General features: G+C 38.8%; 63 protein-coding genes. 31 read left to right on the plus strand and 32 right to left on the minus strand.

Features of this window, described 5'->3' with window-relative positions; genetic code table 11:
- Nucleotides 1-92: 92 nt before the first annotated feature.
- The gene (locus tag HYG93_RS13495; RefSeq protein WP_178962563.1) at nt 93-1,145 is read right to left on the minus strand and encodes an OmpP1/FadL family transporter; all 1,053 of its coding nucleotides are present in this window, start codon (nt 1,143-1,145) and stop codon (nt 93-95) included.
- A gap of 345 nt (nt 1,146-1,490) precedes the next feature.
- Between HYG93_RS13495 and HYG93_RS13500 the strand changes: the two genes are divergently transcribed.
- The gene (locus tag HYG93_RS13500) at nt 1,491-1,973 is read left to right on the plus strand and encodes a helix-turn-helix domain-containing protein (RefSeq protein WP_106984983.1); all 483 of its coding nucleotides are present in this window, start codon (nt 1,491-1,493) and stop codon (nt 1,971-1,973) included.
- Nucleotides 1,974-2,020: 47 nt separating this feature from the next.
- On the opposite strand, the gene HYG93_RS13505 is transcribed toward HYG93_RS13500, so the two are convergent.
- From HYG93_RS13505 to tusD, 4 genes are read right to left on the minus strand one after another with little or no spacing between them, the layout of a single operon-like run.
- The gene (locus HYG93_RS13505) at nt 2,021-2,332 is read right to left on the minus strand and encodes a TusE/DsrC/DsvC family sulfur relay protein (RefSeq protein WP_120366000.1); all 312 of its coding nucleotides are present in this window, start codon (nt 2,330-2,332) and stop codon (nt 2,021-2,023) included.
- Nucleotides 2,333-2,345: 13 nt separating this feature from the next.
- Entirely contained in the window at nt 2,346-2,630 is a 285-nt protein-coding gene (locus HYG93_RS13510) for a hypothetical protein (RefSeq protein ID WP_106984985.1), read from the minus strand.
- A gap of 11 nt (nt 2,631-2,641) precedes the next feature.
- Nucleotides 2,642-2,992, minus strand: coding sequence for a hypothetical protein (locus tag HYG93_RS13515; protein WP_106984986.1), 351 nt, complete (start codon nt 2,990-2,992; stop codon nt 2,642-2,644).
- 44 nt (nt 2,993-3,036) lie between these two features.
- A complete protein-coding gene (tusD, locus tag HYG93_RS13520) occupies nt 3,037-3,405 on the minus strand; it encodes a sulfurtransferase complex subunit TusD (protein ID WP_106984987.1) in 369 nt (122 codons plus the stop codon).
- 917 nt (nt 3,406-4,322) lie between these two features.
- Between tusD and HYG93_RS13525 the strand changes: the two genes are divergently transcribed.
- From HYG93_RS13525 to HYG93_RS13550, 6 genes are all read left to right on the plus strand, one after another.
- On the plus strand, nt 4,323-4,514 hold the full coding sequence (locus tag HYG93_RS13525; RefSeq protein WP_106984988.1) for a hypothetical protein: 192 nt from the start codon (nt 4,323-4,325) through the stop codon (nt 4,512-4,514).
- A 959-nt stretch (nt 4,515-5,473) separates the two neighbouring features.
- The gene (locus tag HYG93_RS13530; RefSeq protein WP_120366035.1) at nt 5,474-6,481 is read left to right on the plus strand and encodes an NAD-dependent epimerase/dehydratase family protein; all 1,008 of its coding nucleotides are present in this window, start codon (nt 5,474-5,476) and stop codon (nt 6,479-6,481) included.
- 206 nt (nt 6,482-6,687) lie between these two features.
- Nucleotides 6,688-8,082 (plus strand): class II fumarate hydratase, encoded by a 1,395-nt coding sequence (gene fumC, locus HYG93_RS13535; protein ID WP_120366036.1) that lies wholly within the window; start codon nt 6,688-6,690, stop codon nt 8,080-8,082.
- Nucleotides 8,083-8,290: 208 nt separating this feature from the next.
- Complete coding sequence (locus HYG93_RS13540; RefSeq protein ID WP_106984991.1) at nt 8,291-8,506, plus strand: hypothetical protein; 216 nt, start codon at nt 8,291-8,293, stop codon at nt 8,504-8,506.
- Nucleotides 8,507-8,739: 233 nt separating this feature from the next.
- Entirely contained in the window at nt 8,740-8,952 is a 213-nt protein-coding gene (locus tag HYG93_RS13545) for a DUF4177 domain-containing protein (protein WP_106984992.1), read from the plus strand.
- The gene (locus HYG93_RS13550; RefSeq protein ID WP_120366037.1) at nt 8,949-9,161 is read left to right on the plus strand and encodes a hypothetical protein; all 213 of its coding nucleotides are present in this window, start codon (nt 8,949-8,951) and stop codon (nt 9,159-9,161) included. Before HYG93_RS13545 ends, HYG93_RS13550 begins: the two co-directional genes overlap by 4 nt.
- 115 nt (nt 9,162-9,276) lie before the next feature.
- On the opposite strand, the gene HYG93_RS13555 is transcribed toward HYG93_RS13550, so the two are convergent.
- Complete coding sequence (locus HYG93_RS13555) at nt 9,277-10,143, minus strand: alpha/beta fold hydrolase (RefSeq protein ID WP_106985031.1); 867 nt, start codon at nt 10,141-10,143, stop codon at nt 9,277-9,279.
- Between the two features lie 121 nt (nt 10,144-10,264).
- On the opposite strand from HYG93_RS13555, the gene HYG93_RS13560 reads away from it, so the two are divergent.
- The gene (locus HYG93_RS13560; RefSeq protein WP_106984994.1) at nt 10,265-10,729 is read left to right on the plus strand and encodes a hypothetical protein; all 465 of its coding nucleotides are present in this window, start codon (nt 10,265-10,267) and stop codon (nt 10,727-10,729) included.
- 107 nt (nt 10,730-10,836) lie between these two features.
- On the opposite strand, the gene HYG93_RS13565 is transcribed toward HYG93_RS13560, so the two are convergent.
- Nucleotides 10,837-11,082 carry a hypothetical protein gene (locus HYG93_RS13565; protein ID WP_106984995.1) on the minus strand — a complete coding sequence of 82 codons (246 nt, stop codon included), beginning with the start codon at nt 11,080-11,082 and terminating at the stop codon, nt 10,837-10,839.
- A gap of 684 nt (nt 11,083-11,766) precedes the next feature.
- The gene (gene brnQ, locus HYG93_RS13570; protein WP_106984996.1) at nt 11,767-13,059 is read right to left on the minus strand and encodes a branched-chain amino acid transport system II carrier protein; all 1,293 of its coding nucleotides are present in this window, start codon (nt 13,057-13,059) and stop codon (nt 11,767-11,769) included.
- Nucleotides 13,060-13,418: 359 nt separating this feature from the next.
- On the opposite strand from brnQ, the gene map reads away from it, so the two are divergent.
- Nucleotides 13,419-14,213, plus strand: a complete 795-nt coding sequence (gene map / locus HYG93_RS13575; RefSeq protein ID WP_106984997.1) for a type I methionyl aminopeptidase — start codon at nt 13,419-13,421, stop codon at nt 14,211-14,213.
- Nucleotides 14,214-14,553: 340 nt separating this feature from the next.
- Here the strand turns inward: map and HYG93_RS13580 are convergent, their stop codons facing one another.
- The 3 genes from HYG93_RS13580 to HYG93_RS13590 form a co-directional block, all read right to left on the minus strand.
- Nucleotides 14,554-15,453 carry a LysR substrate-binding domain-containing protein gene (locus HYG93_RS13580; protein ID WP_120366039.1) on the minus strand — a complete coding sequence of 300 codons (900 nt, stop codon included), beginning with the start codon at nt 15,451-15,453 and terminating at the stop codon, nt 14,554-14,556.
- Nucleotides 15,454-15,603: 150 nt separating this feature from the next.
- On the minus strand, nt 15,604-16,608 hold the full coding sequence (locus tag HYG93_RS13585) for an alpha/beta fold hydrolase (protein WP_178962564.1): 1,005 nt from the start codon (nt 16,606-16,608) through the stop codon (nt 15,604-15,606).
- A 145-nt stretch (nt 16,609-16,753) separates the two neighbouring features.
- Nucleotides 16,754-17,320, minus strand: a complete 567-nt coding sequence (locus HYG93_RS13590; RefSeq protein WP_106985000.1) for a PadR family transcriptional regulator — start codon at nt 17,318-17,320, stop codon at nt 16,754-16,756.
- 182 nt (nt 17,321-17,502) lie between these two features.
- Between HYG93_RS13590 and HYG93_RS13595 the strand changes: the two genes are divergently transcribed.
- From HYG93_RS13595 to HYG93_RS13605, 3 genes are all read left to right on the plus strand, one after another.
- Complete coding sequence (locus HYG93_RS13595) at nt 17,503-19,527, plus strand: NADPH-dependent 2,4-dienoyl-CoA reductase (RefSeq protein WP_106985001.1); 2,025 nt, start codon at nt 17,503-17,505, stop codon at nt 19,525-19,527.
- Nucleotides 19,528-19,649: 122 nt separating this feature from the next.
- Nucleotides 19,650-20,054, plus strand: coding sequence for a nuclear transport factor 2 family protein (locus tag HYG93_RS13600; protein WP_106985002.1), 405 nt, complete (start codon nt 19,650-19,652; stop codon nt 20,052-20,054).
- A 187-nt stretch (nt 20,055-20,241) separates the two neighbouring features.
- Entirely contained in the window at nt 20,242-21,333 is a 1,092-nt protein-coding gene (locus HYG93_RS13605; protein ID WP_106985003.1) for a YheT family hydrolase, read from the plus strand.
- Between the two features lie 39 nt (nt 21,334-21,372).
- Here the strand turns inward: HYG93_RS13605 and HYG93_RS13610 are convergent, their stop codons facing one another.
- Both HYG93_RS13610 and dkgB read right to left on the minus strand, forming a co-directional pair.
- Complete coding sequence (locus HYG93_RS13610; RefSeq protein WP_106985004.1) at nt 21,373-22,548, minus strand: MFS transporter; 1,176 nt, start codon at nt 22,546-22,548, stop codon at nt 21,373-21,375.
- Nucleotide 22,549: 1 nt separating this feature from the next.
- A complete protein-coding gene (gene dkgB / locus HYG93_RS13615) occupies nt 22,550-23,356 on the minus strand; it encodes a 2,5-didehydrogluconate reductase DkgB (RefSeq protein ID WP_202981936.1) in 807 nt (268 codons plus the stop codon).
- A gap of 110 nt (nt 23,357-23,466) precedes the next feature.
- Here dkgB and HYG93_RS13620 point away from each other — a divergent pair, with 110 nt between their 5' ends.
- Entirely contained in the window at nt 23,467-24,357 is an 891-nt protein-coding gene (locus HYG93_RS13620) for a LysR family transcriptional regulator (RefSeq protein ID WP_106985032.1), read from the plus strand.
- A gap of 100 nt (nt 24,358-24,457) precedes the next feature.
- On the opposite strand, the gene HYG93_RS13625 is transcribed toward HYG93_RS13620, so the two are convergent.
- A complete protein-coding gene (locus HYG93_RS13625) occupies nt 24,458-24,880 on the minus strand; it encodes an internalin (protein WP_120366040.1) in 423 nt (140 codons plus the stop codon).
- Between the two features lie 225 nt (nt 24,881-25,105).
- On the opposite strand from HYG93_RS13625, the gene HYG93_RS13630 reads away from it, so the two are divergent.
- The 6 genes from HYG93_RS13630 (at nt 25,106) to rodA (ending at nt 31,319) form a co-directional block, all read left to right on the plus strand.
- Nucleotides 25,106-26,746 (plus strand): CTP synthase, encoded by a 1,641-nt coding sequence (locus tag HYG93_RS13630; protein WP_106985007.1) that lies wholly within the window; start codon nt 25,106-25,108, stop codon nt 26,744-26,746.
- A gap of 31 nt (nt 26,747-26,777) precedes the next feature.
- Complete coding sequence (gene kdsA / locus HYG93_RS13635) at nt 26,778-27,635, plus strand: 3-deoxy-8-phosphooctulonate synthase (protein WP_086174228.1); 858 nt, start codon at nt 26,778-26,780, stop codon at nt 27,633-27,635.
- Nucleotides 27,636-27,700: 65 nt separating this feature from the next.
- Nucleotides 27,701-28,990, plus strand: a complete 1,290-nt coding sequence (gene eno, locus HYG93_RS13640) for a phosphopyruvate hydratase (RefSeq protein ID WP_106985009.1) — start codon at nt 27,701-27,703, stop codon at nt 28,988-28,990.
- A 15-nt stretch (nt 28,991-29,005) separates the two neighbouring features.
- On the plus strand, nt 29,006-29,401 hold the full coding sequence (locus tag HYG93_RS13645) for a septum formation initiator family protein (RefSeq protein ID WP_106985010.1): 396 nt from the start codon (nt 29,006-29,008) through the stop codon (nt 29,399-29,401).
- Nucleotides 29,361-30,095 carry a 2-C-methyl-D-erythritol 4-phosphate cytidylyltransferase gene (gene ispD / locus HYG93_RS13650; protein WP_106985011.1) on the plus strand — a complete coding sequence of 245 codons (735 nt, stop codon included), beginning with the start codon at nt 29,361-29,363 and terminating at the stop codon, nt 30,093-30,095. The genes HYG93_RS13645 and ispD overlap by 41 nt, the downstream gene beginning before the upstream one ends.
- A gap of 87 nt (nt 30,096-30,182) precedes the next feature.
- Entirely contained in the window at nt 30,183-31,319 is a 1,137-nt protein-coding gene (rodA, locus tag HYG93_RS13655; protein ID WP_106985012.1) for a rod shape-determining protein RodA, read from the plus strand.
- A 307-nt stretch (nt 31,320-31,626) separates the two neighbouring features.
- On the opposite strand, the gene HYG93_RS13660 is transcribed toward rodA, so the two are convergent.
- The 12 genes from HYG93_RS13660 to HYG93_RS13715 form a co-directional block, all read right to left on the minus strand.
- Nucleotides 31,627-32,478: a hypothetical protein gene (locus HYG93_RS13660; protein WP_117006748.1), complete on the minus strand. Its 852-nt coding sequence runs from the start codon at nt 32,476-32,478 to the stop codon at nt 31,627-31,629.
- A 26-nt stretch (nt 32,479-32,504) separates the two neighbouring features.
- Entirely contained in the window at nt 32,505-32,993 is a 489-nt protein-coding gene (locus HYG93_RS13665; protein ID WP_106985014.1) for a hypothetical protein, read from the minus strand.
- Nucleotides 32,994-33,198: 205 nt separating this feature from the next.
- The gene (locus HYG93_RS13670) at nt 33,199-33,501 is read right to left on the minus strand and encodes a cyd operon YbgE family protein (RefSeq protein ID WP_106985015.1); all 303 of its coding nucleotides are present in this window, start codon (nt 33,499-33,501) and stop codon (nt 33,199-33,201) included.
- A 3-nt stretch (nt 33,502-33,504) separates the two neighbouring features.
- Nucleotides 33,505-33,606, minus strand: a complete 102-nt coding sequence (gene cydX / locus HYG93_RS13675) for a cytochrome bd-I oxidase subunit CydX (protein WP_004653762.1) — start codon at nt 33,604-33,606, stop codon at nt 33,505-33,507.
- A gap of 23 nt (nt 33,607-33,629) precedes the next feature.
- On the minus strand, nt 33,630-34,775 hold the full coding sequence (gene cydB, locus HYG93_RS13680) for a cytochrome d ubiquinol oxidase subunit II (RefSeq protein WP_120366042.1): 1,146 nt from the start codon (nt 34,773-34,775) through the stop codon (nt 33,630-33,632).
- Nucleotides 34,772-36,358 (minus strand): cytochrome ubiquinol oxidase subunit I, encoded by a 1,587-nt coding sequence (locus tag HYG93_RS13685; RefSeq protein WP_106985017.1) that lies wholly within the window; start codon nt 36,356-36,358, stop codon nt 34,772-34,774. Before HYG93_RS13685 ends, cydB begins: the two co-directional genes overlap by 4 nt.
- Nucleotides 36,358-36,549, minus strand: coding sequence for a cytochrome oxidase putative small subunit CydP (cydP, locus tag HYG93_RS13690; protein WP_106985018.1), 192 nt, complete (start codon nt 36,547-36,549; stop codon nt 36,358-36,360). Before cydP ends, HYG93_RS13685 begins: the two co-directional genes overlap by 1 nt.
- Nucleotides 36,550-36,960: 411 nt before the next feature.
- Nucleotides 36,961-38,040 carry a porin gene (locus HYG93_RS13695; RefSeq protein ID WP_178962565.1) on the minus strand — a complete coding sequence of 360 codons (1,080 nt, stop codon included), beginning with the start codon at nt 38,038-38,040 and terminating at the stop codon, nt 36,961-36,963.
- 324 nt (nt 38,041-38,364) lie between these two features.
- A complete protein-coding gene (locus HYG93_RS13700; protein WP_117006750.1) occupies nt 38,365-38,778 on the minus strand; it encodes an HIT family protein in 414 nt (137 codons plus the stop codon).
- Nucleotides 38,779-38,811: 33 nt separating this feature from the next.
- Nucleotides 38,812-39,081, minus strand: a complete 270-nt coding sequence (locus HYG93_RS13705) for a YARHG domain-containing protein (protein WP_106985021.1) — start codon at nt 39,079-39,081, stop codon at nt 38,812-38,814.
- Nucleotides 39,082-39,166: 85 nt separating this feature from the next.
- Nucleotides 39,167-40,039 (minus strand): NAD(P)-dependent oxidoreductase, encoded by an 873-nt coding sequence (locus tag HYG93_RS13710; RefSeq protein WP_117006751.1) that lies wholly within the window; start codon nt 40,037-40,039, stop codon nt 39,167-39,169.
- A 14-nt stretch (nt 40,040-40,053) separates the two neighbouring features.
- A complete protein-coding gene (locus HYG93_RS13715; RefSeq protein ID WP_120363941.1) occupies nt 40,054-41,151 on the minus strand; it encodes an alpha/beta fold hydrolase in 1,098 nt (365 codons plus the stop codon).
- A gap of 141 nt (nt 41,152-41,292) precedes the next feature.
- Here HYG93_RS13715 and HYG93_RS13720 point away from each other — a divergent pair, with 141 nt between their 5' ends.
- The 9 genes from HYG93_RS13720 (at nt 41,293) to trpB (ending at nt 49,305) form a co-directional block, all read left to right on the plus strand.
- On the plus strand, nt 41,293-42,480 hold the full coding sequence (locus HYG93_RS13720; protein ID WP_178962566.1) for an O-succinylhomoserine sulfhydrylase: 1,188 nt from the start codon (nt 41,293-41,295) through the stop codon (nt 42,478-42,480).
- A 33-nt stretch (nt 42,481-42,513) separates the two neighbouring features.
- Nucleotides 42,514-42,843, plus strand: a complete 330-nt coding sequence (locus HYG93_RS13725) for a YbaB/EbfC family nucleoid-associated protein (RefSeq protein WP_106985024.1) — start codon at nt 42,514-42,516, stop codon at nt 42,841-42,843.
- Between the two features lie 13 nt (nt 42,844-42,856).
- Nucleotides 42,857-43,453 carry a recombination mediator RecR gene (gene recR / locus HYG93_RS13730; protein WP_178962567.1) on the plus strand — a complete coding sequence of 199 codons (597 nt, stop codon included), beginning with the start codon at nt 42,857-42,859 and terminating at the stop codon, nt 43,451-43,453.
- Nucleotides 43,454-43,645: 192 nt separating this feature from the next.
- The gene (locus HYG93_RS13735; RefSeq protein ID WP_120366046.1) at nt 43,646-44,788 is read left to right on the plus strand and encodes an HRDC domain-containing protein; all 1,143 of its coding nucleotides are present in this window, start codon (nt 43,646-43,648) and stop codon (nt 44,786-44,788) included.
- Between the two features lie 128 nt (nt 44,789-44,916).
- The gene (locus HYG93_RS13740) at nt 44,917-45,222 is read left to right on the plus strand and encodes a YcgL domain-containing protein (protein WP_106986676.1); all 306 of its coding nucleotides are present in this window, start codon (nt 44,917-44,919) and stop codon (nt 45,220-45,222) included.
- Nucleotides 45,223-45,243: 21 nt separating this feature from the next.
- Entirely contained in the window at nt 45,244-45,627 is a 384-nt protein-coding gene (locus HYG93_RS13745) for a hypothetical protein (RefSeq protein WP_106986677.1), read from the plus strand.
- Nucleotides 45,628-45,650: 23 nt separating this feature from the next.
- On the plus strand, nt 45,651-46,502 hold the full coding sequence (locus HYG93_RS13750) for a MoxR family ATPase (RefSeq protein WP_106986678.1): 852 nt from the start codon (nt 45,651-45,653) through the stop codon (nt 46,500-46,502).
- Between the two features lie 262 nt (nt 46,503-46,764).
- Entirely contained in the window at nt 46,765-47,952 is a 1,188-nt protein-coding gene (locus tag HYG93_RS13755) for a VWA domain-containing protein (protein WP_106986679.1), read from the plus strand.
- A 144-nt stretch (nt 47,953-48,096) separates the two neighbouring features.
- Entirely contained in the window at nt 48,097-49,305 is a 1,209-nt protein-coding gene (gene trpB, locus HYG93_RS13760; protein ID WP_106986680.1) for a tryptophan synthase subunit beta, read from the plus strand.
- Here the strand turns inward: trpB and HYG93_RS13765 are convergent.
- The 4 genes from HYG93_RS13765 to HYG93_RS13780 all read right to left on the minus strand — a co-directional run bounded on the left by HYG93_RS13765 (nt 49,302) and on the right by HYG93_RS13780 (nt 51,070).
- Complete coding sequence (locus tag HYG93_RS13765) at nt 49,302-49,661, minus strand: hypothetical protein (protein ID WP_106986681.1); 360 nt, start codon at nt 49,659-49,661, stop codon at nt 49,302-49,304. The genes trpB and HYG93_RS13765 overlap by 4 nt on opposite strands.
- A gap of 122 nt (nt 49,662-49,783) precedes the next feature.
- Entirely contained in the window at nt 49,784-50,218 is a 435-nt protein-coding gene (locus tag HYG93_RS13770) for a CBS domain-containing protein (RefSeq protein ID WP_106986682.1), read from the minus strand.
- A gap of 108 nt (nt 50,219-50,326) precedes the next feature.
- Nucleotides 50,327-50,689 carry a DUF2750 domain-containing protein gene (locus HYG93_RS13775; RefSeq protein WP_106986683.1) on the minus strand — a complete coding sequence of 121 codons (363 nt, stop codon included), beginning with the start codon at nt 50,687-50,689 and terminating at the stop codon, nt 50,327-50,329.
- Nucleotides 50,690-50,836: 147 nt separating this feature from the next.
- The gene (locus HYG93_RS13780) at nt 50,837-51,070 is read right to left on the minus strand and encodes a hypothetical protein (protein WP_106986684.1); all 234 of its coding nucleotides are present in this window, start codon (nt 51,068-51,070) and stop codon (nt 50,837-50,839) included.
- Nucleotides 51,071-51,303: 233 nt separating this feature from the next.
- On the opposite strand from HYG93_RS13780, the gene HYG93_RS13785 reads away from it, so the two are divergent.
- Nucleotides 51,304-51,660 carry a hypothetical protein gene (locus tag HYG93_RS13785; protein WP_106986685.1) on the plus strand — a complete coding sequence of 119 codons (357 nt, stop codon included), beginning with the start codon at nt 51,304-51,306 and terminating at the stop codon, nt 51,658-51,660.
- Between the two features lie 121 nt (nt 51,661-51,781).
- Nucleotides 51,782-52,114, plus strand: a complete 333-nt coding sequence (locus HYG93_RS13790; RefSeq protein WP_106986686.1) for a hypothetical protein — start codon at nt 51,782-51,784, stop codon at nt 52,112-52,114.
- Here HYG93_RS13790 and HYG93_RS13795 read toward each other — a convergent pair.
- Both HYG93_RS13795 and HYG93_RS13800 read right to left on the minus strand, forming a co-directional pair.
- Nucleotides 52,111-53,634, minus strand: a complete 1,524-nt coding sequence (locus tag HYG93_RS13795; RefSeq protein WP_106986687.1) for a pitrilysin family protein — start codon at nt 53,632-53,634, stop codon at nt 52,111-52,113. The genes HYG93_RS13790 and HYG93_RS13795 overlap by 4 nt on opposite strands.
- 11 nt (nt 53,635-53,645) lie before the next feature.
- On the minus strand, nt 53,646-54,953 hold the full coding sequence (locus HYG93_RS13800) for a pitrilysin family protein (RefSeq protein WP_106986692.1): 1,308 nt from the start codon (nt 54,951-54,953) through the stop codon (nt 53,646-53,648).
- Nucleotides 54,954-55,213: 260 nt separating this feature from the next.
- Between HYG93_RS13800 and ftsY the strand changes: the two genes are divergently transcribed.
- Nucleotides 55,214-56,320, plus strand: a complete 1,107-nt coding sequence (gene ftsY / locus HYG93_RS13805; RefSeq protein WP_106986688.1) for a signal recognition particle-docking protein FtsY — start codon at nt 55,214-55,216, stop codon at nt 56,318-56,320.
- Nucleotides 56,321-56,341 lie beyond the last annotated feature (21 nt).

Below are 56,341 nucleotides of genomic sequence, written 5' to 3' on the forward strand. Positions count from 1 at the left end.
AAAATCATTTGAATGATTTCTTCTTGGTCTACGTGCCATAAAATACTCCATATATTGATGTTTATAACATCATTTGAGGAGCAGAATATCACTTATAGGAGTTGTTCAAATTTACGGATCCATCTCTCAGGATTACCTGCGCCAGAATCCCTACCTACAGAAAGGTTTGCACCCCATTTATCGTTAAACTTACGGCCTACACCTGCATTCACAGAAATTTGATCGTCTTTATAGTCAATAAGATTGTAGCCATTTGGTTTACCAACCAGCGGGCCTGTGGCTTGGCTCACTTGATCTAATTTAAAAGGACGTACAACAAAATTAGACCAGTTCACCCAGCGAATATTTGCAAAGGCAATGGTGTTGGCCATAATCCCTGTTTGCAAGTCTAAGTTAACTGACTGTGGTGTAGAAAAGGTAAAAGTATCAATAGGGTTAGTACTTAAATTGAGTAAACCTGCTGTCTCGTAAGGTTTTAATGCAATACGTGCATAATTAATTTGCTCTTTCGCATCAATTTTATGTTCGACTTCAGAGCGATAGGTTAAAGATGCTTTTAAGGCAATTTCAGGAATTTGATAAGCAACACCTGCTAACCAGCCCCATGAATAGTCATTTCCTGTTTCTAAGTTATAGCCATCTAAAACAGAAAATAATGAGCCACGTAATTTCACATCACCATTTACAGACTGGTAAACAGGGCCAGCATAAATGTTCCAGTTTTCATTGGGTTGATAACCCATAAGCAAAGATAGACTTTGTGTTTTAACGGTAACTTCTGTACCGCCAGAAATACCGAATGGTGCAACATTCGCGCCAGAGACAAACGCATTTTCGCCTTCATATTTGGCATCTGCACCATAAGGTTGGTCGTACAACAAACCCAAAGAAATATGATCTGTAGCTTGAACTTTTAAGGCTGCAGTTGGGAAATAATAATCACCCGCCATATCATTGGCAGCCTTCCCATTTTTGTCCTGCCCCGAAACAGAAGGATCAAGCACGGAAATACCAGCTTCAAAGTAATTACCTGGCTGTAAAAAGGCAGAAATAGATTGACCAGAACGGTCTAAACCACCTGCAAAAGCCATAGGGCTAACACATGCACTGAGTAAAATGGCAGATTGAAGCGTTGTAAGTTTCATAGCAGACAGGTCAGGGAGATGACGGTGTAGAAAAAAATTGATGGAAAAATAACATAATATTGAAAAAAGTACAGATGTATATAAAATAATAATTAATCAAAATGTGAATAAAAATAAAACTTTTATGTTTGTATTTATTTGTTTTATATGTATTTTTATAAAAACACAGCAGTCCTTCTGTAATAGGCTGTTTGTTCTAAAAATACACATGTATACAAAATAGCTGAATTTCAACCTTATAATGACAAGATGTATTGCCATGCACAATCATGCTATAAAATAATGGTATGCATACCAACAGCATGCATACGCGTATAAGACTTAAGTTGCTAAGGGTTCAAATTCATGAAATGGGAAGAAATTGGTAATCAACCTTGTTCCATCGCTAGGGCATTATCAGTTCTGGGCGACCGCTGGACTTTACTAATTATTCGCAATTCATTTTTGGGTATGCATCGGTTTGATGATTTTCAAGAAAATCTAGGTTTAACTCGCCATGTACTTTCTGACCGTTTAAAGCGTTTGGTTGAGCATCAAATTTTAGTAAAAACGCCGTATATGGATCGGCAGGAGCGTTTTGAATATCGACTGACTGAAAAAGGCTTAGAGCTTTATCCACTCTTAATGGCCATGAATACGTGGGCTGATAAATGGATGGATGAAGGGTTAGGCTCACCGGTTCAGTACGTCCATAAGCGTTGTGGGCAGGTTTTTAAACCGATGATGGTCTGTTCAGAATGTGGTGAGCTACTACATGCGAAACAGGTCAAAGCAGTGTTTACGGAAGCATATTATACCAAGCTGAATCAGCTCAATCAGGTTGTATAAAAGCGCCAATTGGCGCTTTTGGGAAAGGTAAAATTAACGGTACGTGACTAAAGGCAATTTGCAGGTTTGGGTACACCCGCTAAACGGCTAAGATGTCGTGCCACTAAGCCAGTATTAAACTTTTCTTGCAAGATTGCATTGTTAATGTCTTGACTCACGGTTTTCATCAGAAATTTGATGAGTGGGCGTGTTGCAGGAGAATGCCCAAATTGTTGGTAAAATTGACGCACAGCTTGCAAAATTTCAAAGTGCCAAGCCGTCAATTCTAAATCTAAAGATTTAGCCAGCTCTTGTGCAACCTGTTCATTCCAAATGCTGTAATCGACTAAATGGCCATCTTGGTCCAAGGCTAAATTCATTTTAAATAACCACTTATTTTAAGGTTACCACACGGGTATATTGAAGGCATAGTGTTGCAAATTGAGCGTAGTTCAATACAGCTAAATGCTCCAAAGCGCTATCAGCTGGTATTAATGCTTTCTCGGTGTCTAAAATCGCACATGAAAAATTTGCTAGCGTGGGCTGTGCCACATGCATGACAGCATCACCCATCAGTACCACGCGATCTGTTGATGTTGCCATTTGTTGCAATTTTTCTAATACGGAGAGCGTATTCGCGTAGCTGGATTGAACTAAAAATAATGTCGATGTATTCATTGCATTATTCCTTACCAATACAAAACATGGTCAAATTGCTGAATGAGCGTTGCATTGAGTTCAACAAACTCAAGCTCTTGTTCTGTTGTTTGTACCCAACGTTGGCTTTGGTTTTTAGTTTCAACTAAAACTGGTGTTAAGTCATAAAATTCAAAGCTTTCCACCATATTGGATGCAACTTTAAATGCATGCTTTATTTGATTAAATTCTATATCTGAAGCCAGTAAACTTAAGGCAGCATCTTGTAATAGTACTTTGACTTCACAGCCAAAAGTAGCCAAAACCATCGTTGCAGAAAGGCTTTCATGCACCTGCAAACTACTTAAGTTGGCTTGGGTTAATATAACGAGTACTTTTTTCACACGATAAACCTTTTATATACAGCAAATTAAGCCAGTAACATTCATTAAAATTGAATTAAACGCTCTGAAGACTGAACTGCATCTGCGAGTTCACCTAATCCAATCAATTCAAAGCCTTCAGCAAGATTGTAATGCTGAATATGATGACGCTTGGCATTTTCTTCATCACTAATGCCACGTGCAAGTGCTGCACTTACACACACAGGTAAGCGAATTTCGAGCTTTTGCCATTCTTTAGTTAAATTACGTTGGTCATCGGGCACCCATTGCAATGTATTAGCAACAGCGACACCATCTTGATAGAAAAAAACTCGAAAAGCTTCATTTTTCAAATGTAATGCTTGTGCTAAACCTAAAGCATGCCATGCATGTATAGATGTAGGAGAGGAGGTAATTAGTAATAAGGTACTCATACTTTCACTGCAAAAATTAGTTGCAACAGCAACTGAATTTAGACGTTATCAGAAAAAGACATTATACAATAATTTCAGGTGCCATAATTTTAATGATCTCGTTATAGGCTAGATTAAATTATCCTGTCTTTTAAGAATGATTATTTTAAATGTTAAGAGATCAACCCAATGATTGGATAATCACTCAAAACACATTACAGACAATTTACTATTGATGCTCCTTAAATCGATTCTCGTATACAACTTTAGTCAATTGTTTTTAGTTGCTCCTAATAGTCAACTTGCTTAATGCTCAATTAAGTAGCTAATAAAATAACGGGTGAAAAAAATAAAATTCTTCATCAAAAATGATGGTTTAGTATGACCTAAGAAATTTGTGCCGAGCTTGATCATGAAAAATTAAACTATTTTATTATTGCTTAAAGGAACTGCAGCTTGAGCATTTCTCAAATGTATTGTGTAGAAGTACAAGGAGCTATTTAAAGTCATGAATCAACTCAATATAAAGATATATTTGACCAGTGTTAAACCATGGAAAAGAACATAAAATCTTCGCTATAAACTGCTGTAGTTTCTAATCAATCTTTAAGGTGTTTTAGTTTGGCTTGCTTATCTTGAAGCAGTTTTTTTTAATAAAATATTGTATTTAGAGTAGAGGTAGTGTGCCAATTTATTCAACTGATAGTTAGATGGATTTTATATGAGTAATTACTTAAGAAACTTGAATTATTGTTAAAAATACTTAATAAATAATAGTTTAGATATAATTTTTTGTTGTATTAATATTTGGTTGTGTTAGTTTTTTGTTGAACATAATAAGATGAAACTTCGATGATTTACTCAACCCCCAAGTTAGTAGTTGAAAAATATATAACTTTGTAGCTGAATTTGACGGACTAGATACCAAAAGTCGATTTATGCAACTTTCCATTTTTTTTAAAGCACTTCATGAAGGCGTAGAGTCAGGTTTTCAGGCACATAGATCATTAGAATTTCAAGGTATATTTAACAACATTGAAAAAAGTATTTTTGCAAATGCAGCACCTGAATTTTTTGATAAGAAAAATTTTTTAGAGTGGGTTGTAAGAGAAATAAAAACTGAACCTTAGAAGAAGCAAAAAATTATGTCGTAGTGGCCAAGTGCTATTTTTTGTATTGAATAGGGTTCATTCAAAAGTCAAAAAATGATCATGAGTTGGTACTTAAATGACTAATGAAAGTCCTTTCTCCCTTTGGAGTGAAGAGTAAGCTCCGCAAAAGGATGAGGAGGTTTTAAGTATAAAAAACCTCTCCCTTTCGAATCAGTACTTCCAATTTTTTAAAGGAGAGGGAACTTACATCATGAATGTTCATAGTTCAAAAAATGATTTATTAAAGAAGTCTAATGTATTTAAAATAGATAAAGCATACATAGAATTAGAAATTTGGATTACTGATATGGCATGAGTAAAATTTAAAATACTAGTTTAGAGTACGCCATGCACTCCTTAATAGAACTACAATCAATGCAATGAGCATATATAAAAGATATTCCCCAACCCCAGATGCTTGATCAAGTCTGTAATGATAGGCAATAAAGAGTAGAATGATAATTCCAATGATATGAAGCATTGTGATTTATAAAATTTTAATAAGTATCAAAAATATAATAAGTATTGGGTTGAGAAAATGCAAAAATTTGCGGTCATGATCACAGATAAATTTTAAGCATAGTTGAATTTTATTCAAAAGAGACTGAGTTAAAGTTTCTTTCTTAGTGGTATAAGTGAATGATTAAAATAAAAAATGTATGAGAAAGATTGATTGATTTAGTAAAAATTAGACTGCTTTTTTAGGTGTGTTTTTATAATTCTGGCTATATTCAACATACAGTTGGTATTCATAACAACAACAAATGACTTTTTTTTAAACAGTAATATATAACTATAATTTTCTTGAATATTCGCCAGCTCAAGAGAAATTGTGAGCTGGCTTATTTGGTTTAGATATCTGTGGATCTGTTACACAGAGCATCAAAATAATTCAAATAAAACATAGCTTACTGATTCAGAAGTGGAGTTGATAAAGAATGATTTTAGTCACGGGTGGTTTAGGCTTTATAGGCTCACATATTGCTTTAAGTCTTTTAGCGCAAGGACAAGAAGTCATTATTGTTGATAATTTATCGAATGCGAATTTACAAATTTTAGAGCGCTTGGAATTTATTTCTGGCATGTATGTGCCCTTTGTTAAAATTGATATCCGCAATACACCTGCCTTAAATAAAGTGTTTGAGCAGTATTCTGTGAGTGCTGTAGTTCATGCTGCTGGGTTTAAGTCACTCGAAGAATCTGTGCTTAAACCTCTGGAATACTATAACGATAATGTAAGCTGTATTATGAGTTTAATGCGTGCTATGCAACGCACAGGTGTGCGTACTTTAGTACATTTATCAAGCTTAGCTGTATATGGTAAATCCTCTGCGCAACTAAAAGAGGATATGGATTTTCATTATGCATATCCAAATCCCTATATTAAATCTCAACAAATGGTTGAAGAAATTATACGTGATACCGCTCGCACCGACAGTGAATGGAAAATTGTGATATTGCGCTTATCGAATATTGCGGGTGCCTTAGAGCAAGGTATTTTAGGTGAGTTTGTAATGCCTTTACCTAAAAATATTGTGCCTTTAGCGATGCAAGCTGGTGCCATGCAACGTGATTTTATTGAGCTACGTAAGCATGCTAATACAGATGATAAAACCAATGAGCGAAGCTTTTTACACGTTTTAGATGCCTGCCATGCGATTAGTAAAAGCTTGGAATGGCTGAGCCAACAGCAACAGGTATGTGAAGCCTTTAATATTGCGGGTGAGTTAATATCTATCCAAAAACTATTAGATGAAATTGCAGAAGTGACACAAACCACCATTCAAACAGTGGAGTCGAGTTACTATCCAAATGAAGAGTTAGACCGTTTAGGTGCAGATATAAGTAAAGCAGAAGCAGTATTAGGCTGGAAACCTGTGCGAAATTTGCAGCAAATGCTCAAAGATGAGTGGAATTTCTATCAGCAAATTCTACGTGGGCAATAACGTTAATTCCCCTACGTTCAAAACATGAAATGAATATGGTGATGTGACATATATTTTTACGATCGAGAGGATTGTAAAAAGCGTGATAATTGATATTGATTCTTATTTACAATTGTTTGGGGATTTCATACACTCAAATCAGCCATAGCAAAGTATTGTTTAATTAGCTAAAGCCAAGGTCTTAAACAAGGAAATAGGGTTGTAACATGCAAACACGTATTGAACATGACACGATGGGTGAGGTTGAAGTACCAAGCGAAGCAATGTGGGGAGCGCAAACACAGCGTAGCCTACAAAATTTTAAAATTGGTGCAGAACGCTTACCTCGACCAATGATTCGTGCGATGGGATTGGTAAAAAAAGCAGCGGCATTAACCAATGCAGAGTTGAATCAAATTCCACAGGACTTGGCACAATATATTGTGGGTGCAGCTGAAGAAGTGATGGCTGGGCAGTGGGATTCACAATTCCCTTTAGTAGTTTGGCAAACAGGTTCTGGCACGCAAAGTAATATGAACTGCAATGAAGTTATTGCGAATATTGCGAATCAAAAGCTGGGGAATCCATTAGGTTCACAAAAGCCAGTTCATCCAAACGATCATGTGAATCGTGCACAATCAACAAATGACTCATTCCCAACCGCCATTCATGTAGCAGCAAGTTTACAAATCAATGAACTCCTTATTCCTGCAGTCACTCAATTACGCAACACCTTGCAGGCAAAATCTGAAGAATTTGCAGATATTGTAAAAATTGGCCGTACACATTTACAAGACGCGACACCACTGAAATTGGGTCAAGAGTTTAGTGGCTATGTGTCACAGTTAGACCATGGATTAAAACGTTTACATCAAGCTCTAGAAGGTTTGTACGAATTACCATTAGGTGGCACAGCTGTAGGTACAGGCTTAAATGCGCATCCAGATTATGCCGTGAAAGCTGCAGAGCAATTGGCAAGTTTAACGGGTTTGGCATTTGTGACTGCGCCAAATAAATTTGAGGCATTAGCAGGGCGAGATGCTGCCGTTTTTGCATCAGGTGCCTTAAAAACATTAGCAACCAGTTTAAATAAAATTGCCAATGATGTTCGTTGGTTAGCAAGTGGCCCTCGCTGTGGTTTTGGTGAGTTGAGAATTCCTGAAAATGAACCTGGTTCAAGCATTATGCCAGGTAAAGTAAACCCAACTCAAAGTGAGGCAATGACTATGGTTGTCGCACAAGTAATGGGGAATGACACCACAATAAATATTGCAGGTGCTTCAGGTAACTTTGAATTAAACGTGTTTATGCCTGTTATTGCATTTAATTTATTACAATCTATTCAGTTGTTGGGTGATGCTTGTAATAGCTTTAATGACCATTGTGCAGTAGGGATTGAGCCAAACCGAGAAAAAATTGATCATTTCTTACATGATTCACTTATGTTAGTCACGGCTTTAAACCCAGTTATTGGTTATGAAAATGCAGCTAAAGTGGCTAAAACGGCTTATAAAGAAGGTAAAACTTTAAAGCAAGTTGCAGTTGAGTTAGGACTTGTGACTGAACAGCAGTTTGATGAAGTTGTACGACCAGAACAAATGGTTTCACCTAATACTCAATAAGTGCAGAAGGCTTTTAGCCTGTATAAGAAAATCCACGTATAACCACTGATAATTGATCGTTTAGGTCTTTTATTGGTGGTTTTTTGTGCGATGAGTTTTTGATTTAATCACCATCAGCAATTGATCCAGAAAAGGCTGGCAATTGCTTTACAGTTAAATGGATACACTGTTTAATCTGCTGAAATGTTTATTTAAAATTTGATGTAAAATGCCTAAACAAACTCGATTTCTCTGCATAGGTGGATTTCTGAATGGAACTCAAGTAAAAGACCAAGGTGAAAGCTTTACTTGTGTAGAAAATGGTAAGTCAATTACTTACTTTAAAAAAGAAATTTTTAACCAAGATGCATGGGATCATGACTACTATGTGTGTGAAACTACAACAGATACGCAAGCGCGTAACTGGGTTTTTGATATTCAATAATTCTATATTTGTTAAATTTTAGATACTAAAAAGCCCCTATGGTTAAGGGGCTAGTCGTATCACTCGCGTGATACTCATATAAGGCTCATCTCATACTGCGTATATTAAAGCATATATTTCAAAAAATTACAGCTTATAAAACTACTTTGCTGTGTTGTTCGCTCATAACATGCTATGTATACTGATATCGCATATTTAATGCATGACATTAATTGAATATAAGATAATATAAAATGAAAGAATATAAAGTTGTTATTTATCAGGAAGGTATGCTGGGCTCTTTGCTTTTAGGCTCATCAAAGGTTGATCCTGTAAAGTTTACAAATTTTTTAAACCAAAATGCACAACAAGGTTGGGCTGTCATTACTATGGAAAAAGACATCCGTCGCATGTTGCTGTTTTGGAAACGTGAGGCTTATGTTGTCATACTGGAGCGTGAGCGATGAAATATGGTGTTTTTAGTGCATTAATCATTTCTGTCTTGTGGTGCATTTTGGCCATTGCTCAACTGTGGTTTTCGCCATTAAGTTCTGAAATATTTACTAAAGTAACCATTTCAGCGGGTATTTTAGTCGCGATTATTGTACTGAGCACTATTGTGATCCGTGAATTTCTTACAGATCAAAAGCTAAGAAAAGATGGATTTATAGATTAATTTGGTTTGTGCATCTGCTCTACAAAGTCCATTTAAATAATTAAATGGACTTTTTTTGAGTCTTTATATTGTGTATTTCATTTCGATATGAAGGCTCAGGTTTTGCGTTGATGCCTTACGAAGCTATTAATAATTGCTTAGCGATCACAGGCCAAAGGTTTTGATGCGACTTTTTAAACATCAGCATGTGACCAATCATTTTATGATTATAGCTGGCTGGTTTAAGCTCAATCATATCGGTATGGGCATTTGGGTAGAGGCGGAGTAAGTCTCTTACATTGGCTTCCGTGGCAATTTCATCATCAGATGACCAAAGTACTGTAATTGGAGTATGTACTTTTGAGTGAAAGTCTTCATGAATGGTTTTGCCGACAGCATTAAGAATATAACCAGGCTTTGAACAGAATTGTGCCCATTCACGCGCAACATCTTTGGGTAAGTTTTCACCCATGCCAATTGCATTGGTTGGGCCATAGCCTAATGTTAAACGAGCAAGTGGAAAAATACCTTTAAACATTATTGGTGCAAGTATTTTTGTGCGTCCTTTTAAGCCTTTGATATGACCACTTGAGCCAGACACCGCAACAACTTTGGCCACTTTATGATGGTTGGCATTAACCCCCATAAGCTGACCACCCGCACTATGGCCGAGTAAATAGACCTGTTGAGCATGGGTTTTATTTAACAGCACATCTATCGCGGCAGGAATATCTAATTCACCCCATTGAACGATACTGGCTGTTGAGTCCTTGAGTTGACCGTGTAGTGATTCGCCAATGCCTCTAAAATCGAATACCATGACATCAAAACCTTGTTCGCTCAACCATGTCGCAAAGCTATGATAAAACTGTTTGGTAATACCTGTAGCTGGGCAGATTAAAACTGGTAAATTTTGCTTTTCTTTGTTGGTATGTGCATAAAAACGTGCAGCCAATTGATAGCCATCTTTACATACAATAGGAAGTGCTTCAAATTCAGACATGATGAAGGTATTTATAAAAAACAAGTCATGATTTAATTTACACGAGTTCTAAAAAGAAACTTGCTAAAAGAGTGACTTTAAAGTCAGTTGGAAGACCATAAAGTAAAATAAGGAAAATTAAATGGATCATTTATTAATATCAGTTTCAGTGCAATGCGCCATTGTATTTAGTGGGCTGTTTTTATGGGTAGGCATGCTTACTGGTGTATGGAAGTATTGGCAAATCCGTCATTCGATACAGGCTAGAGCGCACTATTATGTAGATATCGCGCATCGTAGTAGTTTGTTATATGCACCTGCGTCGCTTATTTTGGCTGTGTTGGCCTATTTTTCGCAATTTCCTGAGTGGGTGAATTTGCTATGCGTTTGGGTTAATTTAGTTTTTTTTAGTTTCTCTATTTTAAGTTATATCTTACACGGGGTTTTACAGGACACCACAAATCAATTTAAAACGCCTCATCGTTTAGGCTCAAAATGGACTGTGCCAACTTGGTGCATGAGTTTGGCTATGTTATTGCTGGTGATAGGGGAATTGGGGGCAACTTTATTATTAATTTTAGGTACGCTTATGCGCTTTCTCAGCTGAACTTATGTGTTTAAAGGGGGTTGTGGGAATGAAATATTTTAGGGAAAGATATTGTTTTTATTATTTGTATATTTTGATTGAAGATGGATGACGGAGTCATCCACCTTTCAATCTTTGAAATATTGAGAAGAAGTATTACGACGGTATTTTTGGTCTACAACAGCCCAAACAAAAAAAGCACACGAGACGATGATTGCATACATGAAATATTCTGGCTTTAAGTTGCCATGAATCATCCCTTGTATTAATAACGTCAACATGAGGGCAAAAGTTGTGCTGACAAACGTCACCATGTTCTTATTTGCCTTTAGAGCGTTAATGAAGAATTGCTTGTTGAAATGTATAGATAACATCTCCATCCCTCCTTTTTTGTTGTTGGTACTAAAACCTTAATGTTTTAGTCTGGATTTCAATTACAGTTTTACTGTGATTTTGAGTGTATTTCAAGCACTAATGTCATTATTTTGTCATATTGACATGTTAAGTCATGAAATTTGTGTATGTGGTGGAATTGTTTAAATATTCAACAGTGTTTAGCACATGCATTTAAAAAAAATAAGTACTTTAACGAAGTTGAATATTTCTAAATACCTGCGATTTTGCATGGTTTAAAACAGTGCAAAATAGCGGGGTTATAGCTTAATAAAGCAAAATATGGACCAGTTTTGTAGGTCGTAGATTGAATGGATTAAGAGATCACTTAAACTTGAAATAAAATACTGAATGAAGAAAGTCAGGCAGTGTATCAAAGCTAAAAATAAATAAGTACGCGTTTTTGTTCGGCTTATGTTGTACTAAAGTGTCGTTATTCGTGGTGTTTCGTTATCAATAAGTTTGGTTTGATGCATTAGTCAGTTGGTGCATCACAGCATGAAGAATAGAAATGATGCTAGATAAGCCTGAGTCAAAGATAACATTGCAGAAGTGTATGGGAAGACGAATAAAAGCATATTTGGATAAAATATGACATTTATAGGTCATTGTTAAAATCTAATTTTGGGTAAAAATTTGATTTTATTCCATTAAAGTAAGAAAGCTTAGTTTTTTACTTTATCAATCACAAATGCAATGATAAGAACAATGACTGATGGGATTAGCCATGCAAGATTCTGTTCATTTAAAGGTAGATTTTGTAGAAAAGCAGGTAGTTGTTCTGAGAAGCCAGCAACTTTAATACCATCAACAATACCAAATAAGAATGCTACGCCAGTTACAGGTGCAATAATTCGAGAAGGATTGTTGAAAAATTTACCACAGAAACTTAATAAAATAACGGCAATTGCAGGTGGGTAAATTGCACTTAATACTGGTACAGACACCGCAATTAATTTAGTTAAACCTAAGTTTGAAATGACTAATGAGAAGCCAATCAAAATTAATACAAATACTTTGTATGGAATTTTAGTTAATTCTGAGAAATATTCAGCACATGCACAAGTTAGGCCAATAGCAGTTACCATACATGCAATAAAGATCATTGCAGAAAGGAAATAAGCACCCATATCACCAAAAGCGTGTTGAACGTATGCATGCAGGATCACTGCACCATTTGTTGCATTTGGAGCGATATCATGGCTACTCATGCCTAATTTAAATAAGCTAATGTAGACGAGTGTTAGACCAATACCTGAGATAATGCTAGCAATAACGGCATATTTGGTAATCAGTTTGCTATCCGACACACCGCGTGACGTGATGGCTTTAACAATGACAATACCAAAAACTAAAGCACCTAAAGTGTCCATGGTTAAATAACCATTCACAATCCCTTCAGATACAGGGCTTGCTACATAGTTACCTACCGCAGGCGGGATGATGCCAGCTGGAATAAAGAATGCAGAAACACCTAAAACCACTAAACCTAAAATTTTAAGCGGTGAAAGGAAATAGCCCACAGTGTCCAAAATTTTATTTGGATACAAAGAAACAATGGTCACTAAAGCAAAATAAATGATGCTATAAATCATCAAAGTATTTGAAGAGTTGCCAAAGTAAGCGGAGAAACCAATTTCATAAGAAACAGTTGCAGTACGTGGTGTTGCAAATAAAGGCCCTACTGCTAAGTAACAAACAACAGTCAGTAAAATACTGGCTGCTTTACCTAGGGGAGAACTTAAAATTTGAATCGAACCATTTACACGAGATAAAGCAATAATAGTGATTACAGGTAGGCCAACGGCTGTGATTAAAAAACCAAAAGCGGCTAACCATACATGTTCACCGGCTTGCTGTGCCACAATCGGTGGAAAGATAATGTTACCAGCGCCAATAAATAGGGCAAAGGTCATAAAACCTAAGGCAACAATATCTCTAGTACGGAGATTTGTCATAAGTAAAAGGGAGATGGGCTAACCAATAGAAGTCGGTAATTTTAAAGCAGGTAAAATTTGATTTGCAAAATATTTTATTTTATTGATGAATATTTTTTATAATATCCAATATTAATATATTGAAAGATCAAATGTTGTTTAATTTATCCGTTTGATTGCGTGAAATATATTTAAAAATAAGAGAAATTAAGCAGACTTGAATATTGTTTAAAAAAAATTAATGCCCTATGTATTTTTTGTTTATAAAACAGGCAATTTTAGCGTTACTTACTATGGATTGACAGTTCAAAACCATGTATTAAAAACAAAATGCTGTAAAAAGGTCTATACTCTATTGTATCGAATTTGAGGATGATGTAATGAAAGCTTCCAGTATCACGATTAAAACCGAGCAGGATTTAGAAAAATTACGTATTTCAGGACGTTTAGCTGCGCAAGTTTTAGCAATGATTGGGGAGCATGTGAAGCCAGGCGTAACAACAGAGTATTTAGATGACCTGTGTAACGATTTCATTGTGAATACTTTAAAGGTTATTCCTGCCAATGTTGGCTATTATGGCTATACCAAAACAACCTGTATTTCTCCAAATGAAATGGTGTGTCATGGTATTCCATCTGCTGAAACGATCTTAAAAGACGGCGATATTATTAATATTGATGTTGCGATTATTAAAGATGGCTATTTTGGTGACACCAGCCGAATGTACTATGTAGGTCAAATTAAACCTGAAGCAAAACGCTTGGTCGAAACGACATACGAAGCGATGGTTGCGGGTATTCATGCTGTTAAAGCTGGTGCAACATTGGGCGACGTAGGTTATGCCATTCAATCTGTTGCACACCGTGAAGGTTATTCTGTTGTGCGTGAGTATTGCGGTCATGGTATTGGTAAGGTTTACCATGAGCAACCAAGTGTGTTGCATTATGGTCAGCAAGGCCAAGGTGTAGTGCTTAAAACAGGCATGGTGTTTACGATTGAACCTATGATTAATGCCGGTAAAGCCAGAACCAAAGAGCTTAAAGATGGCTGGGGTGTGGTGACGGCAGATAAATCATTGTCTGCACAGTGGGAACACATGGTTGCAGTAACTGATGATGGATTTGAATTGTTGTCTCCATGGCCTGAAGGTTATGGAACATATCCAGAAATCTAAGTATCTCATAGGCTTAACAATAGTGGCAGTTATGTATAAATTTTAGACTTTAGTCTAAAATTTATACTGAAATACTACTTTAATAGATATTAGCGATAAATTTTTTTAAAAAATTAATTTAAAAACAAAGAGATCAGTTTCGTTCCAAGTCTTTTTTAGTGTTAAAAAGGATTTATTGTTGTGTGTATTTTGGTCTATTATTGTTTTAAGAAATTAGCTGTAGTTTCTGATTTCAAGCTTACCCTACACATAGGGTAAGCTTTTTTTTGTGCTGAACTTTATCAATGCTTGCTACAAAGTAAATAAAGTACCCGAGTAATTTATTCATATATAGTGATGATTAGTGTTTGCTAAGTTGAGCAACTAAATAATCAATAAATACACGCACAGCTGGTAATAAGCCTCTACGTGAAGGGTAAACTACATGAAATGTACCGTGTGGCGCTTTCCAAGTAGGCAGTACTCGTACCAATGCACCCGAGTTTAAATGTGTTTTTACAACACTGTCAGGCAATAAAGCAATACCACAATCTTGTCGAGCAAGCTCGGCCAACATACTGAGATCTGAGCCTAATACTGTCGGATTAACCCGAATTTTAATTTGTTGGTTTTCTTCATTGTGGAGCACAATATTTTGATCCAAATGCTCATCTGACATACTTAAAATATGATGTTGTGATAATTCGCTTGGGTGTTTTAAGTTGCCGTGTTCATTTAAATAAGCTTGGCTGGCAAAGAGATGTTGCTCAATGGTTTCAAATTTACGTAAGACCAAGTTAGGATCATCGTCTAAGTTATCGCGTACGCGTAAGGCCAAATCAAAACCTTCATTAATAATATCCACCCGACGGTTTGTCACAATCATTTGAACTTTAATTTCAGGATATTTTTTTAAAAATTTGGGTAATATGCGCGCGATTTCATTTTGTGCAATGGAAATAGGGGTACTTAACTTAATGACACCACGTGGTTCTGTACTTAAATGATCAACTAAGTCATGGGCGGCTTGTGCTGCATTCATCATGACTTGGGCATGACGATATATGTTCATGCCAATATCAGTCACTGCAAAATGGCGTGAGCTACGTTGAATCAGTCGAACCCCTAAGCGTTCTTCAAGGTTGTATACACGTCGACTGAGTTTAGATTTTGGAATATCTGTGGCACGTTCTGCTGCACTAAAACCGCCATGTTCGACCACTTGGGCAAAACAATAAAAATCATCCAAATCACTCAGCATTTATATATTTCCATTTATGCAACAATTTAGACTATTAAAAATGATCGTTGCAAAAAAAGTCAATTGCATTTTGGCAAAGTTTACAAAGAGCTTATCTCAGCTTTATTTCTTATGCTGTAAATATGTTGATTAGGTAAATAATGGATTAGGCTAAGCATCATGCGCATGTAAAAACCGCCCAATTTCAGAGGCAAATTTTAGAGGTTCACTTAAGAGCGGTGTATGCCCGGATTTTTTAAAAATGACTTGTTGTGCTTGCGGTATGGTGTTTGCAATTTGCTGTTGACCTTCGGCTGGGTAGAGCTTTGATTCGGCACCAATAAAAAAAGTCACAGGGCACGTGAGTTGTGTCAGTGCTTCTCGGTAATCTTCTTGATGCTCAAGATAATTATGTATATACCAAGACAAATAATCTAAGCGTTGTATGGGTAATACGTGTGCTTGCAAGCGTGGATATTTCAGGGCTTGCTTAATTAAAAAGGGTGCAATTTTGCTACCAGCTTGTAAATCTATAAATGCTAACCAACTGTTTAATAGGCGTTGACGGTCTGCACTCTTTAAATCAGGCATGGCTTTGGCATCTTTGCTACCAGCTTGTAAATCTATAAATGCTAACCAACTGTTTAATAGGCGTTGACGGTCTGCACTCTTTAAATCAGGCATGGCTTTGGCATCAGGGTTTGCTTTAAGCACCTGTGAGATTTGCTGTAAAATTTCGATAAACTGTGTATGTTTTTCGCCAAATAATCCAAAAGGCCAACTTTGATCAGCACTTATTTTGGGTGTTTGATCAATATGTAAATATTGCTGAATAGAGCGGTGGAATTGACCATATTGCATGCCATGCATGGCTGTTGTTGCACCCATAGAATAGGCAATTACTTTAAACTGAGGCAGATTAAGCTGTGGAAGCAATGCTTCAATATCTCGCCAATGACTACTAATGGCATCTAAATGAGGAATTTTGCATTGTTTAGAGCCACCAAAACCACGCCAATCTGGAATAATAAATTCAAATTTCTTGTGGTGTGGATATAAAAAAGGATGCCATTGCCAACTTTGTATGCCTAAGCCTGATAACACCAATACAGGTTCACCTTGGCCATAGCGTCTTACAAACAGCTGTTCTCCATCTGGCATGTGATAATAGGGCATATTTTTTCCTTTTTATTTTATTTATCTTGGCACATTTGAATGGTACAAAGAGATCCTATAAGATTTGCTTAATATTCATCCAACTCAAATCATGTTTTTAGTAGTGGGTACAGTATAGATGCCATGGCAGTCTAAGCCACTTTATTTAAACATCATGTTTTTTTTCTGTATCTGCTGTTGCATCAAAGGCCTTTAAAGCAGGAATTAAATCTTCCAGCCAACGAATCCAGCCTCGCTCTAAATCAATACCAAGCTGTAAAATCATTTTATGAATAAATAATTTACGGTCATGAGGCACTGTGTTTGGAAAATCCTTCGCAAAGATACTTTCGTATAATTTTAAATTTTCTTGATGTAACTGCAAGTGGCGTTCTAATTCGGGCAACATGGTATTGCCACCAAATTGTGCTTCGGCACGTAAGCGTACCATAAGGTCTTCTCGCAATTGGCCTGGTGGGCTTTGTTTGACCATCCAGTCAGCCAACTCAGCACGACCAAGTAGTTCAACTTGATAGGTTTTTTTACGACTGTGGTCATCATCTTCTAAAGTCGAGATCCAGCCTTTTTGCATCATGACATTTAATTCACGATATATCTGCTGATGGGTCGAATTCCAAAAGAATCCCATAGAACGGTCAAAGCGACGTGCCAAATTTATCCCTGTACTTGGTTTTTCAATCAGACTGGTTAGCAAAACATGAGCTAAAGACATAGTTGGGACCGCATTAAAATTTTTAACAACTTTATTATGCAACAAGTTGCATAAAAAACAAATCTCGAATATAAATATATGCAATAAGTTGCATAAACCACAGATTCGGGCAGCTAACTACATGCTCAATCTGGAGTTTGAATAAACATAGCCAGCACAAATAAGCACGCTAAGGAGAGATTATGTCTAACTACCCACATTTATTGGCACCATTGGATTTGGGCTTTACTACATTAAAAAACCGAGTCCTCATGGGATCTATGCATGTTGGTTTGGAGGAAGCCCCAGGTGGCTATGAGCGTATGGCTGCATTTTATGCAGAACGTGCACAAGGTGGTGTTGGGCTGATTGTCACTGGTGGTATTGCACCCAATGAAGCAGGTCTAACTTTTGCTGGTGGAAATAAGCTCGATAGCAAAGAAGAAGCAGATAAACATAAAGTTGTAACTCAAGCCGTTCATGAGGCTGGTGGTAAAATTGCTTTACAAATATTACATACAGGCCGTTATTCATATCAGGCAGACAATGTTGCGCCATCGGCTATTCAAGCCCCAATTAATCCAGTAAAACCACATGCGCTTAGTTCTGCAGAAGTCAGTCAAACGATTGCGGACTTTGTAAACTGCGCTAGCCTTGCACAATATGCTGGCTATGACGGCGTAGAGATTATGGGCTCTGAGGGGTATTTGATTAACGAATTTATTGCTAAACGTACCAACCATCGTGATGATGAATGGGGTGGTAGCTATGAAAATCGTATTCGTTTTCCTTTAGAAATTGTACGCCGTACACGTGAAGCGGTTGGTGAAAACTTTATCATCATCTATCGTTTATCAATGCTTGATTTGGTTGAGGATGGTTCGACATTTGAAGAAGTTGTGCAACTGGCAAAAGCAATCGAGCAAGCTGGCGCGACGATTATTAACACAGGCATTGGTTGGCATGAGGCTCGAATTCCTACAATTGCCACCAAAGTACCACGCGCTGCTTTTACTTGGGTCACTGAAAAATTAAAAGGCCAAGTCAAAGTCCCATTAATAACGTCTAACCGTATTAATACCCCAGAAATGGCTGAGCATGTATTGGCTTCTGGTCATGCAGATATGATTTCTATGGCACGTCCAATGTTGGCAGATGCATTTTTTGTAGAAAAAGCATCTGAGGGTCGTAGTGATGAAATCAATACCTGTATTGGTTGTAACCAAGCCTGCCTAGATCATATTTTCTCAATGAAAATTGCATCGTGTTTAGTGAATCCACGTGCATGCCATGAAACAGAATTGCTGTTTAAGTCGACTTCACAAGTGAAAAAGCTTGCCGTCGTTGGTGCAGGCCCTGCTGGTTTAAGCTTTGCAACCTATGCGGCAGAACGAGGTCATCAAGTAACCGTATTTGAGGCGGCGAATCAAATTGGTGGTCAGTTTAATATTGCTAAAACCATTCCGGGTAAAGAAGAGTTTTACGAAACACTACGTTATTTCAAACGTAAAATTGAACTCGCACCCAACATAGAATTAAAACTTAATCACAAAGCGACATTTGAAGAGCTTGAAGCAGGTGATTTTGATGACATCGTAATTGCTACGGGGGTTACACCACGTGAACTGCAGATTGATGGTATTGAGCATGCAAAAGTACTGAGTTATTTAGATGTATTAAAAGACCGTAAAGCTGTAGGACAACGCGTTGCAATTATTGGTGCAGGTGGTATTGGTTTTGATACGGCTGAATTTTTAAGTCATGAAGGGGAAAGCGGTAGCCTTAACCCAGAAAAATTTTACGATGAGTGGGGTATTGATACGACCTATGCGCATGTAGGTGGTTTAAAAGCACCGCAAGTAGAGCAACCTAAACGTGAAATTTACCTATTACAACGTAAGGCAAGTTCAGTGGGCGGCGGTCTAGGTAAAACGACCGGCTGGATTCATCGTACAGGCTTAAAGCACCGCAATGTAAAAATGATCGGTGGCGCAAGCTATGAAAAAATTGATGATCAAGGATTACATATTGTAGTCAATGATCAGCCTGCTGTACTTGATGTTGACAATGTCATTATTTGTGCAGGTCAAGAGCCTTTTACAGCAATGTATGAGCAATTAAAAACTGCGGGTAAATCTGTACATTTAATTGGTGGTGCGAAAGAAGCAGGAGAGCTAGATGCTAAACGTGCAATTCGTCAAGGTGCTGACTTGGCAGCGGTGATTTAATCAACCTCATACTAAACCATGATGACTATATTCAAGTAGATGTGCAGTTGTGGGACGTCCTCTCCCTTTGGGGGAGGATTGAGGAGAGGGAAATGATTCATCAATAAAAAAAGGACACAAAAATGGCCATTGAAACAACAAAAAAATCTGTTGCACGTTGGCACGAAATGCTCGACACACGGGATATGAATATTTTAAATGAACTCTTGGCAGAGGATGTGGTGTTTCGTTCACCTGTCGCGTTTAACCCATATCCGGGTAAGCCTGTGGTGACTTTTATTTTGACCAATGTGATTCAAATTTTTGAAAATTTTACCTATCACCGTGAGTTTTACTCAGAAGATGGTTTAAATGTGGTGCTTGAGTTTTCTGCTAATGTTGGCGAGAAAAAGTTAAAAGGGATCGACATGATTCAGTTTAATGAACAAGGACAGATGATTGATTTTGAAGTCATGCTCCGTCCGAAAAGTGGATTGGAAGCTTTGGCAGCGCAAATGGGTGAGCGCATTGCGAAATTTCAGCCTTAAATCTGCTGTTTTTTAAATGCCCATCTCAGAATAATAAAAAGCATGATGGATATCGTCATGCTTTTGCTTATGTAGCTTTAGTAAACAAATATTGCTAGCGAGATACGTTTTTTAATGGGCTTTGTTTGTCAAAGTGAAAAGATTGAAATGATTTGCTGTAGTGCGAAGCGAGGTGAAGGTAAGGTCAATGAATAATGTGATTCATAAAGGGCGTCAGGCTCTTTTAAATTTTGTAGATCATGCCATCGGTGCAGAATTACCACAGCTTTATTATCATCCTGAAGGACAAATGAAACATGTGCTACCGAAGTTAAAGCAACTACATGAAAAATATCGTCCTACGCCTTGGCTTTCGAATACCCACGCACATTTACTGTATTTTGATGTCATTAAAAAGCGTCAAGTGAAGCTTAAATATGATGCCATAGAGCAGCTGACCATGGCTGATGGTGGAATCACAGCCATTGCATGGTTGGGCTTAGATTTGCCTGCAAATGTACCAACCGTGGTGCTCATGCATACGATTACGGGAACGCCTGAAAGTATGCGAGAAGTGGTGAGAGATCTTAATCTATATACTGGTTGGCGCATTGCACTGTGTTTAAGGCGCGGTCATGCCAATTTACCTATGCCTGTTGCCAAAATAAACTTATTTGGTTCAACAGATGACTTACGTGAACAGATTGCCTTTATTCAGCAGAAATTTCCAGAATCGAATTTGTTTGGCGTAGGTTCATCTGCAGGAACTGGGTTATTGGTCCGCTATTTAGGCGAACAAGGGGAGGAAACACCATTTAAAGCTGCATTTGCTTTATGTCCGGGCTATGACACTGAGCTTGGCTTTAAAAATGTTCATCCTTTTTACAGTAAAATGATGACCAAGAAGCTCTTTCAGAAGTTTGTAGAACCCTATTCTGCAACATGGTCAGCAACACCATCTTTAATTGATGTATTGAAAAGTAAAAATCTGGCACAGTTTGAACGTGCTTATTTTCAAATGGCAGGTTTTGCCGATTATGAAACTTACGCCAAATCCACCAACCCAATTTATGTATTTGATAATGTCAAAATTCCATTGATGATTTTGAACGCAGAAGACGACCCTGTCTGCCACATTAAGAATTTAGAACCCTATAAGGCAGTGATTGAAAATATGCCGAATGTTGTGGTGGTGACCACCAAAAAAGGCAGTCACTGTGGTTATTATGAAGGTTTAGTCGACACCCATTCGTGGGCAACCAAATTGATGGCTGATTTTTTAAAGTTATATGCGAACTAGAAACAAAATAGCCTATTGTTGATAGGCTATTTTTGTATGTTACTCAGCTTGTGCGCAACATACAGATGTTTGAGGTTTAAGCTTCATTTGAATCAATACTAAAATTAACGCTAGAGCACTCAGTGTAGCGCCCGCATAAGATACTGCAGCATAGCTTAAGTTTAGATTTAGCACTGCGGCACCTGCGACCGCACCCAATGCATTTCCAAGATTAAATGCACCAATATTCACTGAAGAAGCAAGGCCAGGGGCATCGTGAGCGACTGTCATAACACGCATTTGTAAAGGTGGCACGACTGCAAAGGCGGCTGCTCCCCAGATGATTAATGCAATCGCCGCGCCAATGGTGGTTGTAGCTAAAATTGGAAATAACAGCATCATCAGCATCAGTAAGACTAAAAAGCCAATCAAGGTCTTATCTAAGGATTGATCTGCAAACTTACCACCGAAATGGTTGCCGATTGAAAATCCGATCCCGATTAAAACCAACATGAAAGTGATAAGCTCAGGACTTGCATGGGTAAAGACTTTTAAGCTTGGTGCGATATAGGTATAGAGCGCGAACATAGCTCCAGCACTCATGACTGTGGTCAGCAGTGCTAAAACAACAGGCATGCGTGTCAATACTTTCAATTCTGCTCGTACATCAGGTCTTTTGGTCTGTTGCTGATGGGGTAGTGCTTTCCATAATGCCAACATGGTGATGATGCCCAGTAAGGTAATAGCGGCAAAAGACATACGCCAACCGATATTTTGCCCCACCCACGTTGCGAGGGGCACACCGCCAATATTGGCAATGGTCAAGCCCATAAACATCATGGCAACCGCACTGGCTTGTTTGTCTTTGGGTACAACGCTTGCTGCAACCACAGAACCTAAGCCAAAAAATGCACCATGATTTAAGCTGGTGACTAAGCGTGCAGCCATTAAACCGAGATAGTTAGGTGCAATCGTTGCCAAAATATTGCCGACCGTAAAGATTGCCATCAATAAAATAAGGGCAGTACGTTTTGGAAAACGTGCTAACCATAATGTCATTAATGGAGCACCAATCATGACACCAACGGCATAGGCACTAATCAGTAAACCTGCTTGAGGAATAGACACCGATAGATCTGTTGCAATTTCAGGCAGAAAACCCATGGGTGAAAATTCTGTTGTACCTATTGCAAAAGCACCCACGGCTAAGGCAATTAAGGGAAAATTTAATTTCATATTATATATCCCAAACTGGAGCAAGTTCAGGTGGATTCACTTCACGTGCATTTCTGTCAAGTGTTGCAATGGCTTGCATCTGTGCTGGTGTTAAATGAATGTCTTGAGCTTTTAAATTACTGATTAAATGTTCAGGTTTGGTTGATGATGGAATAACGGCATAGCCTTTTTGTAATGCCCAAGCCAGCGCAATTTGAGCTGAAGTAGTTTGGTGTTCTGCTGCAATGTTTAAAAGGATTGGATCTTGCAAAACTTTGCCATAGGCCAAAGTCATATAGGAGGTGACATCTATCTTGTTCGCCTGTAGATAATTAACTAAGTTTTGATTTTGTAAATATGGACTCAGTTCAATTTGATTGGTTGCAATATTTTCCAGTCCGATGTGATCAATGGCTTGTTGAGTGAGCTCAATATTAAAATTGGATATACCAATATGCTCAGTCAATCCTTGTTTTTTCGCCTCAAGTAAATGTTCCATTAATTCAGGAATATCAACGCCTAGCGCGGGTGCTGGCCAATGAATAAGTGTGAGATTGACAGCATCAGTCCTTAATTTGATTAAACTTTCTTTTAAGCTGGGTATCAGTCTATCTGCAGCATAATTTTCAGTCCAAATTTTAGTAGTTAAGAAAATATCCGCGCTATTCACATGACTTTCGTGGATTGCTTGTCCTACTTCAGCTTCATTGCCGTAAATCTGCGCCGTATCAATTGCTCGATATCCTGCATTTAGTGCATTTTTAATCGAGTCTATAACGGTTTGACCGCCTAGGCGGAATGTGCCAACACCCATTTGAGGAACAATCATCAGAAATTCTCTTTTTTTGAATTGATGGTATTGTGCTGCCTATTTTAGTGAAGAAAAATGCATGAGTTTGGAATATATTATTGATTAAAAATCACGAATTCGAATATGCAATGAAATCAACCATTGAAGAGCTACAGGTTTTTACTGTTATTGTAGATAGTGGCTCTATTGTGAAAGCAGCAGAAAGGCTGGATCAAACAGCATCTGGCATAAGCCGTGCATTACAGCGTTTGGAATCTAAATTAAATGTAACACTGTTGGAACGAACAACCCGCAAAATTAAACTGACGCAAGAAGGGCAATTATTTTTAGCTAAAACCCGACGAATACTGAATGATTTGACCGAGGCGGAAGATTCCCTGCTGAAATTAGATGCCGATACTTCTGGTCTTGTACGAGTCGATTCTGCAATTTCTTTTATACTGCATGTCATTGTGCCTTTAATTCCTGAATTTAATGCACGTTATCCGCATATACAGATTGAATTGGTGAATCATGATCAAGTGATTGACTTATTAGAGCATAAAGCGGATGTCGCGATTCGCTTTGGAAAATTAAACGACTCAAGTTTACATGCAAAATTTATATATAAGAGTCGATTGTGTTTGGTGGCGAGTCCTGACTATCTTCAGCAGCATGGGCATCCGAAAAATGCGGAGGAGCTTTCAGCACATGCTTTGCTTGGTTTTAGTCAAATTACACACATGAATACGTGGCCGATCCAAGTCGGTGGAAAACCACTAACGATTCGACCAAACATTAAGGCATCAAACGGTGAAACGATACGCGAGCTTGCAATTCATGGCATGGGCATCGCCTGTCTTTCGATTTTTATGTTAGAAAAAGATATTGCTGAAGGGCGCTTGGTACAACTTTTAGATGATCAAATCGAACCGCATGAACAGCTGATTCATGCCGTATATTATCAACAAGAGCATTTACCCAAACGTGTTCGTTTATTTATTGAGTATTTAGCTGAAAAACTACAAGAGCGATTGTGAGCAAAAGTAAGTCATTTGCTACAGATATATATTTATGTACAAGCAATAAAAAGCCCAGTCAAAACTGGGCTTTTTATTGAATTGTTTAGAGAATAAACAATTAGTTGTCTAAAGCTGGAGTTGCAGCGGCAATTGCAGCAGCGACAGCATCATCTTCAGATTGGCTTGCACTTGTATTTTTAGGTGCAACAGCTTGTGTTGGCTTGTCTTCTGCACGTGGCGCTTCAGCTTTTTGAACTGGAGCTGGCGCTGGTTTTGGTGCCTCAGCAACTGGTGCTAATTCACGACGAACTTCAGTAACGGTGTTAGGCGTTTCTTCACGAATAACTTCAGTATGTGGAGGCGTTGGTGGAATTTCTTGTTCGTCAGTTGCGTCTAACTTTTGAAATTCTGCTGGCGCTGCTTCAGATGCTGCAGTTTCAACGTGTTCTTGCTCATCTTCCTTTGGTGCTTCTTTTTTCACACATGCAGTTAAGAGTAGGCCAGCTGCAAGTGCACCACAGATCAAAAATTTTTTATTCATAATGCAAAAAATAGGGTGTGAAAGGGATGTTGTCATTATAACAGCAATTCACAAGATAGAAATCCTATGAACTTACACTAATTTTTTATCGGAAATGCTGATACAATAGCCAATTGTTTATTGTTCTAATAATTGATGCGGATTGACTTTGCTTTATAGGTACAGAGTAAAGTAAAATTGCGCAACATTGCAGGCCGATTTAGGCTCGATTGTACGAGAAACCCAATGACCCATTTTATTTTCGTTACTGGTGGTGTAGTTTCATCACTAGGTAAAGGTATTTCAGCTGCTTCTGTTGCTGCACTTTTAGAAGCTCGTGGTTTAAAAGTGACCATGGTAAAAATGGATCCATACATTAATGTCGATCCAGGGACAATGAGCCCATTCCAACATGGTGAAGTTTTCGTAACTGAAGACGGTGCTGAAACTGACTTAGACTTGGGTTACTACGAACGTTTCCTACGTCGTGCGAAAATGACCAAACTGAATAACTTCACTTCAGGTCGTGTTTACCAAGATGTTCTTAACAAAGAACGCCGTGGTGATTACCTAGGTGGTACAGTTCAAGTTATTCCACACATTACTGATAATATTAAAGAACGTGTACTTCGCGCAGGCGAAGGCTATGACGTTGCGATCGTTGAGATCGGCGGTACAGTAGGTGACATCGAATCTCTCCCATTCATGGAATCTGTACGTCAGTTAATGGTTGAGCTTGGTCATAAACGCACGATGCTTATGCACTTAACGTTACTCCCATACATTAAGTCAGCAGCAGAGTTAAAGACTAAACCGACACAACACTCTGTAAAAGAGTTGTTATCAATTGGTATTCAACCAGACATCTTAATTTGTCGTACTGAACACGATGTTGATGCAGATACAACACGCAAAATTGCACTGTTCACAAACGTAGAAGCACGTGCAGTTGTTGTATGTAAAGATGCACGCAGCATTTACCAAATTCCACGTACGTTCTATGAACAAAATGTTGATGATTTAATCTGTGAACGTTTTGGTTATAACGATCTTCCTGAAGCTGACTTAACAGATTGGGACAATGTGGTAGAAGCATTGCTTAACCCAGAATACACAGTACGTGTTGCTATGGTTGGTAAGTATGTTGAACTTCCTGATGCGTATAAATCTGTAAACGAAGCACTTTTACATGCGGGTATTCAAAACCGTGTGAAAGTTCAGATTGATTATGTCAATGCTGAAGAGCTTGAAAGCCAAGATGTTGCAGAAGTATTAAAAGATGCTGATGCAATCTTAGTACCAGGTGGTTTTGGTGAGCGCGGTACTGAAGGTAAAATGCAAGCGATTAAATTCGCTCGTGAAAATGGCGTGCCATTCCTAGGTATTTGTTTGGGTATGCAGTTGGCTGTAATCGAATATGCGCGCAATGTTGCGGGTATTCCAGATGCAACTTCAACTGAATTTAACCGTTCTACTAAATCACCATTAATTGGTTTGATTACAGAATGGTTAGACGAACGTGGTGAAGTGCAACAGCGTAATGCTGATTCTGATCTTGGTGGCACAATGCGTCTTGGTGCTCAAAAATCAGAGTTAGTTGCAGGTACTAAAACAGCTCAAGTGTACGGTTCTGAAGAAATCATCGAACGTCACCGTCACCGTTATGAAATGAACAACCGTTATATCCCAGTGCTTGAAGAAAAAGGCATGAAGATTTCTGGTTATTCACCAGTACAACGTTTAGTAGAAACTGTTGAAATTCCTGCACATCCTTGGTTTGTTGCGGTACAATTCCACCCAGAATTTACCAGCTCACCACGTGATGGTCACCCATTATTTGCTGGCTTTATTGATGCTGCTAAAAAACAGTATCAAAAAACCAAGTAATGGCATTGTAGGACTAAACTAGGAAGTTTAAATGTCACAATTAAAACCACAAGAAATTGTACGTTTAGGCGATATACAAATGGCAAATCATTTGCCATTTGTACTATTCGGCGGCATGAACGTACTTGAGTCAAAAGACCTTGCTTTTGAAATTGCTGAAACATACGTAGATATCTGTAAGCGTTTAGATATTCCATACGTATTTAAGGCAAGTTTTGATAAAGCAAACCGTTCAAGCTTAAATTCTTTCCGTGGCCCAGGCCTAGAGAAAGGCATCGAGTGGTTGGCTGACATTAAAAAACATTTCAATGTGCCTATCATCACTGATGTGCATGAGCCATACCAAGCAGCACCTGTTGCAGAGGTTGCAGACATTATCCAATTGCCGGCTTTCTTAAGCCGTCAAACGGATCTTGTTGAAGCAATGGCAAAAACAGATGCCATTATCAACATCAAAAAAGCTCAATTCCTTGCACCACATGAAATGCGTCATATCATGAATAAGTGCTTGGAAGCAGGTAACGATAAACTGATTCTATGTGAGCGCGGTTCTGCATTTGGCTACAACAACCTAGTTGTAGATATGCTGGGCTTTGACACGATGAAGCAGATGAACGTTCCAGTGTTCTTTGATGTAACACATGCGTTGCAAACGCCGGGTGGACGTGAAGATTCTGCAGGCGGACGTCGCGCGCAGATTACGACCCTAGCACGTGCTGGTATGGCAACAGGATTGGCAGGCTTGTTCTTAGAAGGTCACCCTGATCCTGATAAAGCCAAATGTGATGGTCCGTGCGCATTGCGTATGTCTCAACTTGAGCCATTCTTAGCACAGTTAAAAGAGCTCGATACCTTGGTAAAAGGTTTTCAGAAGCTTGATACACACTAATAATTTTCAACATTGATGCGTCATTAATTGGCGCATCGTTTTATTAATCAACTGAGGAATTGTTCATGAGTCAAATCGTTGACATTCGTGCACGTGAAATCTTGGACTCTCGTGGTAACCCAACCATCGAAGCAGACGTTATCTTAGCATCTGGCGTAGTTGGCCGTGCATGTGCACCATCTGGTGCTTCAACTGGTTCTCGTGAAGCTTTAGAACTTCGTGACGGCGACAAAGCTCGTTACTTAGGTAAAGGCGTTAAAACTGCGGTTAACAACGTTAACACAGTAATTCGTGATGCATTGTTGGGTAAATCAGTATTCGAACAAAAAGACATTGATAACACAATGATCGCGCTTGACGGTACTGAAAACAAAGAAAAATTAGGCGCTAACGCAACTTTGGCAGTTTCTCTTGCTGCTGCGCGTGCTGCTGCTGACGAAAAGAAAATCCCACTTTTCCAATACATCGCAGACCTTCGTAATAATAGCATTTTAACAATGCCTGTTCCAATGATGAACATCCTAAACGGTGGTTCACATGCAGACAACAACGTAGACATTCAAGAATTTATGATTGAGCCAGTAGGCTTCACTTCATTCTCTGAAGCTTTACGTGCTGGTGCAGAAATTTTCCATTCTTTAAAATCAGTTTTAAAGAAACAAGGTTTAAATACTGCAGTGGGTGATGAGGGTGGTTTCGCACCTAACCTTCGTTCTAACGAAGAAGCAATTACAGTTATTCTAGAAGCGATTGAAAAAACTGGCTACAAAGCTGGTTCTGACATTATGCTTGCGCTTGACTGTGCATCTTCAGAATTCTACAAAGATGGTCAATACATCCTTGCAGGTGAAGGCAATAAAGCATTCACAAGCAACCAATTTGCTGACTACCTTGCAGGTTTTGCTAAACAATACCCAATCATCTCAATTGAAGATGGTTTGGACGAGTCTGATTGGGAAGGTTGGTCTTACCTAACTTCGATCCTTGGCGACAAAATCCAATTGGTTGGTGATGACTTGTTTGTTACGAATCCTAAGATTCTTCAACGTGGTATCAACGAAAAAGTTGGTAACTCAATTCTGATCAAGTACAACCAAATCGGTACATTGACTGAAACTTTAGATGCGATCTATCTTGCAAAAGCAAATGGTTACTCTACTGTAATTTCACACCGTTCTGGTGAAACTGAAGATTCTACAATTGCGGATCTTGCAGTTGGTACAGCAGCGGGCCAAATCAAAACTGGTTCACTTTGCCGTTCTGACCGTGTAGCAAAATATAACCAATTACTTCGTATTGAAGAATTGACTAAAGCTGCATATCGCGGTAAAGCTGAGTTCAAAGGTTTGAACTAAGCGCTCATGCTCTCTATGTTAAATGTATTCGACTCCAAAGCGAGTAAAGTACTATTGGGCCTTGCGATCATTTTGATCGCAGGGTTTCAGTATTTATACTGGTTTGGTGAAGGTGGTTATAAAGACCATCAAGAACTCACCCAAAAAATTCAGCAACAAGTTGAGCTGAATGATGAACTCAAAGAACGCAATCGTGTTTTGGCTGCAGAAGTCTTCGATTTAAAAAATGGTGTTGAAGCCATTGAAGAGCATGCACGCTTAGACTTGGGCTTGGTTAAGCCACACGAAACATTTGTTCAAATGAGTACAATTAGTACTCAATATAAACCGATTTATATCGATCCAAATGAAAAAGTAGATTTACGTACCAATGAATCAGACGTCGCTGAGCTCCCGCCTACAGAACCTTAAGTTGTGGGCCGTTATACCTGCTGCGGGTTCGGGTAGTCGATTTTCTAAAACAGAATTAAAGCAATACCAAGTTATTCAAAATCAAACCGTATTAGAACATACTGTTCAGCGTTTAAATCAACTGCCTTTACAAGGTTATGTGCTGGCTGTAGGTGAGCAAGATGATTTTGTGCAGACACTTTCTTTTTCGCATGCCGAGCGCGCACACTTTTGTTTGGGTGGTGCTGAGCGAGTAAACTCGGTACTGAATGCCTTACAATATTTATCTACAATTGCCTCAGATGAAGACTGGGTGTTTGTACATGATGCAGCGCGTCCGTGTGTATCTGCTGCATGTTTGGAAAAATTAGTGACAACTGCAATTGAGCAAAACAGTAGTGCAATTTTAGCTGTGCCTGTGCGTGATACACTCAAACATGTTGAGCAGGGCGTGCAGATTAATAAAACAGTTGATCGTACAAATTTGTGGCAAGCCCAAACACCGCAAATTGCGCCATTGGGGTTACTAAAAAAAGCCATTGAACAGGCATTGCAAGATCATGTGCAAATTACAGATGAAGCCAGTGCGCTTGAATATGTTGGTGTGGCAGTGCAAGTTGTACAGGGCCGTGCGGATAACATTAAAATTACCTATCCAGATGATTTAGAGTTGGCGAAGTTAATTTTGGCTTCACAGTCAGCGCTGAATACTTAATATCTTAAAATTATTTTAGCTGCAGCGGTATATTCGCTGTGGCTTTCACTTATAATTTCTGAATTCTACTTAACGCTTAATCTTAAAATGATCCCTTCACAGCAGTATCGTTTTTTGCGTCATTCCGCTCGAGATGGAATGAGCATAAAGCACGATTCTTCGCGTTGGGCTAAATTACATTTAGACCCGTGGTTATTATGTTTTTTAGTTCTAAATGCCATACTTGGATTGATGGTTGTCTATAGTGCAACTGCTGAAAATACTGGCATGGTACTACGTCAAGCAACAAGTTTTGCCGTTGGTTTTACTTTAATGTTTTTGTGTGCACAAGTGCCACCGAAAGTTTATCAAGCCATTAGTCCGTATTTTTATATTTTTGGCATAATTATGCTGATGCTAGTGTTTGTTATAGGTGAAACTCGGCTTGGTGCTAAACGTTGGATTACCATTCCTGGAATAGGTAGTATGCAACCCAGCGAAGTGATGAAATTTGCGATGCCGCTGATGATGGCATGGTATTTTTCCAATCGCGCATTTCCACCTAAATTTGTACATATCATCATCGCGCTGATTATTATGATGGTGCCTTTTGTGCTTGTGGCTTTACAGCCAGACTTAAATATTGGTCTGATTATTCCGGGTATTTTTATTTTATTTTTAAGTGGGATGTCTTGGAAATTAATTGTAGGGGCAATGGGGGCTTTGGCTATTGCCGCACCACTGCTGTGGATGTTTCTGCTACAGGAATATCAAAAGAAACGTATTTTAACGCTTTTTGACCCAGAATCAGACGCTTTAGGTGCGGGTTGGAATATTATCCAGTCTAAAATTGCGATTGGTTCAGGTGGTATGACAGGTAAGGGTTTTACTGAAGGGACGCAGTCACATTTAGGTTATTTGCCTGAACATCATACTGACTTTATTATGTCGACTTATGCAGAAGAGTTTGGCTTTATTGGTGTTTTCTTATTATTTAGTCTGTTTTTTGCCATTATTATTCGTTGCTTAATGATTGGGATGAATAGCTTTCATAATTTTGGGCGTTTATACGCCAGTGCAACAGGACTTACTTTCTTTTTCTTTGTATTTTTAAACTCTGGTATGGTGAGTGGTATTTTGCCTGTTACAGGTGACCCTTTACCACTCATGAGTTATGGTGGTACGGCTGTTATTGCAATGCTTGCGGGAATGGGGATTGTGATGTCGATTCACACCCATCGCTAAGCATTATTGTAAATGAAATGATAAAGCCGGACATTGTGTCCGGTTTTTTTATGTGTTGGAAGTGCTATAGCTGAATGTATGGAGAGATCCGTCAGTCCTTAAATCAAATTTTTCTGTGCAGATGCAAAAGCTAATCTAATGTCTTGGGTGTAGAGATTTAAAACAGCTACTCAGTGGCTATTTCTGCTGTTTAGGCTAAGGGGCATGTCCAGCCAGCGCTTATAAGCGCCAGTAAGATAATCTGTTGGTATCTATGCTGGCACTGGAAAAGCGGATGAAACAACCGGCATCATGCTTACTTTGGTGGTTAGTTAAACAGCTGATTGATTTTTCTCGTTATTTCTTTGTTGTATATTCGATAGTCACTGATAGCATAGGGGCTGAACAGGGCATATTTGCAGCTGGTGCTGGAACCATTTTTTGCAGCAGCGGTGCGGCAGTTTAGGATGGAAAAGACCTTTGCGTCAGCGGATTTAAGCTCAAATGAACTTAAGTAAATTTTTTCATTGGCAATATCCTGAGTGGTAATAGTATAGCCATTTTTTACTAGAACATTGCGGAGACTGGAAATCGTACGTTTGCTGCTGACAGTCAGCGCATCTTCATAGCCGAATGTTTTAATTAAGGTTGCAGTGTTCAGTTGCTCGGCATTTTTAAATAATTCTGGTGCTGCATTTTTTATAAAGAAGCCGAAGTCTTCTGTACTGATATCGGCCGTAATAGGCTTGAAAGTCAGGCGCACGCCATCACTCAACTTGTCGTATGCGACGCGCATTTGTATATCTGCACAGGAGCTGGAGTCGTTGGCACTACGCCGATGATCAGCACTAACTGTATTGCAGACTTTAATTTTTACTCGGTCTTGCGCTAGGCGACGGAATTGCGCGTCATAAATATGATGTACACTCCAGTAACGGTCTTGTTTTAACTGGTTAAAGAAAGGAGCATTGCTGATTAGCCCTTTGTTTAAATCCAATTCATTATAAGCCGAGAGTGGTACTGTCAGAGAAAAACTGTTCAGTTCTGGATTGAGTTGGATATGCTGAGTTTTAGGCCCGAAGCCACCCAGTACATTTTGGTAGAGGCTGCCGCGTTCCCCTGTAACTTGGCAACCAGATAGTCCGGCTGCCGCGGCAAGAAACAATAATGTTTTTTGCATATTTTGATTTTTTCTATATATAACAATTATTCGAAATTGAAGCTCACGTCAGAAGCAGTGTTTGGAGACGGGTGCTGGAAAATACGTTCGTTCTGATGGTCAAAGTAAACTTTCCAGCTATTTTTGATATTTTTACACTGGAATAAGCCGTAGTATTTTTGCAGATTCGGCGTAGATAGCACCTCAGAGCCTTTATAGGGAATTAGTGGTGATGGATGGCTTTTAATTTGAACAAATTCACCGCCATCACGTGCGCAATAGGTATTTGCGCGTTCCCACATAATAGTACCTGCACCGTAAGATACGTTATTCATGGTGATGGTGCGCGGATTTTTATACTTGGCTTGGAAAAACTCTTGCACCGTCGGATACTGTTCAAAATCCTTATCTGTTAGTTGCCCCAAGGTATTCCATTTATCAATGGCTTTTGACAGCCATCCTTTTTTTGTTTCTTCAGCAGATGCGCAAGTACTGGCAATAATGCATGCTACGGCTAAAAAGGTTTTAATTTTCATTATATAACTCCAATTCAGGTGCAGAGCATGCTAAAGGTCATGCAGCGGAGATGCAACTTTGCGGGTACTAAAATTTATAATTAAATGTTAGAAAATATTTAATTTTTAATAAAAATTTATAATGCTTTATTTTATTAATCTGAATTTAAAAATCAGAATTTTAAGACAAACATAAAAAAAGCCCTTCAATCAGGGCTTTTTTTAATCAGGCAAGGAACCAGGTATAGTATCCCCAGAGCATTAGTGGCCAAGCAATGTACGGACTAAATAACCATTTCCAAAACCAATGCTTTGGAACAAAGCCTACGCCATGAACAAAACCACCTGAAATGCCAATCATCACCATCATAAGGGCACGATGACTATATCCACCATTGTCATCCAGCATAGCTGCTGGATGAACAAGGAGGACTGCTGCCAAAGGAAAAGCCAAAAGGCAGGAAATTAGCATTGCAAATTTATTCGGCTTTTTTTCTACGACTGGTTTTTCTATAGCAACATCGGTCATGTGTTATTCCTCATCTAAATCTTGATGATGTTCAATGTACAGGGCACTAAGTACACCTGCAAAACATGCCATCAACACACCGAGAATCCAAGCAAAGTACCACATCATTTTTCTCCTATACATAGCTTTTAGTAAAGGCTATGTGAATTCTCTTGAATATGTTTCTTAGTAATCACGCCCCACATTTTGTAGTAACACCAAGTGGTATAACACAAGATGATTGGAACGAAGATGCAGGCAGCAACAGTCATAACAGTTAAAGTATTTTTACTTGATACGGCATCCCACATTGTAAGACTTACTGTTGGGTTGATGCTTGAAGGTATAAGGAACGGGAATAATGCAAATCCAGCAGTTAAGATTGCACCAATAACCGCTAAGCTTGAACCTAGGAAGCTCACACCTGCTTTATTTTTACCTGCTGCTAATACAACAATCAAGCCACCAAGTAGACCCATAATTGGAGCAATCATGGTAATTGGGTAAGTTGAGTAGTTGTTCATCCAACCTGGGTTAGCATTGGTAATCACTTCTTTTGCTAGTGGGTTTGCTACGCCATTAGTGTCAAATGGTTGCGCAAGTGTATAACCTTGAATACCGCCAAAGTATAGCCATGCGCCAGCAGCCAAGAAAGTCACTAAATATACAATACCCATGATTTGAGTTGCTTTAGCAGAGCGTTGACGTAAATCACCATCCGTACGGATCATGAGCCAAGCACCACCGTGCGCTGCCAGCATAGAAAGGCTGACTAAACCACAAACCAATGCAAATGGATTGAGTAGTGCAAAGAAACTACCTGTGTAAGTAGAGCGTACAGTTTCATCTAAAGTAAACGGCACACCTAAGAACATGTTGCCAAAAGCTACACCAAATACTAAAGCAGGTACGGCGCCACCAATACATAAGCCCCAGTCCCAAGATGTACGCCATTTTGTGTTCTCAAGTTTTGAGCGGTAGTCGAAGCCGACAGGTCGCAAAAATAGTGCAAAGAGAACCAGGAGCAGTGCCCAGTACATGCCTGAGAATGCAGTTGCGTATACCATTGGCCAGGCAGCAAATAGTGCACCACCAGCCGTAATAAACCAAACTTGGTTGCCGTCCCAGTGCGGTGCAATCGTATTGATTGCAGCGCGACGTTCGTCATCTGTTTTACCTACAAATGGCATGAGTGCCATGGAACCCATATCGAAGCCATCGGTGAGGGCAAAGCCAATGAGTAGTACGCCTACAAGTACCCACCAAATGATTTTGAGCAGTTCATATTCGATCATGCTTTAGACTCCTCATTTGCTTTATTCGCCGCTTCAAGTTTTTCAAAGTGGTATTTACCAGTATGAAGTGAGCTTGGGCCAAGACGTGAGAATTTGATCATGAGATACATTTCGATAATCAAAAGTACAGTATAGAACGATGCAAGTGCGATGATAGATCCCCATACATCACCAGTGCTTAAGCTAGAAGCTGAAAGGTGTGTTGGTAAAACTTCACCGATAGTCCAAGGTTGACGGCCAACTTCGGCAACATACCAACCAGTTTGCGCAGCAATCCAAGGAAGTGGTAAGCCAAACAAGGCAAATTTTAGTAACCAAGGTTTATTTTCTGCATTGCGTTTTGCAACAGCAAAGGCAGCAAGAGCAAACAATAGAAGCATAAGGAAACCAGATGCAACCATTAAACGGAATGCCCAGAATAAGCTTGGTACGTGTGGAATTGTGTCTTTAGCAGCAGCTTTAATTTGTGCTTCAGATGCATCAACTACGTTTGGAGTGTATTTTTTCAAAAGTAAGCCATATCCCAAGTCTTTTTGAGACTCAGCAAAAGCTGCTTTTAATTCTGCAGATTGGTCGCCTGCACGTAGTTTTTCAAGTTGTGAATAAGCCACCATACCATTACGAATACGTTCTTCGTGTTGGATGACTAAATCTTTAATGCCTGTCACTTCTTTGGTGGTTGAGCGTGTTGCGATAATCCCCATTACATACGGAATTTTAATAGCATAGTCCGTAGTCATGGTTTCTTTGTTTGGAATACCAAATAAAGTAAACGGTGCTGGCGCTGGGTGAGTATCCCACTCGGCTTCAATTGCAGCCAATTTAGTTTTTTGCACATCGCCAATTTCGTAACCAGATTCATCACCCAGTAAAATCACTGAAAGTGTAGAAGCTAAACCAAAGATGGCGGCAATGGCAAAAGAACGGCGCGCAAATGGCAAGTCACGTTTTTTCAACATGTAGTAGCTAGAAATAGCCAATACGAAAATTGCACCAGTAACATAGCCTGCAGATACAGTATGTACGAATTTCACCTGTGCAACAGGGTTGAAGATGAGTGCGCCGAAATCGACCATTTCCATACGCATGGTTTCATAGTTAAATGCTGAACCGACTGGGTTTTGCATCCAACCGTTGGCCACTAAAATCCACAGTGCAGACATATTAGAGCCAAGTGCAACTAACCATGTAACAGCTAAGTGCTGTACTTTTGAGAGGCGATCCCAACCAAAGAAGAATAAACCAATAAATGTCGATTCAAGGAAGAACGCCATTAAGCCTTCGATTGCGAGTGGAGCACCAAAGATATCGCCCACGTAGTGTGAGTAATATGCCCAGTTTGTACCAAACTGAAATTCCATGGTTAAACCAGTAGTAACCCCTAGCGCGAAGTTAATACCGAATAATTTGCCCCAGAATTTAGTCATGTCTTTATAAATTTCTTTACCAGAAATCACATACGTGGATTCCATAATGGCAAGAAGGAAAGCCATACCTAAAGTGAGTGGAACAAAAATAAAGTGATACATCGCGGTCATCGCAAATTGGAACCGCGAAAGATCGACCACGCTTTCAGAAATCATCAACGTGTCTCCTTGATTTGGGAAGAACTGCCAGCGATATGCTCGGCAACTTGATTGTCAAAATTTTTAGGAATCGTTGGTGCGTCAAACCAGATATGTTTAATAGTCAATAAAATCACCACTTTAATTATTAATATAATGGCAATTTCGCGACTTACGTTTCGGTTGATATTTTTTGGAACTAAGCTCATGGTTAAGCCTGTTTTTAAAAACTATATTTACATTATTAAACAAAAAAAATATAAAATAAATAGGTGGAACAGTTAAAATAATAATATATTAAAAAAATAATTATAAAACAAATAGTTATTGATATTTTTTTTAAAAATATACTAATTTTATGTTATTTTAAAGTTGATCTATTTACTTGTGTTTAAATAAATTAATTCCGACTTTTTTACTTATAATTATATTTTAAATCCGAGTAAAATACTTGTATTTGCTAAATATTACAAATGATAATTAATACCAATAAAACCAACTAAAATACTTGTATTTAAAATGCAAAGTCTACAGCATGCTTATGCTGAGTGGGAAAGCGCAAAAAAATGATGAAAAAAAAGAACATGCAAGCATGTTCTTTTTTTTGCGAGGGGCGGATGTTAGAAGTCGTAACGTAGGCCTAAAGATAGGGCGGTTGAGTTTTCGTCTGCTACACCGCTAATACCATTACCAAAACTGCGACCTTCTTTCCAAGGGTTGAGTTTAGAGTTCTTGTCGTTAATGACTGTTGCGAGGTTGCCATATACGCGAAGTGTACTGTCAAGTTTATGCTCAACACCGACTGCAACTAAGCTTGCATTCGCATCATTTGCATCGACATCACGGTAGAAGTATTCACCGCGTACAGAGGTTTTAGGTGTAAGTTTATATTCACCCGCTAAACCAAACACTTGTACATCTGGATTTACTTTGTCATTGTCATGTTGAGACAATTGATACATTGCACCTAAGTTAAACTCTTCGGTAATTTTGTATGCACCAGCAAGGCGGAAAGCATCACGGCTTGCGCCATCGCTTACGTTTGCCGCATTTTTTTCATATTTTTCGTATGCAGCAGCAAAATCAATCGGGCCTTCTTTATATGTCAAAGCAAGATCATAAGCTTGGTCTTTCTTTTTGCCTTCGCCATTTGCATCTTTAGTTGACTCTGTGCCTGCATTCATTGATACAGCACCCAGCACATTAAAACCGCCACCAAATTTTGGTGATTTATATTCGATGGTGTTTTCGTTGCGCTCATCAAACTTTAAGTTGCCAACACGTGTGACGTTACGTACATCACCCACCATGTCGCCAAAGAAGTTGATTGGGCTACGTGCAACTTTAAATGGGCTATCAAAACGACCTACACGAACTTGACCGTAATTCGCGCTTTTTACACCTACAAATGTGTCACGAGTTGAGAAATTCACGCCATTCGCATCTTTAGAGCCACTTGCAAAGTTAACTTCTTGCTCAATTTGTGCAAAAACATTTAAGTCGTCATTAATTTTTTGATCAACTTTAAAACCTAAGCGAGATGCATTAGAAGACAAGCCTACTTCGTTATAATCTTTACCATCATCAAGGTAGTCTAAAGAAACGTGTGCACGGCCATAGATTTTTACATCTGCTGCAGACGCCATCATAGGTGTTACAACAGTTGCCCCGATTGCTAATGCACATAGTGTTTTTTTCATTTGAAGCTCCAGAAGACTTTTCTAGTCATATCAATACGTTTTATCAGTAGCTTGGCTAAAAATAATTTCGCTATCTAATGGCGCTAAGTATTGATTACAAATAAGACAGTTCTATTAAGGAAATATTGCAAAGATATGAAATATGATTGGTGTATTCCTTGAGCAAAATTGTGTTTTTTATGGTTTAAGTATTTGTATTTATTTTATTAAATATAGTTAGTGGGATTGTTGCTGGCTTTTTTATTTTGCATATTGAAAGGCGCCATATATAAAAAATGGAGCCGAAGCTCCATTTTAAGATATTCAAAATATGACATTCATATTTCAAAGTGCTGCTTTAATTTTTTCAGCCAAGGCTTTAATTTTGTCCTGATCACCCATTTGTGCTGCATGTTTCCCTAGCTCATGTACAGAGCTTGGAATAAGGTGGAAGTGCACATGTGGCACTGTTTGACCAGCAGCTACGCCAGAAAGTTGCATTAAAACGATGCCTTCAACTTGAAGAGCTGTTTCAATCGCTTTGGCAACCTTCTGTACAATTTGAATTGTGTAGGCTGCTTCTTCTGGTGCGAGGTCAAGTAGGGTGACTGCAGGTGACTTTGGGATAACCAAAGTATGGCCCTCTGCTTGAGGCATAATATCCATAAATGCAAGAACACGTTCATCTTCATAAACTTTAATCGCAGGTAATTCACCGCGTAAAATTCTTGCAAAAATGTTTTGGTCATCATAAGCCATGACAGATTTCCTTAAGCTGTATTTCAACTGTAATTATTTACAGTTCAATTCTTTCTGACGATCTTTGATCGCGTCAAGACGTTGTTGCTCTTTTTCTGAAAATTTTGGTTTGGTTGTATAGCAATTGTCATTACCATACTTTGCTTTAGCATCAGGGTCTTTAAAACAAAAGCCTTTTGATGCATAGATGACATCATGATCATTCTTGAGTTTTTGACATTCTTGCTCAGACGCCATAGCTACTGTAGATGCCCCTAATAGCGAAACAAAGCCAACCAATGCCGCAACTTTGAAATTGTTCATACGAGTTTCCTCTGTGTTTGTAACAATGTGTGTGATCACACCATCACAGTATTCGATTTAATTATGTATTTTCAATGGTGAGATCTTACTCAATTGTAATATTACTCCATGATTCGTACATTTTTGCGACAGTTGAAAAGTCACTATTTTCTTCAGCAGTGTCGCTGGCAACTTGAACTAAGTTTTGCGCAAGGGAAATGACAGGTGCAGAAAGTTTGGCTGTGCGAACTAAATCTACAGCAATTCCTGTATCTTTTGCTAATAATGGCAAGGCAAAGGTTAATGGGAAACTACGGTTGAGTACCCGTTGCGGTAAAATAGTTTCTGTCGCATTGCTTTTACCGCTTGATGCATTAATACAATCTAAAGCGGCGTGTAAATCTACGCCATGTGCTTTAAGCACAGTCAGGCCTTCAGAAGCGGCACACAAATTGACCGCCATGAGCATATTGTTGACTGCTTTTACAGCAAAACCTGCACCTGATTCACCCACATGTTGAATAAGCTTGCCGAGCACTTGGATAGCAGGCAAGGCTTGCTTAAATGCGTGTTGATCCCCCCCAATCATAAAGGTGAGGCTTGCATTTTCTGCGCCTATTGTTTGCCCAGATACTGGAGCATCTAAGTAAAATGCATTCTGCTGTAGAAATAGTGGCGCTAAGTGCTTAGCTGAACTCGGTACGCCACTAGTGCAATCCACCCAAATACTGCCTGCTCGAATATTAATGCCAGCAATTAAAGCCTCAATATCTGCACTGGTTGGTAAGCAGGAAAAAATAATGTCAGCTTGTACTGCTTGTTGTAGATCTACAGCAAGGGTGCCAAACTCATTTGCATGTTGTTTGGCTTTGTCAAAATTACGATTCCATACATAAACGGTATCAAAGTGCTTGGGTAAGTGTGCTGCCATGCGGTAGCCCATTGCGCCTAAACCAATGAATGCAACTGATTGAATCATAATAAAACCCTAATTTAATTTTTAATAACTGTCGATCTTTGTTCAAGCCATGTGGTTAATTTAGGCCAAAATTCATTTGCGCTTTTTTGGCTCGACATGAGGCCTAAGTGCCCACCGGGGATAAGAGTAAACGTGACATCTTGGCTACTTGTCAATTCACCTAAGGGCTGAGCTGCTGCTGCGGTAACAATCTGATCGCTAGAACCCGCGCCAATAAACAGGGGAGCGTGAATATCTTTTAATTTTATAATCTTATCTTTCAACTGAATAACACCGCCTTTTAGGGGGTTTTGTAGCCATAGATGCAAAACCATGTCCTGATTAATACCGCCAGGATAATCAATCATGTGGTTGAGAAAGTTGCCCATAGTGGCATGTTCATACAGTGCTTGAGGGTCTGCTAGATTAAACAAAAATTGTTTTTGACTGTAATACCAGCCCTTAGGATCTAATATTTTAAAGCCGACTGCATTTAGCAAACCAGGTGTATGAATCATTCTTTTAGGAATTTTACCGCTGTAAATCGTATTTTTGAGTGATTGACTACGTGAAATCAATTGATTGATATTTTGAAAGAGTCGACCAACGCGGCCAGAGGCATAGCTATCAATAGGGCTACCCATCACCATGAGGTTTTTGACACGGTTGGATGTGCTTAAGGCAGTGTATAGCGTGACAAAAATACCAGCCATACTCCAACCATGCAAAGAAATTTGTGGGCTGTTGGCATGTGTACAGATTTTGTCGACACAGTGAGGGATGGCATCATCAATAAATGATAAAAAATCGAGGAAACGATCTTGATAACTGAGCTTATTCCATTCAATTAAATAAACTTCAAAACCACTGTGTTGAAAGTGTTTGACTAGTGAACGATAAGGGTAAAGGTCGTAGATTGCCATATTGATGGCTAAGGGTGCGACAAAGACTAAGGGTTCTTGGTATTTACGGTTGGGTGATGCGTAATGGCGAACCTGACAAAATTTATATTCTTCAATGACCTCGTAAGGATTGGTTTGTGATAACACCAATGATTTTGCATTAAAAAAACGTGTAGAGAGGTGCTTTAGTTTTTTTTGCTGTGTTAAAAGGCTTTTTTTCAATGGGTTCATGGTGATTGTTGGCCTATATCCTTGTAGGTTTGATCGAAGTCTAAGCGATATTTGCTTATTATACCTTGACCTTAAATAGCTTAGGCGCTCAAAATATTGGCAATAATTAACAAAAGGCAGTCATTGGACTGAGTAATGCTAATGAACCAACAAGACGACATCGAATATCAACTAGATACCTTGGCTATTCGTACAGGTCACAATCGTACTTCTGAGGGAGAGCATAGTGAGCCGATCTTCTTAACTTCGTCTTTTGTGTGTGAAAGTGCAGCCGACGCTGCTGCAAAATTTTCAGGGCAAATTGAAGGCAATACCTATTCACGTTATACCAACCCAACAGTTCAAACATTTGAAAAGCGTCTAGCTGTTTTAGATGGTGCTGAAGCTGCTGTAGCAACGAGTTCTGGTATGGCGGGTGTGCATGCGGTGACATTAGCTTACTTGAAGGCGGGTGACCATGTTGTATGTTCACGTGCTGTGTTTGGTTCGATTATTTCATTGTTTGAAAAATATGTAATCAAGTTTGGTGTAGATGTCACTTTTGTTGATTTAGAAGATATAGATGCATGGAAACAAGCCATTCGTCCAAATACGCGTTTACTTTTCATTGAAACTCCATCTAACCCATTGGCTCAAGTGGGTGATCTGCAGGCAATTGCGGATATTGCACATGCACAAGGCGCTTTATTTGCAGTAGATAATACGTTCTGTACGCCAGTATTACAGCAACCACTTAAGTTTGGTGCAGACCTTGTTATTTATTCATCGACTAAATATATCGATGGTCAAGGTCGTGCTTTAGGTGGTGCGGTGGTCGGTAGTGCTAAACTGATGGAAGAAATTACCGGTGTGATTCGTACATTGGGTAATTCTATGAGTCCATTTAATGCATGGGTGTTCTTAAAAGGGTTAGAAACTTTAAGTTTACGTATGAAAGCACACTGTGCAAGCGCGCAAATTTTAGCTGAATGGTTAGATGCTCATCCAAAAGTTGAAAAAGTTTATTATGCAGGTTTGCCAAATCATGAAGGCCATGAACTTGCGAAGAAACAACAATCAGGTTTTGGTGGTGTAGTATCGTTTGTTGCTAAAGGTGAGCGTGAAGGCGCTTGGACTGTCATTGATAATACGTGTTTCTTATCAATTACCAGTAACTTGGGTGATGTAAAAACGACAATTACACATCCAGCAACTACTTCTCACGGTAGAATGTCGGCAGAAGCTAAACAAGCAGCAGGAATTAGTGAAGGTTTAATTCGAGTTTCTGTTGGTTTGGAAGATATTAATGATATCATTCGCGATATTTCTCGTGGTTTAGATTTAATTTAAGCCAATTAAAAAGTTTATTGTTCGGAGTATTTTATGAACATTAACATGTTGATGCAGCAAGCTCAGCGTATGCAAAAAGATATGGAAAGCAACGTTAAGAAGGCTAAAGAAGAGCTTGCACAAACGGAAGTTCATGCAGAAGCTGGTGGTGGTCTAGTTAAAGTGACCATGACTTGCCGTAATGTTGTTAAACGTATCGAAATTAATCCTGAATTACTTCAAGATGATGCAGATATGATTGAAGACCTTATTGCAGCGGCAATGAATGATGCTGCGCGTCAAGCTGAAGTCATCACTGAAGAAAAAATGAAATCTGCAAATTCAGGTATGGGTTTACCACCTGGTTTGTCTGGATTGTTCTAAGGAAGCGTCTTGCATGTTTAGTGGACGTTTTGATCAACTCGTTCAAGCATTACGCATTTTACCAAGTGTTGGGCCGAAATCGGCTCAACGCATGGCTTTGCATTTAATCATGAAAAATAAAGAAGGTGCTTTAGGTTTGGCACATGCGTTAAATGAGGCAACCAGTTATATTCATGAGTGTGCAGTGTGTCATTCACTGACAGAAAATGAAGTTTGTGATATTTGTTTATCAAACGACCGTGATGAGCAACTGCTTTGTGTGGTTGAGTCTCCTGCTGACGTGATGGCAATTGAGCAAAGTGGTAGTTTTAAGGGTAAATATCATGTGCTCGGTGGTCATTTGTCGCCATTAGATGGTATCGGCCCTGAAGAAATTGGTATGCCTTACTTAATTCAACGTCTATCGGATGGTCTGGTGACGGAGGTTATTTTGGCAACCAATGCGACGGTTGAAGGGCAAGCAACAGCACATTATTTAGTTGAAGCTGCTAAACATTTGCCAGTCAATATGACGCGTATAGCACAAGGTGTACCACAAGGTGGTGAGCTGGAGTATGTAGACAGTCATACACTCAGTCAGGCAGTACACAACCGAATGAGAATGAAATAAGTGGAGTAGATGCTACACTTATTTTAATTTATCTTAATAATACAAAAAAACGATAATAATTTATCTGAAAAAGCAATAAACTACCAATATATTTAAAAAAATATAACCAATATACAAAAATTAGTTATATAAATATCTTATATATCGGTTAAAATAGGCGAAAACAGTTTTTGCTATAGATTCCGCAGTCTTATGTATCAATTTATTCAACAACAGCAAGATTTACAAAAAGTGATTAACTTAATGGATTCGTATCCCATTTATGGATTAGATACTGAATTTATTAAGATAGATACGCTGTGGCCGAAACTTGGTGTATTTCAAATCAATGTCAATGGTGAAGTGTTCTTATTAGATGGTGCTGCACTGGATTTGAGTGAATTTTGGATAAAGTTGTTTGGTGCAGAGCAAAACGTTTTTCATGCGTGTAGTGAAGATATTGATCTTATTTATCACTATGCCTCACATAAATCTTTAGACAATGTGTTTGATACTCAAGTTGGTATGTCATTTTTAGGTCATGGCTTACAAGTTAGTTATCAAAATGCATTAAAACTCATGTTAGATGTTGATATTGAAAAGGATCAAACCCGTTCAGATTGGCTTGCTCGTCCATTAAGCTTGGATCAATTAAAATATGCAGCCAATGATGTCGAATACATCATGTTGCTTTCTGAAAAAGTAAAAAATGAATTAGAGCAAAAGCAATTATTGGACTGTGTACTTGAAGATTGTCGTAATTTGACCTATGAAATTGGCGTAGAAACCCCTGTACACCAGTTGTACTCAGATGTTGGTAACTTCCGTAATAGTCGTAAACAACTGATGCAGCTACAGCAACTGGCTGTTTGGCGTGAGCAAATGGTGAAGGCTTTAAATCAGCCACGTAGTTTCATTTTAAAATCAGCCACTATGCAAGATTTGGTGGAGAAAAATCCGCGCAATCATTTCCAGCTAAGCAGTATTAAGGGAATCCGTCCAAACATTATACGCGAACATGGGAAAACGATTTTAGACTTGCTCAAATATTTGCCAGAGCAAGCGGAATGGCCATTGCGTATGGCACGTCCAATCCGTCATTCATCGCAAGACATTAGTCAGCGTGTAGAATTGACAATTCAAAAAGTCGTGGATGAAACCACCGTGCCAAAAGAAGTATTGATGCGTAAAAAATGGCTGAATGCTTTATATCAACACGTGGTATTTCGTAATGATGAGCAAGATTTACCTAATTATTTATTAGGTTGGCGCTATGACATACTCACCAAACCTTTGATTGAAGTATTGCGTGCAGATGAAACTTATTTGTCGACACAAATGAAAGTGAGTGATTAATTGCGCCGAATTGATTAAAGATTTGGCAATTGTACAAATTCACGACTGATGCGTTAATAAACATTAATGTATCAGTCTTTTTTTTGATGTATCCTTTGCCTTGCATTTTAGGAGTGTTGTTTCAAATTATGTTCTGTTCAATTTACAAATCGAGCAAAAAAGACGAAATGTATATTTACATTGCTCGTCAGGAAATCAAAGAAAACCAAGAGCCAGCAAATCCGCTCGAAGTTTTGCCTGAAGCAGTGCGTACCGCATTTGGCCGTGCAACTTTTGTTATGGATTTGGAGTTGAGTGAATCACGTAAATTGGCACGTGTAAATGTGCTTCATGTGATGGATTCAATTGTTACGAAAGGGTTTTTCCTACAAATGCCTCCAGAAGGCTTAATTGACCCTAATGCAGTTGCGCCAGAAGGCCTGCGCGGTGCTTAATTAAAATTCAGGAGTTGTGAAATGGATAGTTTATGGGCTGTATTAGACTCAATTCCTGAAGATAGCATAGCTGTCACGGTATATTTGCTCGGTAGCTTTATTGCGCTACTGTGCTGGTATGGCGTGGCGAAACGCTTGCCGAAGCTCTTGGGTGGCATGACATGGATTATCATGTTTGCCATTCTATTGACGCCAACGGTATCTGAAGGAAACAATGCCTCGATTGCGCCAGCAATTTTTGGTTTGCTTTTTGGTGTGTTAACCAAAGACCAAGCTTTAGTGTGGGCAAATTTATCGCTTATTCTCTTTGTATTGGGTATTTGTATGGTACTTGGCTACTTATGGTCAAAATATACCGCCAACAAAGCCTCAAATGTTGTTCACAATAAAACTTCACCGCTTTAAAGTAAAAAAATAAAGGTTATGACATGTCTGTTGAAAATCAGCAATTTAATGGCACGGCTCAATATATCGCTACGGATAGCTTAAAACTTGCAGTGAAAGCTGCGCGTTCTCTTCAAAAACCATTGCTTGTAAAAGGCGAGCCTGGCACAGGTAAAACGCTACTCGCAGAACAGGTTGCTGAAAGTTTAGGTCTTAAGCTGATCACATGGCATATCAAATCAACCACAAAGGCACAGCAAGGCTTGTATGAGTATGATGCTGTTTCACGTTTACGTGATAGTCAGTTGGGCGATGACCGTGTGTACGATATTAAAAACTATATTAAGCCAGGTAAATTGTGGGAAGCATTTACCAGTGAAGAGCGCTGTGTTTTATTGATTGATGAAATTGATAAAGCAGACATCGAGTTTCCGAATGACTTATTACATGAACTCGATAAAATGTCGTTTTATGTCTATGAAACGGGTGAAACCATTACAGCGACCCAACGTCCGATCGTAATCATTACTTCAAATAATGAAAAAGAACTACCAGATGCATTCTTGCGTCGTTGTTTCTTTCATTATATTGAATTCCCAGATGAAACCACGATGCGTGAAATTATCGATGTACACTTCGAAAATATTTCTGCAACATTGGTCAATGAAGCTTTACAGGTATTCTTTAAATTACGTCAAATTCCGGGCCTAAAGAAACCACCTTCAACCTCTGAATTGATTGATTGGTTGAGCTTGTTGATGGCAGATGATATGCCTGAAGATATTTTGCGCAATACAGATAAATCAAAATCAATACCACCACTTTATGGTGCGCTGATTAAAAATGAGCAAGATGTACAGTTGCTAGAACGTTTGGCATTTATGTCACGTCGTTAAGCGATGAAATAAAAAACAAAAGCTGGAATGTCCAGCTTTTGTTTTTTAATAGATGACTGATGAGAAGCCTGTTGTATTGTTTAAAATATGCTGAATGGTGAGTTACAGCTTGCCACTTTACTTATAAAAGTGATTTTGAATAATATTGAAGAAAAGGCTACCGTTCAAAAGATATGTACTTCACAAAATTGACCCAAAGAGCTTGGGTGTGATTGTATGATCTGTTTAGACTCACTATAAATTTAATGGATTTTATTCGCCTATGTTTGTGCGATTGTTTTATACCCTTCGAAAATACGGCGTTCCTGTTTCTACACGTGAGCTGATTGATCTAAATGAAGCTGTGGCAGCAGGTTTGGTATTTGCAGACCAAGATGAGTTCTATCAGCTTGCAAAAACTGTCATGGTGAAAGACGAACGCTTCTTTGATAAATTTGACCGTGCAATGAAAGACTATTTTGATGGTATATCGACCTTTGATTTAGATGAATTGCTCAATCAGGTGCACAAATTACCCAAAGAATGGTTTGATTTGGAGTTGCTTGAAAAGCACCTCACACCAGAACAACGTGAAGAACTCAAAAAAGCAGGTTCGCTCGAAGAACTGATGAAAATGTTGGAAGAACGCTTGCGTGAACAACATAAAAAGCATCAGGGTGGTAATAAGATGATTGGTACGGGAGGCACATCACCTTTTGGTGCTTTTGGTGATCATCCTGAAGGTGTACGCATTGGTGGTCCTGGGCGAAAACGTTCCGCGGTTAAAGTGTGGGAGCAACGCCAATACCGTAATTTGGATGATGACCAAATTTTAGGTAGCCGTCAGATGCAAATGGCGCTGCGCCGTTTACGTAAATTTGCCCGTCAAGGCGCTGCCGAAGAGCTCGATATTGATGGCACGATTCGTGAAACTGCCAAACAGGGCATTTTAGATGTGCAATTGGTGCCTGAGCGCCGTAACCGTATTAAAGTGCTGATGCTGTTTGATGTGGGTGGCTCGATGGATGCTCACATTGCCCAATGTGAAAAACTCTTTTCAGCAGCCAAAACCGAATTTAAAACCCTTGAATATTTTTATTTCCATAACTGTTTGTATGACTATGTTTGGAAAGACAATATCCGTCGTTCAAATACGCGTATGAATACATGGGATTTGTTTAATACCTATGGGCGTGACTATCGTGTGATTGTGGTTGGTGATGCCAGCATGGCGCCGTATGAGTTGAACTCTGCTGGTGGTTCAGTCGAATATATGAATGATGAAGCTGGTAATGTATGGTTGCACCGCCTGCGTAAGCATTTTGATAAAACGGCTTGGCTAAATCCAGAAGAAGATAATTATTGGCATTACACACAAACCATTGGTCAAATCAAACAAATCTTTGAGGATCACATGTATCCAATGACCTTAAAGGGTGTTGAGGATATGACTAAGTATTTAGCACGCTAGGTATAAGTTGGTCATTTGCTTGTAAGAAGTTGCAAGTTTTGTGAACTACTTTGAATAATATATATATTTTGACTTGTTGTGTTTGGTCGAAATTCGTTAGTATCAGGTCAGTATTTTTTCGCTCTTTATGCTCAGGGGTTTTTTATGAATCATCTAATTAATGGCATTGCCTTACCAAATGAAGAGGGCTTCTTTGGTAATTATGGTGGTCAGTTTATTCCACCTGATTTAAAGCAAGCGATGGATGATATTAATGTTGCTTATCAGGAGATCCGCCAAACTGCGGAATTTCAAGATGAATTAAAAGAGCTATTCGCTCACTATGTAGGTCGTCCGAGTCCGTTATTTCATGCAAAACGCTTGTCTGAGAAGTTAGGTGGTGCACAAATTTATTTGAAGCGTGAAGACCTCAACCATACAGGTGCACACAAAATTAACCATTGTTTAGGCGAAGCACTGCTTGCTAAATATATGGGTAAAACTAAAGTGATTGCAGAAACAGGCGCTGGCCAGCATGGTGTAGCACTTGCAACTGCATGTGCTCTTGTGGGTATTCCTTGCGAAATTCACATGGGACAAGTAGATATTGAAAAAGAACATCCAAACGTGGTGAAAATGAAAATTTTAGGTGCAAACCTAATTTCAGTCACACGTGGTACAGCAACACTTAAAGATGCAGTGGACAGTGCTTTTGAAGAATATCTAAAAGATCCGAAAAACTTCATTTATGCAATTGGTTCTGTGGTTGGTCCGCATCCATTTCCAATGATGGTACGTGATTTTCAGTCGATTATTGGTGAAGAAATTAAAGTTCAAACCAACGAACGTTTTGGTGCAAACCCTGACTATGTGGTTGCATGTGTGGGTGGTGGTTCAAATGCAGTGGGTGCATTTACGGCATTCTTAAATGAGCCAAATGTAAAATTGGTGGGTGTGGAGCCCGCAGGCCATGGTCTAGATACAGACATGCACTCAGCAACTTTAACCTTGGGTAAGCCAAGTCAAATTCACGGTATGGCATGCTATGTACTAGAAGATGAAAAGGGTGAGCCTTTACCTGTGCATTCGATTGCATCTGGTTTGGATTATCCGGGTGTAGGGCCTCAGCATAGCTTATTAAAAGATTTAGGCCGTGTTGAATATACGACTGCAACAGATCAAGAATGTTTAGATGCATTTATGACACTATCACGTGTTGAAGGTATTGTTCCAGCATTGGAAAGTTCACACGCAGTAGCTTGGGCTTTACGTGAAGCACCAAAACTAGCTAAAGACGTCAAAATCGTTGTAAACGTTTCAGGTCGTGGTGATAAAGATGCTGATTATGTTGCAGCAAAATTAGGCTTAAATTAATCTATATTCCTAAATAGACTTAGCTGAGCATCTTCTTTGGTGGGTGTGTAAAGTTTTAATAGTGTATTTAAATTATCCCAGTTTTTGACTGGGATATTTTTTTGCACATATTTTTTATAAAAATCATGGTTAAAAGTAGAAGGAGCTTCTTGTGGGATCAAATTTGGATATAGCGCAAAAATAACGGCTTTTGTATCTAAGAGTTCGGCAATCGCACTGGCAATTTCTAGATTAATTGTGCGCCTATAAGTATGCAGTAAATCATCATTCTTCATGTCAACCATAAGTTGTTCGAGCTCAGCAATTAAACGATTGAGCTGAGTGACTTTAAGTTGGGTGGTGTTGAGTGTATTCATAATAGGTATATTTCTAGTTATGTTCTTTTAATGTCTATTGAGTGTAATTTATTTGTCATTACAAAAACGGTTCATTTAAATAAAATCTCTGAAAAGTCAGAGATTTTAGGCGAATAGACTTTTTAACCTGAAATATATTGCTGAAGTTGTTCGATCAATTTGTGTTGATCATCCATGGCAGCTTTCACTAAATCTCCAATAGAAATTAGGCCAAGGAGTTGATCATTTTCAACCACTGGTAAGTGACGCAGATGTTTATCTGTCATCAGTTCTAGGCAGTCTTCTACAGTTGCATTTCGAGTTACGGTAAGTACTTTTGCAGTCATAATTTCACTGACGGTGGTATCAAAAGATTTACGGTGCATAAGGGCAATTTTGCGTGTGTAATCACGTTCAGAGAGAATGCCTGCAACTTGGCCATTTGTTTCAGTTACTACAATGGCACCAATGCCTTTTTCGGCCATTAAACTAATGGCATCAAGTACAGTTGCATCTGGATGTATGGTGTAAACAGTTTGAAAAGCTTTCTCTTGAAGTACTTGAGCTACATTCGTCATGATCTTTGTATTCCATATTTAACGTTATTATTAGTTTTAAAGTATCGTGGATTGCATAAAAATCCAATACCAAGATATGCATAAAATTATTGTGTGATATCTCTATCTTTAAGCTATCACAAATTGGCGTGGCGTAAAGAAAAAATGTCGCATTTGTGCTGTGGTCAGCTTAAATTTTTTATTTGCTGTATACAGTGCTGGTGTGGCATGTATACGCGTGAGTGTAGGGAGTAAAGCCACTTCAAAATCTTGAGGGGTTATTCTTTTAGGTGTGTAATGTGGCCAATGTTTTTTAGCATAGCGATGTGCTTGTAAGCCGTTAAGCCAAAATGGGAAGATATAATCTTCTCCATCATTGCTCATTGCCCATCCGTCTCGATAAAGTCCCCAAAGCACGCCACAATACATCATGGTTTTTAAAATCGTAATTTTAAAAAATAGCTCTTTAGAAATTGGGTGAAAGGTGTGCATCTGAAATCTGTCTAACTGTAGTTGGAACATCGGATTATTTTAATGGTCAGAGATGAAACTAGTGTTTAAGCTTAGCCAAAAAAGCGTAAGTAAATGTGTATTTATGAAATTTCAAGATAAAAAAAACGCCACCTAGGTGACGTTTTATTAAGCCTGCATGGTGGCCATCTTTTCCCAATATTGGGCTTTGTAGGAATCACGTTCTACACGAAAACCTTGATAATAAAGTTCTGCTAAAAACATCGCTGCTTTACCGTGGCCTGCGCGTGCTGCTTGCTCTAGTTCTGTTACCGCGTCAATGAAATTCATTTGTGATTGAATTGTATTTACCGCATTTGCATAAACATGTTCTAGTTCATGTTGAGAGATTTGTTGAATCATATAAAACTCCTTATTGTAATTATGATCACATCTTATATAGGTCGATTGATCCTACTTGATGCATACTCAATATAACTAAGTATTGTTAAACTAATATTACAAAATATGGTAATTGTCAAATAAAAATAAAAACCTATCTTGCTGAGTTTGAGTTTACGTGATTAAACAATGATCAGTTTGATTATTTATTAATATAATTAGTGAAAATAATTAAATAACAAGGAGAACAGCACATGAGTCGTACTTTAGACGGTTTAAGTTTTGATATGCCTCCGTCAGCGGAGCAAGTGATCGCACTCGCTCACTTGCATCGTACAAAATTGGATGAAGCAATTTTTCATAATGAAATTCATTTGGGAGAATTTGGGTTAGCACAGCGTAAGCGTGTATATGACTTTACACGTGAACTTGATGTACCTCAACGAGAGGCTTTTTATCAAGTTTACAATGGTGAGTTATTAAGCATTGCAGATGACGATGATCTTCATCCTGCCGAAGCAGAAGGCGGGTTGAGTATATTTGCGATGGTTGTGGTCTTGGTGATCATTGCTGCAATTTTATATTTCGCGGTTATTCGCGCCGTTGTTTAACAAAATAGTGGCTAAATTTAGTCTTGTTGGTGTCAAAGTCTACAGCTTGTACAAGAAAACAGCAGTGTGACTTGAACTTCATCTAACTCCTCCATACACTACTTTTAACTCGAGGTAGTGTATGACTATTGATTTAGAAAAAATTCTTCAATTTAAAACCAATCTATCGAAAATAAAGTTAGAGCAAATTTATAATTATTCGATTGCTACGATTGTTGCGCTCATTTTGTGTGTATCTAGTTTTGCCTTAACTCGTCCCATCTCAGTTCAAAAATTTCATAATGTGGTGTTGTTATCAGAGCAACATAGTTATCCGCTCACTCAGGAAATGGCTGAAAATCTTAAGCAACAGCGCCAAATTAGTATGCGTCAGTACCTTCGCTTAATGCATGCCTATCAACAGGAGTCAGTGCGTGCGCACCAACTCCCTGATGCTTTAGAGGAAAGTCTTTAGGATTTTGGTTTGATGCGAGTATTGTCACTCGCTGTCGATGTAAGGTTTTCGTCTAATATGCCTTGTAACTCATCTTGATCAAGCGTTGGAGAAACAATAACAATTGTCATATTGTCTGCGTGTAAGTGTTTACGTAGTGCGTTTTCAATGTCTTTGACAGTTAAACTGGCCAGTAATTTCGGATATTGACTGAGATAGTCTGCTGGTTGTCCATAAAATCCCAACAAGCCAAGCTGGGCATTAATGGAAGCATTACTGCTGTAGTTGTTGGGATAAGCACGTAACATACCCGCTTTGGTATCTTCTAATTGCTTACGGTCGATAGGCTGTCGAATAAATTCTGCAAAGGCTTTATGGGCAACTTTTATGCTGTCCATGAGTTGATCTTGGCGTGTAGAGTAACTGAAGCTAAATACACCGGGTGCTTGACTGAAACTAAAACTACTATAGGCACCGTATGTATAGCCTCGTTTCACACGAAGTTCTTGCATTAAAATTGAGTTAAAGCCTCCGCCACCAAACATTCGATTGGCAACTTCTAGGGCCAATCGATCTGGATCGTTTCGTGTGGTACCAATATGACCGAAAGTGATGTGGGCTTGAGTTGACTGGAATGGTATATGCTTAATCACAAACTTATCGGTGATTAGTGGCTGTGCTAATTCACCCGCTTTTGTACCTTGTGGTACGTGGCTAGAAATATACTCTGCAAGTTTCTGTGCTTCTTTCGTGTCCAGTTTTCCTGTAATCGCAATATTCATATTCTGTGCGACTAAGAATTTATCGCGGAACTGTTTTAAGCGTTCTGGATTAATACGTTTAATACTACCGTTGGTGCCTGTAATGGGCTCAGCATAGGGGTGAGTTCCATAAACACTTCGATAAAACTGAATGCCCATTAAGCGACTTGGATTTTCTTTAAGTTGTTGCTGGCCAGCTTGATTATTACTTACAGCTAAGCTGAGACTGTTATTTTTAAAGGTCGCATTATTTAAGATTTCAAGCAACATGTTGAGTGCAGGTTCGCGTTTTTTAGAGTCTGAAAGTACACGTAGGTGCACCACGAACATATCTCTATATGCTTGAATGCTGAATCTGGCACCTGTTTGTTCAAATACACTGGCAATTTGAGTCGCATTATATTTCTCAGTGCCTTCACTCATGAGTCTTGCGGTCATACTGGCTAAGCCGCCAAGCCCATTGGCAATTTCCGTATCGCGTGCAGCGCCCGCATTAAAGGTAAGTTGTATGTCCACCATTGGTAGGTCTTGAGACTCTACGAATAAACTGCGTACCCCATAACGATTTTTGAGCTCATGTACATAAGGTGCTTGATATTCAGTTGCGGTATTTAAGTTTTTTAAGCTTTGTAAAAGTGGAATAGACTGTAACTGATTTGGTGAGAGGTCAAGATTCTCTTCGTTATTTAGAAAATCTTCTTCTGAAGAAGCGTATACAGCATGATTGAGTCCTGCGCTAAACACGAGAGCCAATAACAAGCAAGATGTTTTATTGAACATATTGGCATCCATTATTTAGAAGGTTGTTCTGGAGTGAGGTACATGGTGGTTAAGTTGTCACGAACGAAATATGTGTTGGCAACCTTTTGCACATCTTGTGGGCTGACATTTTCGTAGTAGCGAGGTAGCTCATCCATCAAGCGAAAGCTCAAATCATTGACTTCAAGATTACCAATCATTTTGGCTTGACCGACAATATCGTCTTGGTTGTAAATCATATTGGCAATAAATTTGGTACGTATACGATCCATTTCAGTGGCATCAATTAATTCATTTTTGAGTGAATCTATTTCAGCTTGTATGGCTTTTTGTGCATTTTCTAGCGATACCCCTGAGGCAGGCATAGCAGAAATACTAAATAAGCTATCACCGCGGTTATAGGGGTCATAAGAAACACTTAAAGTAGTTAAAACTTTCTTATCACGGATGAGGCGTTCTTGTAGGCGAGATGAAATACCGCTATCAAGTAAATTGCGGATGATGTTGAGCACATAAGCATCTTGTGGATTTTTAGCTGAGCTTAAAGAGTGTACATTCCATGCCATATATAAATTAGGAATTTGCACATTATTGCTTAATTCTAAATGTCGATAACCTGGACGTTCAAATTCTAAGACATCATTTCGGGGTGGTTGCTTTTGTGCAGGAATATCACCAAAGTATTTTTGGACTTGTAGTAATGCCTGTTCTGCATTGACATCCCCAACAATAACTAAAATTGCATTATTAGGCGCATACCAAGTCTTGTACCATTGCTTTAAATCATCCAGTTGGATGTTTTGCAGGTTTTTCATATAGCCAATCACAGGTTGGCGATAGTGACTGGTCGGATAAGCCAACCATTTAAAACGTTCAAAAGCCCATGAACGCGGATTATCATCTGTACGCTGGCGACGTTCTTCCATTACGACCTTAATTTCAGGTTCAAAGTCAGATTGCTTAAGTTTTAAGTTACTCATGCGATCAGCTTCAAGCTCTAAAGCCATTGGAAAATAGGTTTTAGGGTAAAGTTGGTAGTAATTGGTGTAATTGGTAAATGTCGCAGCATTAATACTACCGCCGTATAAACGGCTTAAGCGGGTAAATTCATCATTGGGTACTTTATTTGTACCTTTGAACATCATGTGCTCAAGTACGTGGGAAATTCCTAAAAGATTACCTGATTCATCTGTACTGCCGACTTTGTACCAGATATGCGTCATGACCATAGGAGAGCGATGGTCTTCACGAATAATCACTTTCAAGCCATTTTTGAGCGTTGTTTCAAAAGTTGTGCGGCTGAGCTGACTACGAGAATCAGCATGTGTTATTGAGCACATCAAACCCGTGCCCAATAAACTGGTCAAAAGAAGAGCTCGCGAAGCGCGATTTAAAAAAGATTGAAAATAAAGAGTGCGCACAAGCGATTCCAAATAAGCATGTGTGGTAGAGCACTATTTTTAATAAACCTAAGAAGAAACACAAGGATAGCCCTGTTGTTTTTTAGCATGCAGTGGAATGCAAGCAGACGAATGGCTAAAAAACTGGGAACTTATGTTAGAATCGTTGTTTTTAACGCAGTGCTTTTCAAGGATTCGGCATGCAACAGCAATCTAATGGGCAAAATAAATTTTTGATTGATGCTGATTTTGGGGATGATGATGTCACATTACCGAGCTTAGCATCCGTTAATGTGCCAATTGTAGAAACTCCGAAAGCGCCAGCTCCTGTTTCTGAGCCTGTAGCACCAGAAGTAGCAGAAGTAGAAAAAGAAGCCCCACAAGGTGGATTCTTCAGTCGTATGAAAGAGGGTTTAACCAAAACCCGTAAAAACCTTGCAGATGGAATGGTTAACATTCTGATCGGTGGTAAAGAAATTGACGACGAATTATTGGAAGAGGTTGAAGAACAACTTCTCGTTGCAGATATTGGTGTAGACGCAACAAAAACGATTATTGCAAACCTGACTGAACGTACAGCACGCGGTGATTTGATTTATTCTCATTCATTGTATAAAGCACTTCAGGAAGAGCTAGTTGCATTACTTGCACCACGTGTAAAACCATTACATATAGATCCAAATAAAAATCCGTATGTAATCTTGGTTGTGGGTGTCAATGGTGTAGGTAAAACCACCACAATTGGTAAGTTAGCAAAACGCTTACAGGGCGAAGGTAAAAAAGTCATGTTGGCGGCGGGTGATACCTTCCGTGCAGCGGCAACTGAACAGCTTCAAATTTGGGGTGAGCGCAATAATATTGCAGTCGTTGCGCAAGGCCATGGTGCAGATAGTGCATCGGTGATTTATGATGCTTTTGAAAGTGCTCGTGCTAAAGGTGTAGATGTCTTAATTGCAGATACTGCGGGACGTTTACATAACAAAAGCAACCTCATGCAAGAATTGACTAAAGTTAAGCGTGTAATGCAAAAAATTGATGCAACAGCACCACACGAGGTGATGTTGGTGGTTGATGCGGGTACAGGTCAAAATGCCATTAATCAAGTTGAAATGTTTGATGAAGCTGTAGGTCTTACAGGTTTAACCATTACCAAACTTGATGGTACTGCAAAAGGTGGCGTATTGTTTAATATTGCAAGCCGTACACATGTGCCTATTCGTTTTATTGGTGTTGGTGAAAAAATTGACGATTTACGTCCATTCTCGGCAAAATCATTTGTAGCTGCACTTTTTGAAACTGATAAATAAGCATCAAACATTTGAAACAGG

It is taken from the genome of Acinetobacter sp. SwsAc6, assembly GCF_013391565.1.
GTDB lineage: Bacteria > Pseudomonadota > Gammaproteobacteria > Pseudomonadales > Moraxellaceae > Acinetobacter > Acinetobacter cumulans.

Excerpts from the sequence above, each read along its gene's own strand:
- cydB (WP_120366042.1), bottom strand. The coding sequence starts at position 34,775 with ATGATCGAATATGAACTGCTCAAAATCATTTGGTGGGTACTTGTAGGC.
- HYG93_RS13800 (WP_106986692.1), bottom strand. The coding sequence starts at position 54,953 with ATGTGCTCAATAACACATGCTGATTCTCGTAGTCAGCTCAGCCGCACA.
- HYG93_RS13510 (WP_106984985.1), bottom strand. The coding sequence starts at position 2,630 with ATGAATACATCGACATTATTTTTAGTTCAATCCAGCTACGCGAATACG.
- map (WP_106984997.1), top strand. The coding sequence starts at position 13,419 with ATGAAAGCTTCCAGTATCACGATTAAAACCGAGCAGGATTTAGAAAAA.
- HYG93_RS13665 (WP_106985014.1), bottom strand. The coding sequence starts at position 32,993 with ATGAAAATTAAAACCTTTTTAGCCGTAGCATGCATTATTGCCAGTACT.
- HYG93_RS13625 (WP_120366040.1), bottom strand. The coding sequence starts at position 24,880 with ATGAATAAAAAATTTTTGATCTGTGGTGCACTTGCAGCTGGCCTACTC.
- cydP (WP_106985018.1), bottom strand. The coding sequence starts at position 36,549 with ATGAGCTTAGTTCCAAAAAATATCAACCGAAACGTAAGTCGCGAAATT.
- HYG93_RS13505 (WP_120366000.1), bottom strand. The coding sequence starts at position 2,332 with ATGAATTTAGCCTTGGACCAAGATGGCCATTTAGTCGATTACAGCATT.
- rodA (WP_106985012.1), top strand. The coding sequence starts at position 30,183 with ATGATCCCTTCACAGCAGTATCGTTTTTTGCGTCATTCCGCTCGAGAT.
- HYG93_RS13765 (WP_106986681.1), bottom strand. The coding sequence starts at position 49,661 with ATGAATACACTCAACACCACCCAACTTAAAGTCACTCAGCTCAATCGT.
- HYG93_RS13755 (WP_106986679.1), top strand. The coding sequence starts at position 46,765 with ATGTTTGTGCGATTGTTTTATACCCTTCGAAAATACGGCGTTCCTGTT.
- dkgB (WP_202981936.1), bottom strand. The coding sequence starts at position 23,356 with ATGATTGTTCCTCAAATGGGTGTTGGCACATTCCGCCTAGGCGGTCAA.
- HYG93_RS13545 (WP_106984992.1), top strand. The coding sequence starts at position 8,740 with ATGAAAGAATATAAAGTTGTTATTTATCAGGAAGGTATGCTGGGCTCT.
- HYG93_RS13525 (WP_106984988.1), top strand. The coding sequence starts at position 4,323 with ATGCAACTTTCCATTTTTTTTAAAGCACTTCATGAAGGCGTAGAGTCA.
- HYG93_RS13595 (WP_106985001.1), top strand. The coding sequence starts at position 17,503 with ATGTCTAACTACCCACATTTATTGGCACCATTGGATTTGGGCTTTACT.
- HYG93_RS13645 (WP_106985010.1), top strand. The coding sequence starts at position 29,006 with ATGTTAAATGTATTCGACTCCAAAGCGAGTAAAGTACTATTGGGCCTT.
- fumC (WP_120366036.1), top strand. The coding sequence starts at position 6,688 with ATGCAAACACGTATTGAACATGACACGATGGGTGAGGTTGAAGTACCA.
- cydX (WP_004653762.1), bottom strand. The coding sequence starts at position 33,606 with ATGTGGTACTTTGCTTGGATTCTCGGTGTGTTGATGGCATGTTTTGCA.
- HYG93_RS13790 (WP_106986686.1), top strand. The coding sequence starts at position 51,782 with ATGACTATTGATTTAGAAAAAATTCTTCAATTTAAAACCAATCTATCG.
- HYG93_RS13530 (WP_120366035.1), top strand. The coding sequence starts at position 5,474 with ATGATTTTAGTCACGGGTGGTTTAGGCTTTATAGGCTCACATATTGCT.
- recR (WP_178962567.1), top strand. The coding sequence starts at position 42,857 with ATGTTTAGTGGACGTTTTGATCAACTCGTTCAAGCATTACGCATTTTA.
- HYG93_RS13550 (WP_120366037.1), top strand. The coding sequence starts at position 8,949 with ATGAAATATGGTGTTTTTAGTGCATTAATCATTTCTGTCTTGTGGTGC.
- HYG93_RS13630 (WP_106985007.1), top strand. The coding sequence starts at position 25,106 with ATGACCCATTTTATTTTCGTTACTGGTGGTGTAGTTTCATCACTAGGT.
- HYG93_RS13750 (WP_106986678.1), top strand. The coding sequence starts at position 45,651 with ATGTCTGTTGAAAATCAGCAATTTAATGGCACGGCTCAATATATCGCT.
- HYG93_RS13495 (WP_178962563.1), bottom strand. The coding sequence starts at position 1,145 with ATGAAACTTACAACGCTTCAATCTGCCATTTTACTCAGTGCATGTGTT.
- eno (WP_106985009.1), top strand. The coding sequence starts at position 27,701 with ATGAGTCAAATCGTTGACATTCGTGCACGTGAAATCTTGGACTCTCGT.
- HYG93_RS13580 (WP_120366039.1), bottom strand. The coding sequence starts at position 15,453 with ATGCTGAGTGATTTGGATGATTTTTATTGTTTTGCCCAAGTGGTCGAA.
- HYG93_RS13700 (WP_117006750.1), bottom strand. The coding sequence starts at position 38,778 with ATGGCTTATGATGACCAAAACATTTTTGCAAGAATTTTACGCGGTGAA.
- ispD (WP_106985011.1), top strand. The coding sequence starts at position 29,361 with ATGAATCAGACGTCGCTGAGCTCCCGCCTACAGAACCTTAAGTTGTGG.
- HYG93_RS13660 (WP_117006748.1), bottom strand. The coding sequence starts at position 32,478 with ATGCAAAAAACATTATTGTTTCTTGCCGCGGCAGCCGGACTATCTGGT.
- HYG93_RS13795 (WP_106986687.1), bottom strand. The coding sequence starts at position 53,634 with ATGTTCAATAAAACATCTTGCTTGTTATTGGCTCTCGTGTTTAGCGCA.
- HYG93_RS13685 (WP_106985017.1), bottom strand. The coding sequence starts at position 36,358 with ATGATTTCTGAAAGCGTGGTCGATCTTTCGCGGTTCCAATTTGCGATG.
- ftsY (WP_106986688.1), top strand. The coding sequence starts at position 55,214 with ATGCAACAGCAATCTAATGGGCAAAATAAATTTTTGATTGATGCTGAT.
- HYG93_RS13785 (WP_106986685.1), top strand. The coding sequence starts at position 51,304 with ATGAGTCGTACTTTAGACGGTTTAAGTTTTGATATGCCTCCGTCAGCG.
- HYG93_RS13715 (WP_120363941.1), bottom strand. The coding sequence starts at position 41,151 with ATGAACCCATTGAAAAAAAGCCTTTTAACACAGCAAAAAAAACTAAAG.
- HYG93_RS13605 (WP_106985003.1), top strand. The coding sequence starts at position 20,242 with ATGAATAATGTGATTCATAAAGGGCGTCAGGCTCTTTTAAATTTTGTA.
- HYG93_RS13780 (WP_106986684.1), bottom strand. The coding sequence starts at position 51,070 with ATGATTCAACAAATCTCTCAACATGAACTAGAACATGTTTATGCAAAT.
- HYG93_RS13740 (WP_106986676.1), top strand. The coding sequence starts at position 44,917 with ATGTTCTGTTCAATTTACAAATCGAGCAAAAAAGACGAAATGTATATT.
- HYG93_RS13555 (WP_106985031.1), bottom strand. The coding sequence starts at position 10,143 with ATGTCTGAATTTGAAGCACTTCCTATTGTATGTAAAGATGGCTATCAA.
- HYG93_RS13500 (WP_106984983.1), top strand. The coding sequence starts at position 1,491 with ATGAAATGGGAAGAAATTGGTAATCAACCTTGTTCCATCGCTAGGGCA.
- HYG93_RS13620 (WP_106985032.1), top strand. The coding sequence starts at position 23,467 with ATGAAATCAACCATTGAAGAGCTACAGGTTTTTACTGTTATTGTAGAT.
- trpB (WP_106986680.1), top strand. The coding sequence starts at position 48,097 with ATGAATCATCTAATTAATGGCATTGCCTTACCAAATGAAGAGGGCTTC.
- HYG93_RS13735 (WP_120366046.1), top strand. The coding sequence starts at position 43,646 with ATGTATCAATTTATTCAACAACAGCAAGATTTACAAAAAGTGATTAAC.
- HYG93_RS13600 (WP_106985002.1), top strand. The coding sequence starts at position 19,650 with ATGGCCATTGAAACAACAAAAAAATCTGTTGCACGTTGGCACGAAATG.
- brnQ (WP_106984996.1), bottom strand. The coding sequence starts at position 13,059 with ATGACAAATCTCCGTACTAGAGATATTGTTGCCTTAGGTTTTATGACC.
- HYG93_RS13585 (WP_178962564.1), bottom strand. The coding sequence starts at position 16,608 with ATGCCCTATTATCACATGCCAGATGGAGAACAGCTGTTTGTAAGACGC.
- HYG93_RS13610 (WP_106985004.1), bottom strand. The coding sequence starts at position 22,548 with ATGAAATTAAATTTTCCCTTAATTGCCTTAGCCGTGGGTGCTTTTGCA.
- kdsA (WP_086174228.1), top strand. The coding sequence starts at position 26,778 with ATGTCACAATTAAAACCACAAGAAATTGTACGTTTAGGCGATATACAA.
- HYG93_RS13695 (WP_178962565.1), bottom strand. The coding sequence starts at position 38,040 with ATGAAAAAAACACTATGTGCATTAGCAATCGGGGCAACTGTTGTAACA.
- HYG93_RS13540 (WP_106984991.1), top strand. The coding sequence starts at position 8,291 with ATGCCTAAACAAACTCGATTTCTCTGCATAGGTGGATTTCTGAATGGA.
- HYG93_RS13590 (WP_106985000.1), bottom strand. The coding sequence starts at position 17,320 with ATGTCTTTAGCTCATGTTTTGCTAACCAGTCTGATTGAAAAACCAAGT.
- HYG93_RS13565 (WP_106984995.1), bottom strand. The coding sequence starts at position 11,082 with ATGTTATCTATACATTTCAACAAGCAATTCTTCATTAACGCTCTAAAG.
- HYG93_RS13560 (WP_106984994.1), top strand. The coding sequence starts at position 10,265 with ATGGATCATTTATTAATATCAGTTTCAGTGCAATGCGCCATTGTATTT.
- HYG93_RS13670 (WP_106985015.1), bottom strand. The coding sequence starts at position 33,501 with ATGACCGATGTTGCTATAGAAAAACCAGTCGTAGAAAAAAAGCCGAAT.
- tusD (WP_106984987.1), bottom strand. The coding sequence starts at position 3,405 with ATGAGTACCTTATTACTAATTACCTCCTCTCCTACATCTATACATGCA.
- HYG93_RS13775 (WP_106986683.1), bottom strand. The coding sequence starts at position 50,689 with ATGCACACCTTTCACCCAATTTCTAAAGAGCTATTTTTTAAAATTACG.
- HYG93_RS13770 (WP_106986682.1), bottom strand. The coding sequence starts at position 50,218 with ATGACGAATGTAGCTCAAGTACTTCAAGAGAAAGCTTTTCAAACTGTT.
- HYG93_RS13745 (WP_106986677.1), top strand. The coding sequence starts at position 45,244 with ATGGATAGTTTATGGGCTGTATTAGACTCAATTCCTGAAGATAGCATA.
- HYG93_RS13720 (WP_178962566.1), top strand. The coding sequence starts at position 41,293 with ATGAACCAACAAGACGACATCGAATATCAACTAGATACCTTGGCTATT.
- HYG93_RS13705 (WP_106985021.1), bottom strand. The coding sequence starts at position 39,081 with ATGAACAATTTCAAAGTTGCGGCATTGGTTGGCTTTGTTTCGCTATTA.
- HYG93_RS13725 (WP_106985024.1), top strand. The coding sequence starts at position 42,514 with ATGAACATTAACATGTTGATGCAGCAAGCTCAGCGTATGCAAAAAGAT.
- HYG93_RS13710 (WP_117006751.1), bottom strand. The coding sequence starts at position 40,039 with ATGATTCAATCAGTTGCATTCATTGGTTTAGGCGCAATGGGCTACCGC.